Annotated in this window: 50 protein-coding genes, 1 pseudogene and 1 riboswitch (1 of these 52 only partly in view); of the genes and pseudogenes, 25 read left to right on the plus strand and 26 right to left on the minus strand. The window is 68.5% G+C overall.

The features are described from left to right. Positions 1 to 24 precede the first annotated feature (24 nt). A complete protein-coding gene (gene pknB / locus IBJ82_RS28620) occupies positions 25 to 1,944 on the minus strand; it encodes a Stk1 family PASTA domain-containing Ser/Thr kinase (RefSeq protein ID WP_194829173.1) in 1,920 nt (639 codons plus the stop codon). A 125-nt stretch (positions 1,945 to 2,069) separates the two neighbouring features. Here pknB and IBJ82_RS28625 point away from each other — a divergent pair, with 125 nt between their 5' ends. Further along, entirely contained in the window at positions 2,070 to 2,438 is a 369-nt protein-coding gene (locus IBJ82_RS28625) for an Rv2175c family DNA-binding protein (protein WP_370585529.1), read from the plus strand. Positions 2,439 to 2,614: 176 nt separating this feature from the next. Here IBJ82_RS28625 and IBJ82_RS28630 read toward each other — a convergent pair whose 3' ends face one another. The 4 genes from IBJ82_RS28630 to IBJ82_RS28645 all read right to left on the minus strand — a co-directional run bounded on the left by IBJ82_RS28630 (position 2,615) and on the right by IBJ82_RS28645 (position 8,174). Next, entirely contained in the window at positions 2,615 to 3,595 is a 981-nt protein-coding gene (locus tag IBJ82_RS28630) for a phytoene/squalene synthase family protein (protein ID WP_194829087.1), read from the minus strand. Between the two features lie 22 nt (positions 3,596 to 3,617). Further along, complete coding sequence (locus IBJ82_RS28635) at positions 3,618 to 5,279, minus strand: alpha-(1->6)-mannopyranosyltransferase A (RefSeq protein ID WP_194829088.1); 1,662 nt, start codon at positions 5,277 to 5,279, stop codon at positions 3,618 to 3,620. 101 nt (positions 5,280 to 5,380) lie between these two features. Beyond that, on the minus strand, positions 5,381 to 7,006 hold the full coding sequence (gene crtI, locus IBJ82_RS28640) for a phytoene desaturase family protein (protein ID WP_194829089.1): 1,626 nt from the start codon (positions 7,004 to 7,006) through the stop codon (positions 5,381 to 5,383). A 13-nt stretch (positions 7,007 to 7,019) separates the two neighbouring features. Then, a complete protein-coding gene (locus IBJ82_RS28645; protein WP_194829174.1) occupies positions 7,020 to 8,174 on the minus strand; it encodes a polyprenyl synthetase family protein in 1,155 nt (384 codons plus the stop codon). A gap of 217 nt (positions 8,175 to 8,391) precedes the next feature. On the opposite strand from IBJ82_RS28645, the gene IBJ82_RS28650 reads away from it, so the two are divergent. After that, positions 8,392 to 9,393: a methylenetetrahydrofolate reductase gene (locus IBJ82_RS28650; RefSeq protein WP_370585530.1), complete on the plus strand. Its 1,002-nt coding sequence runs from the start codon at positions 8,392 to 8,394 to the stop codon at positions 9,391 to 9,393. On the opposite strand, the gene IBJ82_RS28655 is transcribed toward IBJ82_RS28650, so the two are convergent. The 3 genes from IBJ82_RS28655 to IBJ82_RS28665 form a co-directional block, all read right to left on the minus strand. Next, positions 9,390 to 9,932 (minus strand): DinB family protein, encoded by a 543-nt coding sequence (locus tag IBJ82_RS28655; protein WP_194829090.1) that lies wholly within the window; start codon positions 9,930 to 9,932, stop codon positions 9,390 to 9,392. The two genes, IBJ82_RS28650 and IBJ82_RS28655, sit on opposite strands and share 4 nt — an antisense overlap. Before the next feature lie 92 nt (positions 9,933 to 10,024). After that, entirely contained in the window at positions 10,025 to 10,603 is a 579-nt protein-coding gene (locus IBJ82_RS28660) for a DUF2867 domain-containing protein (protein ID WP_194829091.1), read from the minus strand. Between the two features lie 146 nt (positions 10,604 to 10,749). Next, positions 10,750 to 12,342, minus strand: coding sequence for a DHA2 family efflux MFS transporter permease subunit (locus IBJ82_RS28665; RefSeq protein ID WP_194829092.1), 1,593 nt, complete (start codon positions 12,340 to 12,342; stop codon positions 10,750 to 10,752). Between the two features lie 70 nt (positions 12,343 to 12,412). Between IBJ82_RS28665 and IBJ82_RS28670 the strand changes: the two genes are divergently transcribed. Further along, a complete protein-coding gene (locus IBJ82_RS28670; protein ID WP_194829093.1) occupies positions 12,413 to 12,892 on the plus strand; it encodes a MarR family winged helix-turn-helix transcriptional regulator in 480 nt (159 codons plus the stop codon). Positions 12,893 to 12,940: 48 nt separating this feature from the next. On the opposite strand, the gene IBJ82_RS28675 is transcribed toward IBJ82_RS28670, so the two are convergent. From IBJ82_RS28675 to IBJ82_RS28730, 12 genes and pseudogenes are all read right to left on the minus strand, one after another. After that, positions 12,941 to 14,092, minus strand: coding sequence for an LLM class flavin-dependent oxidoreductase (locus tag IBJ82_RS28675; protein WP_194829094.1), 1,152 nt, complete (start codon positions 14,090 to 14,092; stop codon positions 12,941 to 12,943). Beyond that, on the minus strand, positions 14,089 to 14,898 hold the full coding sequence (locus IBJ82_RS28680; protein WP_194829095.1) for a DUF1684 domain-containing protein: 810 nt from the start codon (positions 14,896 to 14,898) through the stop codon (positions 14,089 to 14,091). The genes IBJ82_RS28675 and IBJ82_RS28680 overlap by 4 nt, the downstream gene beginning before the upstream one ends. Next, positions 14,895 to 16,262 carry an NtaA/DmoA family FMN-dependent monooxygenase gene (locus IBJ82_RS28685; protein ID WP_194829096.1) on the minus strand — a complete coding sequence of 456 codons (1,368 nt, stop codon included), beginning with the start codon at positions 16,260 to 16,262 and terminating at the stop codon, positions 14,895 to 14,897. Before IBJ82_RS28685 ends, IBJ82_RS28680 begins: the two co-directional genes overlap by 4 nt. Beyond that, positions 16,259 to 17,419 (minus strand): LLM class flavin-dependent oxidoreductase, encoded by a 1,161-nt coding sequence (locus IBJ82_RS28690; protein WP_194829097.1) that lies wholly within the window; start codon positions 17,417 to 17,419, stop codon positions 16,259 to 16,261. Before IBJ82_RS28690 ends, IBJ82_RS28685 begins: the two co-directional genes overlap by 4 nt. Beyond that, on the minus strand, positions 17,416 to 19,080 hold the full coding sequence (locus tag IBJ82_RS28695) for an ABC transporter ATP-binding protein (RefSeq protein ID WP_194829098.1): 1,665 nt from the start codon (positions 19,078 to 19,080) through the stop codon (positions 17,416 to 17,418). The genes IBJ82_RS28690 and IBJ82_RS28695 overlap by 4 nt, the downstream gene beginning before the upstream one ends. Then, positions 19,077 to 19,973, minus strand: a complete 897-nt coding sequence (locus IBJ82_RS28700; RefSeq protein WP_194829099.1) for an ABC transporter permease — start codon at positions 19,971 to 19,973, stop codon at positions 19,077 to 19,079. The genes IBJ82_RS28695 and IBJ82_RS28700 overlap by 4 nt, the downstream gene beginning before the upstream one ends. Further along, positions 19,966 to 21,057 (minus strand): ABC transporter permease, encoded by a 1,092-nt coding sequence (locus IBJ82_RS28705; RefSeq protein ID WP_194829100.1) that lies wholly within the window; start codon positions 21,055 to 21,057, stop codon positions 19,966 to 19,968. Before IBJ82_RS28705 ends, IBJ82_RS28700 begins: the two co-directional genes overlap by 8 nt. A 2-nt stretch (positions 21,058 to 21,059) precedes the next feature. Beyond that, on the minus strand, positions 21,060 to 22,679 hold the full coding sequence (locus IBJ82_RS28710) for an ABC transporter substrate-binding protein (protein WP_194829101.1): 1,620 nt from the start codon (positions 22,677 to 22,679) through the stop codon (positions 21,060 to 21,062). Next, positions 22,676 to 23,044, minus strand: a pseudogene (locus tag IBJ82_RS28715) (LLM class flavin-dependent oxidoreductase); the annotation flags it as partial. The pseudogene IBJ82_RS28715 and the gene IBJ82_RS28710, both read right to left, overlap by 4 nt. After that, on the minus strand, positions 23,020 to 23,982 hold the full coding sequence (locus IBJ82_RS28720; RefSeq protein WP_194829102.1) for an ABC transporter substrate-binding protein: 963 nt from the start codon (positions 23,980 to 23,982) through the stop codon (positions 23,020 to 23,022). The gene IBJ82_RS28720 and the pseudogene IBJ82_RS28715, both read right to left, overlap by 25 nt. A 32-nt stretch (positions 23,983 to 24,014) precedes the next feature. Next, the gene (locus IBJ82_RS28725; protein ID WP_194829103.1) at positions 24,015 to 24,776 is read right to left on the minus strand and encodes an amino acid ABC transporter ATP-binding protein; all 762 of its coding nucleotides are present in this window, start codon (positions 24,774 to 24,776) and stop codon (positions 24,015 to 24,017) included. Then, positions 24,773 to 25,780: an amino acid ABC transporter permease gene (locus IBJ82_RS28730; protein WP_194829104.1), complete on the minus strand. Its 1,008-nt coding sequence runs from the start codon at positions 25,778 to 25,780 to the stop codon at positions 24,773 to 24,775. The genes IBJ82_RS28725 and IBJ82_RS28730 overlap by 4 nt, the downstream gene beginning before the upstream one ends. Positions 25,781 to 25,938: 158 nt before the next feature. Beyond that, positions 25,939 to 26,032, minus strand: a riboswitch (SAM riboswitch). Between the two features lie 370 nt (positions 26,033 to 26,402). Between IBJ82_RS28730 and IBJ82_RS28735 the strand changes: the two genes are divergently transcribed. Further along, complete coding sequence (locus IBJ82_RS28735) at positions 26,403 to 27,116, plus strand: hypothetical protein (RefSeq protein WP_228537854.1); 714 nt, start codon at positions 26,403 to 26,405, stop codon at positions 27,114 to 27,116. Positions 27,117 to 27,148: 32 nt separating this feature from the next. Here IBJ82_RS28735 and IBJ82_RS28740 read toward each other — a convergent pair whose 3' ends face one another. The 5 genes from IBJ82_RS28740 to IBJ82_RS28760 form a co-directional block, all read right to left on the minus strand. After that, the gene (locus IBJ82_RS28740) at positions 27,149 to 28,321 is read right to left on the minus strand and encodes a glycosyltransferase family A protein (RefSeq protein ID WP_194829106.1); all 1,173 of its coding nucleotides are present in this window, start codon (positions 28,319 to 28,321) and stop codon (positions 27,149 to 27,151) included. Position 28,322: 1 nt separating this feature from the next. After that, a complete protein-coding gene (locus IBJ82_RS28745) occupies positions 28,323 to 29,078 on the minus strand; it encodes a DUF3153 domain-containing protein (protein ID WP_194829176.1) in 756 nt (251 codons plus the stop codon). 129 nt (positions 29,079 to 29,207) lie between these two features. Continuing rightward, a complete protein-coding gene (locus tag IBJ82_RS28750) occupies positions 29,208 to 30,077 on the minus strand; it encodes a carotenoid biosynthesis protein (protein ID WP_194829107.1) in 870 nt (289 codons plus the stop codon). Next, a complete protein-coding gene (locus tag IBJ82_RS28755) occupies positions 30,074 to 31,639 on the minus strand; it encodes an NAD(P)/FAD-dependent oxidoreductase (protein WP_194829108.1) in 1,566 nt (521 codons plus the stop codon). The genes IBJ82_RS28750 and IBJ82_RS28755 overlap by 4 nt, the downstream gene beginning before the upstream one ends. Continuing rightward, positions 31,636 to 32,262 carry an N-acetyltransferase gene (locus tag IBJ82_RS28760; protein ID WP_194829109.1) on the minus strand — a complete coding sequence of 209 codons (627 nt, stop codon included), beginning with the start codon at positions 32,260 to 32,262 and terminating at the stop codon, positions 31,636 to 31,638. The genes IBJ82_RS28755 and IBJ82_RS28760 overlap by 4 nt, the downstream gene beginning before the upstream one ends. Before the next feature lie 117 nt (positions 32,263 to 32,379). On the opposite strand from IBJ82_RS28760, the gene IBJ82_RS28765 reads away from it, so the two are divergent. From IBJ82_RS28765 to ftsZ, 15 genes are all read left to right on the plus strand, one after another. Next, positions 32,380 to 32,829, plus strand: coding sequence for an SAV_6107 family HEPN domain-containing protein (locus IBJ82_RS28765; protein WP_194829110.1), 450 nt, complete (start codon positions 32,380 to 32,382; stop codon positions 32,827 to 32,829). A 125-nt stretch (positions 32,830 to 32,954) separates the two neighbouring features. Continuing rightward, on the plus strand, positions 32,955 to 33,383 hold the full coding sequence (locus tag IBJ82_RS28770) for a DUF3040 domain-containing protein (protein WP_194829111.1): 429 nt from the start codon (positions 32,955 to 32,957) through the stop codon (positions 33,381 to 33,383). Positions 33,384 to 33,783: 400 nt separating this feature from the next. Beyond that, complete coding sequence (gene mraZ / locus IBJ82_RS28775) at positions 33,784 to 34,215, plus strand: division/cell wall cluster transcriptional repressor MraZ (RefSeq protein ID WP_056816815.1); 432 nt, start codon at positions 33,784 to 33,786, stop codon at positions 34,213 to 34,215. Between the two features lie 181 nt (positions 34,216 to 34,396). Continuing rightward, a complete protein-coding gene (gene rsmH, locus IBJ82_RS28780) occupies positions 34,397 to 35,395 on the plus strand; it encodes a 16S rRNA (cytosine(1402)-N(4))-methyltransferase RsmH (protein WP_131816764.1) in 999 nt (332 codons plus the stop codon). Next, positions 35,392 to 36,417, plus strand: coding sequence for a hypothetical protein (locus IBJ82_RS34920; RefSeq protein ID WP_228537825.1), 1,026 nt, complete (start codon positions 35,392 to 35,394; stop codon positions 36,415 to 36,417). Before rsmH ends, IBJ82_RS34920 begins: the two co-directional genes overlap by 4 nt. Next, complete coding sequence (locus IBJ82_RS28790) at positions 36,414 to 38,291, plus strand: penicillin-binding protein 2 (protein ID WP_194829112.1); 1,878 nt, start codon at positions 36,414 to 36,416, stop codon at positions 38,289 to 38,291. The genes IBJ82_RS34920 and IBJ82_RS28790 overlap by 4 nt, the downstream gene beginning before the upstream one ends. A gap of 205 nt (positions 38,292 to 38,496) precedes the next feature. Further along, positions 38,497 to 40,086, plus strand: a complete 1,590-nt coding sequence (locus IBJ82_RS28795) for a UDP-N-acetylmuramoyl-L-alanyl-D-glutamate--2,6-diaminopimelate ligase (protein WP_194829113.1) — start codon at positions 38,497 to 38,499, stop codon at positions 40,084 to 40,086. Then, complete coding sequence (gene murF, locus IBJ82_RS28800) at positions 40,083 to 41,576, plus strand: UDP-N-acetylmuramoyl-tripeptide--D-alanyl-D-alanine ligase (RefSeq protein WP_194829114.1); 1,494 nt, start codon at positions 40,083 to 40,085, stop codon at positions 41,574 to 41,576. The genes IBJ82_RS28795 and murF overlap by 4 nt, the downstream gene beginning before the upstream one ends. Continuing rightward, the gene (mraY, locus tag IBJ82_RS28805; RefSeq protein WP_194829115.1) at positions 41,573 to 42,649 is read left to right on the plus strand and encodes a phospho-N-acetylmuramoyl-pentapeptide-transferase; all 1,077 of its coding nucleotides are present in this window, start codon (positions 41,573 to 41,575) and stop codon (positions 42,647 to 42,649) included. The genes murF and mraY overlap by 4 nt, the downstream gene beginning before the upstream one ends. 50 nt (positions 42,650 to 42,699) lie before the next feature. Continuing rightward, positions 42,700 to 44,136 carry a UDP-N-acetylmuramoyl-L-alanine--D-glutamate ligase gene (gene murD, locus IBJ82_RS28810; protein ID WP_194829177.1) on the plus strand — a complete coding sequence of 479 codons (1,437 nt, stop codon included), beginning with the start codon at positions 42,700 to 42,702 and terminating at the stop codon, positions 44,134 to 44,136. Between the two features lie 156 nt (positions 44,137 to 44,292). After that, positions 44,293 to 45,666, plus strand: coding sequence for a putative lipid II flippase FtsW (ftsW, locus tag IBJ82_RS28815; protein WP_194829178.1), 1,374 nt, complete (start codon positions 44,293 to 44,295; stop codon positions 45,664 to 45,666). Between the two features lie 51 nt (positions 45,667 to 45,717). Next, positions 45,718 to 46,833: an undecaprenyldiphospho-muramoylpentapeptide beta-N-acetylglucosaminyltransferase gene (murG, locus tag IBJ82_RS28820; protein WP_194829116.1), complete on the plus strand. Its 1,116-nt coding sequence runs from the start codon at positions 45,718 to 45,720 to the stop codon at positions 46,831 to 46,833. Beyond that, complete coding sequence (gene murC, locus IBJ82_RS28825) at positions 46,830 to 48,344, plus strand: UDP-N-acetylmuramate--L-alanine ligase (protein WP_194829117.1); 1,515 nt, start codon at positions 46,830 to 46,832, stop codon at positions 48,342 to 48,344. The genes murG and murC overlap by 4 nt, the downstream gene beginning before the upstream one ends. 8 nt (positions 48,345 to 48,352) lie before the next feature. Beyond that, a complete protein-coding gene (locus IBJ82_RS28830) occupies positions 48,353 to 49,030 on the plus strand; it encodes a cell division protein FtsQ/DivIB (RefSeq protein ID WP_194829179.1) in 678 nt (225 codons plus the stop codon). A gap of 160 nt (positions 49,031 to 49,190) precedes the next feature. Next, entirely contained in the window at positions 49,191 to 50,450 is a 1,260-nt protein-coding gene (ftsZ, locus tag IBJ82_RS28835; RefSeq protein ID WP_194829118.1) for a cell division protein FtsZ, read from the plus strand. 66 nt (positions 50,451 to 50,516) lie between these two features. Here the strand turns inward: ftsZ and IBJ82_RS28840 are convergent, their stop codons facing one another. Continuing rightward, entirely contained in the window at positions 50,517 to 51,062 is a 546-nt protein-coding gene (locus IBJ82_RS28840) for a hypothetical protein (protein ID WP_228537826.1), read from the minus strand. A 178-nt stretch (positions 51,063 to 51,240) separates the two neighbouring features. On the opposite strand from IBJ82_RS28840, the gene IBJ82_RS28845 reads away from it, so the two are divergent. The 6 genes from IBJ82_RS28845 to IBJ82_RS28870 form a co-directional block, all read left to right on the plus strand. Then, on the plus strand, positions 51,241 to 54,153 hold the full coding sequence (locus IBJ82_RS28845) for a LuxR family transcriptional regulator (protein WP_194829120.1): 2,913 nt from the start codon (positions 51,241 to 51,243) through the stop codon (positions 54,151 to 54,153). Positions 54,154 to 54,236: 83 nt separating this feature from the next. Next, a complete protein-coding gene (gene pgeF, locus IBJ82_RS28850) occupies positions 54,237 to 54,968 on the plus strand; it encodes a peptidoglycan editing factor PgeF (protein ID WP_194829121.1) in 732 nt (243 codons plus the stop codon). Beyond that, positions 54,965 to 55,687: a YggS family pyridoxal phosphate-dependent enzyme gene (locus tag IBJ82_RS28855; RefSeq protein WP_194829122.1), complete on the plus strand. Its 723-nt coding sequence runs from the start codon at positions 54,965 to 54,967 to the stop codon at positions 55,685 to 55,687. The genes pgeF and IBJ82_RS28855 overlap by 4 nt, the downstream gene beginning before the upstream one ends. A 107-nt stretch (positions 55,688 to 55,794) precedes the next feature. Then, positions 55,795 to 56,550: a cell division protein SepF gene (locus tag IBJ82_RS28860; protein ID WP_056816438.1), complete on the plus strand. Its 756-nt coding sequence runs from the start codon at positions 55,795 to 55,797 to the stop codon at positions 56,548 to 56,550. Between the two features lie 89 nt (positions 56,551 to 56,639). Next, a complete protein-coding gene (locus IBJ82_RS28865) occupies positions 56,640 to 56,942 on the plus strand; it encodes a YggT family protein (RefSeq protein ID WP_056816435.1) in 303 nt (100 codons plus the stop codon). Positions 56,943 to 57,002: 60 nt separating this feature from the next. Further along, positions 57,003 to 57,671, plus strand: partial view of a DivIVA domain-containing protein gene (locus IBJ82_RS28870; protein WP_194829123.1) — the 5' portion only. 189 nt of this gene lie beyond the right edge of the window; only the first 669 of its 858 coding nucleotides appear in the window; the start codon lies at positions 57,003 to 57,005; its stop codon lies off the right edge, out of view.

Raw genomic sequence — 57,671 nt, forward strand, 5'->3', positions numbered from 1 at the left:
GTCCTTCTCGGGATCCTTACCCCTTCAAGGCAGGGCGGTGAGCGTCACGACGCTGCCCGCCTCCACGTTCGAGTTGAAACCGGGAACCTGGCCGATCACCAGCGAACTGTCGGAGTCGGTGAGGGATTTGACCTCTACCCGCAGACCGAGCTGTTGCAGCTTGGAACGGGCACTGCCGACGCTTTGACCCATCACATTGGGCACCTTCACCGCGTTCGACACGATCAGCGTCACGGTGTCGCCCGACTGCAGGGTGGTGCCGACGGCGGGCTCGGTGGCGATGGCCTTGTCGCCCTCGATGCTCTTGTCGAACTGCACGCGCGTCTCGCGAACGACCAGGCCCGCGGTGGTCAGCGCACTGGCTGCCTCCTCGGTGGTCTTGCCACGCACATCGGGCACGTTCACCGGCTGAGATCCCTTGCTGCGGTACACCTTCACCTGGCCGCCCATCGGCAGGATCGTGCCCGGCGCTGGCTCCACCTTCGCCAGTGAGCCCTTCGGTGCGGTACTGGCCGCTTCACCGGCGTCGATCGGTTGCAGACCGCCGTCGCGGATCGCCTGATTGACGGCGCTGATCTGATCGCCCGGCTTGATATCGGGCACCCGCGGTTTGCCGTTCGAGATCAGCACCGCGATCGTGGAACTCTTGGTCACCCGCGACCCGGCCGACGGATCGGTGCCGACAACCCCGCCCACCGGAATGGTGTCGGAAGCCTTCTGCCGCAGCTCTGTTTCGAAACCGGCCTCTTGCAGCACGGCGACGGCCCGCGCGGAGTCCATGCCCGCGATCGGGGGCACCGAGCTGTAGCGACCGACCCCGAGCCACCAGCCGCCGATGCCGACCAACAGGGTCAGCGCGGTGACGATGCCCACCCACACCAGTCCTGTTCGGCGAGCATGGCTGTCGCCAGTGCCGAACGCAGTCGCCGCCGGTGCGGGGGCGTACACCTCCGGTCGCGGGCGCGGCGCGGTCACCACCCTGGTGTGGTGCGGTTCCGGAGCGGGGGAATGGTGCGCGGCGATCGGAGGCGGGGTGAGCGGGCGCTCGCCGGGATGATGCGCGGCGCCGGTCTGATAGCTCTCGCTGAGATGTTCGGCCGAATCCCGTGGTGCGGGCACCCGGTACGGCGGCAGGTTCAGCTCCATCGCGATCGACTGCAGTTTCGCCGCCATCTCGTTGGCGTCGGCGAAGCGCTGCGCGGGGTCGCGGGAGGTGGCCTTGGCGACGAGCGCGTCGAATTCGGGGGGCACGCCGCCGATGAAGTTGCTCGGCGCGGGCACGTCGTTCTCGACCCGCTGGTACGCCACCGACAGCGAGTTGTCGCCGGTGAACGGCACCCGCCCGGTGAGCAGTTCGAAGATCAGGACGCCGAAGGAGTACACATCACTACGGGCGTCCGCGGTGCCGGTGGTGACCTGCTCGGGGGAGAGGTAGGCGGCCGTGCCGAGGATCACGCTCGCGGAGGTGGTGTTGGCCGCGGCCACGGCGCGGACCAGGCCGAAGTCGGCGATCTTCACCTCGCCCGCGTCGGAGATCAGCACGTTCTCCGGCTTCACGTCGCGGTGCACCAGGCCGGCGTCGTGGGCGGTGCCGATCGCGCGCAGCACCGGCTCGGCCACGGCCCGCACGGCGTGTGGCGGCATCGGCCCGCGTTCGCGCAGCAGCTCACGCAGCGTGCCGCCCTCGACTAACTCCATGATCAGGAACGGGTATTCGCCGTCGACACCCTGGTCGTAGACCGCGACCAGTGATGCGTGCTTGAGCTTGGCCACCGCGCGCGCCTCGAACTCGAAGCGGCTCAGGAACTGCGGGTCGCCGGCGAATTTCGGGTCCATGACCTTGATCGCGACGGGGCGATCGAGCCGGGTGTCGGTCCCGCGGAAGACCATCGACATCCCGCCACGAGCGATCGGCGCATCGATGCGATAGCGCCCTTCCAGCATCTGGCCGATCAAGTGATGTCCTCCGGCATTCAACCGGCCGCCGTGTGCGGCCACCACGATGGTAACCGGGTGGTGTTGGCATGCCAGACGATGCGTGCGCGCCGACACGTACTACCGTTGTGCGGGTGAGTGCCTTCCCCTGCGGCAACGACGTGCTGCCCGACACCGAAGCCATCGTCTCGCTCCCCGAGGCGGCCGACATACTCGGTGTCCCGGTCACCTCGGTGCACCAACTGCTGCGTGACCACCAGATCCTCGCGATCCGCCGCAACGGCGTCCCCGGCATTCCCGCCCGCTTCTTCGACTCCGAAGACGAGATCGTCCGCATGCTCCCCGGCGTGATCACCGTGATGCGTGACGGCAAGTACAGCAACGAGGACATCCTCGAGTGGCTCTTTACCGATGACCCCTCCCTCCCCGGCCGCCCCGTCGACGCCCTCCACGGCCAACTGGCCCGCGAGGTAGTCCGCCGCGCCCACGCCGAACCCTTCTGATCGTCAGACCGGATCGAACGGGTTCACCAGGGCCGCACCGGAGCCCTTGAAGTGCTTGGTATTTCGGGTCGCCACGGTGTGCCCGTGTGTCGATGCCGTTGCGCGATCAGACCGTCGCTGACGTCGATGTGGGCGGGGATCAGCTGGTTTGCGGTGCTGGTTCGGTCGACCGGCGACTAGCGGTGGCCGGTGGCCAAGCCTTTGGCGGCGACCAGGATTCGGCGACGGCGGGGGACCGTGGCGCGGCTGTTGAAGACCTGGTAGTCGGCTGCTTCGATGCGGTCGAGGATCTCGGCGTAGAGGGTGGCCGCGGTGGCGATCGCCGGGCGGACCCGGGGGGCGAGCAGGGCGATGCCGGGCACGGCTTGCCGATAGATGTCACGGTTGACGGCGATCAGGTGGGCCAGCGCGCGTCGCAGGGGTGCGTCGGTGTGGCCGCGATGGTGGCAGGCGCGCAGGTGGGCTTCGTCCACGCCGAATGCCCGTAGTTCGTCGGTGGGCAGGTAGACGCGGTCGCGGTCGAGGTCCTCGGCGACGTCGCGCAGGAAATTGGTGAGCTGGAAGGCCTCGCCGAGGGCGGCGGCCGCGGGTTCGGCCTCGGTGACGGGGACGACGGTGCCGAGGACCGGCAGCAGTTGCAGGCCGATAGCGGCAGCTGATCCGCGCATGTACTCGCGGAGCTCGCTCATCGTGGCGTAGCGGGTGCGGTGGGCGGCCGTACCGGGGACGTCCATGCGCATGGCGTCGAGGAACGTCCAGATATGGCTGTGTGCGATGTCGTAGCGGGCGATGGTGTCGGCGGCCGCGGTGACAATCTGGCGTCGGCGCGCGTCGGCGGTGACGATGGCACGGTGCTCGAGGGCCGTGCGCAGTTGTTTCTCGACGAGGTCGAGGTGGTCAGCGGGGGCGACGTCGACGACCTGCCGTGCGCCATCGCGCGGGTCGAGGACACGCGCGGGGTCGTCGACGATGTCATCGACCATTCGCGCGAACGCGTACAGAGCGTGCACGGCCCGTCGACGCTCCGGCGAGAGCAGCGTGGTCGCCAGGTAGTACGTGCGCCCGTGCTCAGCGGCGATCCGCCGACAACTCGCATAGGCCGCGTCGAGATCGCCGCTCGGCGGCAGGGCCTCGGGAAGTACCGAGTGCGCGATCATGCCTGGCGCTCCCGCGCACCACTCATGCCCGGACGGGCGGCGAGGGTTTGCCGGCCACAGCCTTCGACGTGGCCGAGCGCAGACGCAGCGGATCAACGGTCCGCAGCGACACCGCCGCGACCACGGCGGCGAACGTCGCCAGCGCGACGTGCCAGAAGTTGTAGAGCCCGATCGACCCGTCCGGCTGGAACACCAGCATCAACCACGTGCAGATCCCCACCAGCCACATCAACGTGGTGGTCGACAGGGCGAACGCGGCGGCCAGCGCCAACGGCCACGAGTAGTACCAGGGCAGCGCGGCGGGGGAGAGCAGCACGATCGCGACGAAGGCGATGATGATGCCCATCACGGCCTCACGTTCGCTGTGGCGGAACCGCCACCACGTCGCGACGAGCAACACCACCATGGCGACCTGGCACAGGGGGCGGGTCACCTGCAGCACCGAGTCGTGATTCAGCGGGGTCACCCAGGTGACCATGTGCGCGAGAATCGTCGGTAGCGAAAGCCAGTTGATGATCTTGTTCGAACCCTGCAGCGCGGTAACCCAGCCGAAGCCGACCCCCGCGATCGCCGACGCCGCGCCGAATACCAGCGCGAACACGGCCACGCCGATTCCGGCGATCTTGGCGAAGACGAACAGTGGGTGCGGCATATCCGCGGACGGTCTGGCGGCGTCGGGGTGATTCTGCTCTTCGATGAGCGCGGCATCGGAATCCACCACGGCTCGACGCTCGGCGGCTCGTCGTTCCTTCTCGTGCAGAATCCAGATCCACACCAGGAACGGCAACGCCACCCCCGCGGTCGCCTTGATCGCGACACCGATGGCGACCACCACGATGCCCGCCACATGGTGGCGTTCGAGGACGAGCGCGACGCCCGCGCACATCAGCCCGACCATCAGCATCTCGTTGTGCACGCCGCCGATCAGGTGCACCAGCACCAGTGGGTTGAGCACCGCCAACCACAGCGCCACCGTCGGCTTACCGCCGAGATGCTTGGTCAGATACGGCACGGCCCACATCATCAGCGCCAGCCCGGGCAGCATCGCGAAGCGCAGGGCGATGGTCCCGGCGATCACATTGTCGCCGGTGATCGAGGTGATCGCGCGGCCGATCAGCAAGAACACCGGACCGTAGGGCGCGGTGGTGGTGGTCCAGACCGTGCTCACGTTGTCCAGCAGCACACCCGGATTGGCGACGGGTCCTACCTGATAGGGGTCGAAACCGTCGCGTAGCAGCGCGCCCTGGGCAAGGTAGGAGTACACGTCGCGGCTGAACATCGGCGCCGCGAACAGCAGTGGCGTGATCCAGATTCCGACGATCGCCCGCAACTCGTTGAGGGTGACCGTCGACTCGCCTTTGCTGGTGGTGATCCGGCCGAGACGAACCCACGCCGTGATCATCATCAACACGCCGATCCAGATCAGGATCGACGACAACGCGTACCCGTGGCCGAACCGCAGCCAGGACAGGTGCAGCGCCTCGAGCAGCGGGTCGCGTTTGCGGACAGCGCCCGCGCCGAAGCCACCGAAGGTGATCATGGCCGCGCCGAAGAATCCCATGAGGGCCGCGTGGCCTTCGGGGCTCCTGGCGAACTCACCTGCGGTGCGCAGCCATGTCCGAACGCCGGGGTCGGTTCGAGCGGGTAGGTGGCGCTGGCGCTCGAGTGTGCGCGTGTTGTCCATTGTGCCTACGGTCGTCTCGGAGGGCGGCATGTTCGGTCGGTCCCCCCGGATGGTCGGCGGTCGCAACCGCGAGCTGATAAGTCGGCCGTCAGTTTACGGCTTCAAGTGGGAACACTAACCCGGTGGTCGGTACCGGCGTGTGCCCGGCTGCCGGTGATTCGTGCCGCTGCCAGCTTGCCCGACAGCAGCGCGGTGGGCACACCCACCCCCGGAGTGGTGCCGCAACCTGCGAGAACGACGTTGTCCACACCCCTTGGCAGATTGCGTGGCCGGAACGGGCCGGTTTGCCGGAACAGGTGCGCGATCGAGAACGGCGTGCCGGCGATCATGCCCTGGGCGGCCCAGGTGGCGGGTGTGTCGAGGTGGTCGACGCGGAAATATTCGGTGATTCCGGTGTAGCCGCGCTGCTCCAGTACTGCGAGCAGTTCGCGCAGGTAGGCCGGGCCGAGGCGGTCCCAGTCGAGCGGGGCGGCGGTCAGGTTGGGGCAGGGTGCGAGCACCGACAGCGGTTCGAAGCGGCCGGTCGCCCGGTCGACGAACTGGTCGGCGTCGGTCAGCGCGGGCCGCGTGAGCAGCAGCGAAGGATCGCTCATGAGTCGGCCGCGACCCTCGCGCGCGGCGATCTCGGCGAACGTCTGCGCCCAGGCGGCGCCGAACTCGATGGTGTGATGCGCCTGCACGGGCCAGTTCGCGGCGATCTCGGCGGGAATGGTGCCGTGGGCGACCACCGCCGACGGCGAGGCGCGCAGGCCGCGGCGGTGGCGCAGGCCGAATCGAGGCAGTGAGCCGATATCGGCGGTGAGGACCACCGCGTCGCAAGGATAGGTGCCGCCGTCTGTCGTGCGAACGGCTTCGGCGCGTCGGCCACCGGTGTTCGCGCGGATGCTGCGGGTCCACGCGGAATCCTTCCGGCCGAGGGTGTTCGGCATCCGGTCGGTGCGCAACCCGTAGTCGATGCCGTCGACCTCGGCGTTCAGAACGAGCTGACCACCCGCGGCGGTAAATGCCTCGGCGAGCGCGGCCGTGATCGCGCGCATCCCCCCTTCGGGGAAGTAGACCCCGAGGCAGGTATCCATGTTCGGGATCGCACCGTAGACCGCCAGCGCGTCATCCGGGGACATGCCCGCGTACAGAGCTTGGAAGGTGAACAGCCTGGTCAGCCGCTCGTCGCGCAGGTAAGACCGCACGCGAGGCCCCAGCTTGCCGAACCCGCCGAGCTTGGCGAGCGCGGCCAACGCGGCCCTGGCGCGCGGCGTGCGCACCATGTCGAGTGGCGAATCGAAATCGGCGTTCATGAACTCGTCGAACTCGGCGTCGTAGATGCGACCGAGCCAGTCGCGCAGTCGCCGGTAGTTGTGCGCTTCGGCGGGCCCGCAAGCACTTTCGACCTCGGCGGCCATCTGGTCGGCATCGTCGAACACGCGGATGTCGCTGCCGTCGGCGAAGCGTGCGTGATAGGCGGGGGTGAGACGGTGGATGCGCAGGTCGACGCTCTCCCTGGTGTGCCCGACGGCGGCCAGTGCGTCGTCGATCACCGAGGGCAGGGTGAGTACGGTTGCGCCACTGTCGATCTCGTAGTCGTCGAACCGGTAGCGACCCACCCGCCCGCCCGGATGATCGGCTCGCTCCAGCACCGTCACCTGATGGCCCGCGCCCCGCAGATGCAGCGCGGCCGCCAGACCTGCCAGCCCGGCTCCGACTACGACGACATGATTCGCTTGTCCCACAACACTTTTCCTATCAGGCTGCGCGGCGAGTGGCGGCCAACGCCATGGCGTGGAGCAACTGCTTGGCTTCCCGCGTCGCGGAACTGGTCGCGACCGCGGCGAGCCCGGTCTCGGTGAGCTCGGCAATCCGCCGCTCCACCTCGTCGACCGCGCCGAGGTCGGTGAGCACAGTGCGCAGCTGATCGACGGCAGCATCGTCGAGGTCGGTGCCGAGGCCCGTCCGGATCAGGTCCGCGGATGCCTGGTCGGCCCGGCGCAGCGCTTCGGCGATCAGTACGGTGCGCTTGCCTTCGCGCAGGTCGTCGCCCGACGGCTTCCCGGTCACCACCGGGTCGCCGAACACGCCGAGTAAGTCGTCACGCAGCTGGAACGCGATCCCCACGTCGGTCCCATAGGTTCGCAGCGCGTCCACCAGCGCGTCGTCGGCGCCCGCGAGCACCGCACCCAGGTGCAACGGCCGTTCGATCGTGTAAGCGGCGGTCTTGTACCGGTTGATCCGCAAGGCGGCCTCGACCGATTCGTCGCCACCGGCCTCGCCGTTGATGTCGAGGAGCTGCCCACCCAGCACCTCGGTCCGCATCCGCGCCCACACCGGTGCGAACCGGGCCAGCGCGAGTGGGTGCAACCCGGCTTCGTTGACCAGATCATCTGCCCAGGCCAGCGCGAGATCGCCGATCAGAATCGCGACGGCCGAGCCGTAGGCGGCGCCGTCGCCGGGCCAGCCCGCCGCCTCGTGCCGATCCTCGAAGTCGATGTGCACGGTCGGGAACCCGCGCCGCGTCCGCGAGGAGTCGATGATGTCGTCGTGCACGAGCGCGCACGCCTGTACCAATTCCAGCGCCGAACAGGCGGTGAGTACCGCGGCGGCGTCGGGCCCCGCGGGGTCGCCACCGGCGCCCAGCCACCCGGTCCACGCGAACCCCGGCCGCGTCCGCTTGCCGCCACGGACAACGAACTGTTGCAGCGCCTCGACGGCATCGATGAAGACGGGTCCCAGCGGCTCGACGATCTCACGCCGGGTGGCGAAGAAACTGGTCAGCACCTGTTCGACAGCGGCGACGAAGGCCGATGTGCCCGGTGTCAGCGCGACGAGATCGACCGAGGTCAGAGCGTCGGCGGCAGACCGGGAGAGCGGGGTACCGATTCCGGCGGACAGGGCGGCCTCCAGGGGCGAAGTGGGCGAACAGCGGGACCGGTTGGGCACTCGGTGGTGCGGTCACCAGCGTTGTGTCGAACGATACGCGGGCGGGCTCGGCGGGCTCCCGGCGCACAGCGCCGCTGCGACGCAGCCCACACCCGGCGTTTCGGTGGGTTCTGCCCCGGTGTTCGGTGGCCGGATTCCCAGTCGGTGCTGCTGCGTCATCGCTTCCCACTAGACTGAGCCGGTGGATTTCGACAATGGACGGGGAAGTTCGACCCCAGATCGACCCGCCCAGCGGCCGTCGATCGTCTCGAACACCCCTTCGGTGGTGCAGAGTCTGCGCACTCACTCGGGCAGTGGCGTGCCCTTCTCCGTGGAGTTCAACCCCCCGCGCGACGCGGCGGGCGAGGCTCGGCTGTGGCGTGCGGTCCGCGAGTTCGAACGCATGCATCCCGCCTTCGTGTCGATGACCTACGGCGCGGGCGGCTCCACGCGCGACCGCACCGTGCGCATCACCGGTGCCCTCGCGCAGGAAACCACCCTGCTCCCGGTCGCTCACCTCACCGCGGTCGGCCACAGCATCGCCGAACTGCGCTCCCTGATCGGCTCCTACGCCGACTCCGGCATCTGCAACGTCCTGGTCCTGCGCGGCGACCCGCCCGGCGACCCACTGGGCGAATGGGCCAAGCACCCCGGTGGTGTCGAATACGCCGAGGAACTGGTTCGCATCGTGCGTGACCTCGGCGATTTCCACGTCGGCGTCGCCTCGTTCCCCCAGGGTCACCACCGCTCGCCCGACCTCGACCATGACACCCACCACCTGGCCGCGAAACTCCGTGCGGGAGCGGAGTATTCGATCACCCAGATGTTCTTCGACGTCGAGCACTACCTGCGTCTACGCGACCGCGTGATCGCCATGGACCCCATCGAGGGCGCCAAGCCGATCATCCCCGAGCTGATGCCCATCACCTCCCTGCGCACCGTCGCCCGCGCCGAAGAGCTCAGCGGCCGCCCCGTCCCCGCCGACGTCGTAGCCCGCCTCACCCGCGCGGCAGGCACCGGCCCAGAGGAAGACCGCGCCGCGGTCCGCGCCGAAGGCATCCAGATAGCCACCGAAATGGCCCAACGCCTCACCGACGAAGGCGCCCCCTGCCTCCACTTCATCACCCTGAACTTCGCCAAAGCCACCAGCGAAGTCCTCACCAACCTCGGCTATGGCGTCACCGCCGCCCCGCTCAGCGCCTAGAAGCCGGATTCGCGAGCGGCGCGTAGTAGCCGTAACTGTCCGATCTCGGTGACGTTCTTCATCAGCTCGGCGTTCACCCATGCGAAGGTGTGGGCAACGGACTTGTCCGAGTCGCCCTGCCATGGAAATGGCGCTGGGGCAGCAAGGTCGGCCTCGGTGGCCTGGTCCAGAATCGGTAGCCATTCCTCGCGCAAGTCGCGCAGCCAGTCCGCGACCGCGGGCCCGGGTCCCGGCCACACGATTTCGGTACGGTCGCGTGGAGTGCGGGCTGCCAGGTGATCGATGGCGACGCTCCACCACCACCCGATATGCCAGCTGATCCAACCGATGGTCGGGACCGGAATCGGATCGGGTTCGGAGTCCGCCCAGTCCGGCTTCCAGGTGCCACGTTCATCGAGGTGCAGTGTCCAGCACAAATCCGCGGGCTCCCACAGGAAGTCGTCGTCCTCCAGCCGATCGAGATGGAACTCGAACAGGGACCAGATAAGATCGAACTGCCAACGCAGCACGGTAGAACACGATGCATCCACGCAGCACATAGTGCTCGAACTCCCCGACCTCTACCATTGGTTTTGCCGACCAGAAGCCATTGATTCCAGCGCGTTCCGGCACCCGGCTGAAATCGTGTCGGCTACCGCGTGACGGCGAGGTCGTTCCAGGTTCGTTCCCAGCTGCGGGTCATCGCGGGGTAGACGATGCCGTAGCGGAAGGGCTTGATCAGGGCCATGTAGAAGCGGCCGAACCAGCCGTTGGGCTTCACCAGGACGGCCATCTGTAGGTGGTAGCCGGTGGTGTCGGGGACCCAGCCGAGGTGCATGATGCCGTGCATCGTGCCGTTGGCGATTTCGGCGGCGTACTCGTTGTCGAGGACGTAGAGGGCGGTGAGGGGGCTGTCTTCGGCGGGGACGTCGGTGTCGCGGAGGTCGGCGGGCAGGCGGTCGCGGAGGGAGGCGACTCGGGTGCCGGTGCCTGTGTCTTCGCGATCCCAGCCGAACAGTTCGCCCAGCTTCCAGCGGATCTTGAACAGTAGGCCGCTGATGCCGGTGGATTCGGAGGCGCGTTCGGCCTGGAGGGCGGCCAGTAGGGCAGGGAAGTCGTCGGGGCCGCCGCCTGGGGTGCGGAACTGCCAGATGTCCTCGACGTCGAAATCGGGGGCGATCTCGTGGATGCGCCAGGGTTGGTCGGTGTGGGCCGATTCGGGTAGTCGCATAGCTGGAACCTCCATGTGTACGGCTGCGTATAACTTGAGAATACCGCTGATATACGCCTACGTATAGAAGGTGGAGGTGTGACGGATGCGGGCTCGACGAGCGCAGGGGCCACGGCGCGAGTCCGCGGCCCCCGCACTCGGTGGTATCACTCCTGTCGTGCGGGTTTGACGAATGCAGTGGTGGCCAACGCGAGGACGAGCAGGCCCGCGCACAGGTAGCTCGCCACCTCGATGCCTGCGGCCATGGCCGCGCGGCCCGCTTCCGCGACGGGCAGTGTGTGCGGATTCTCGGCGAGAGCTCCGATCGCCGCACCCGCGCTGTCGGTGACGGTCGACTCCAGTTGCGCCACCTCGGATTCGGGCAAGCCTGCATCGGTCAGTCGCTCGCGTAGGCCGGTGCCGACCGTGCTGAAGTAGACGGTGGTGAGGACCGCGATGCCCAGCGCTGAGCCGAGTTCCCTTGCCGCGCTTTGAATTCCCGAGCCCTGACCCGCGCTCTCGCCCGGCACGTCGGCGAGCACGATATTGGTGACCTGGGCGGTAGCGAAGCCGACGCCGATGCCGTAGACGAACAGCGCGAGCGCGATCGACCACCAACTGCTGTCCGCCGCGGCGAACAAGCCGAGCAAGGCCAGCCCGGCTGCCTCCAGCGCCAGGCCGATCCTGACCTGACCCAAGGCCGAGACCGAGGCTGTCAGCGAGAAGCTCGCGCCACTGGCGACGAAACTGCCGATCGCGAGCGGCATCAGGGCCAGCCCCGCTTGCAGTGCGGTGTAGTCGAGGGCGAATTGCATCCACAGTGGCAGCACCGCGATGATGCCGAACTCGCCGACGCCGACGATCAGCGTCACCACATTGCCCCGGCGGAACGAATCGATCGAGAACAGCCGCACATCGACCAGCGGCTGCCCATCGGCGCGACCGAGCATCGCCTGCCTGCGCCAGAAGAGCCCGAGGACGAACGCGGCGCCGACGAACGCGACGAGAACCGGTGAAAGCCCACTGCGCCACACGAATTCACCGATACTCAACGGCTCGGCGACGATCAGCCAGCCATGATGCCGCCCCTCGATCATGGCGAAGGCGAGCAGACCGAGACCGAGCGCGGATTGGGCCGCCCCGAGCCAATCGACGCGACCGGTGTTCCTCGGTGCGGCGGGAAGGTAGATCAGCACGGCCACCATGATCAGCGCGACCGCCGGGATATTGATGCCGAAGGCCCACCGCCAGGAGAAGTCGGCGAGCCAGCCGCCGAGCAGCGGACCGACCGCCGCGGCCGCGCCGATCGTGGATCCCCAGATCGCGAAGGCCTGCCCGCGAGCCTTTCCGGTGAATGCCGCGTTCACCAGGGCCAGCGAGGTCGGCAGGATCATCGCCCCGCCGACACCCTGCAGGAAACGGGCCGCGATGAGCAGGCCGCCGCTCGGTGCGAGCGCCGCGAGCAGGCTGGTGGCGCCGAAGACCACCAGTCCGATCAGGAACAGCCTGCGCGCGCCGTAGAGGTCACTGAGTCGGCCGGCGACCAGCAGTAGCGCCGCGAAAACGATCGCGTACGACTCCTGGATCCATTGCGCCTGAATCGAGGTGATCCCCAGATCCTCGACGATCGGCGCGAGGATCACGTTCACGATCGTCAGGTCGACCACGATCAACGCGACGCCGAGCGAGACGGCGATCAGCCCCAACCACAAGCGCAGCGGTGGAGTCTCGGTTTCTGTCCGCACGATAACCTCCGTCATAAAGTTACTTTACGATGAAGGTAAATGTCGGGCGGTAAGTTGTCAATCGGGCGGTCGACGAGAGGACGAGATGGTGGAGCAGACATCCGGCGATGTTGTGATGCGGCGGCAGCGACTCGCCGCGGGGCTCATCGACTACGGCAAGAGCTTCACCGAACTGGGCCGCCGATTCGCGGAAACGCTCGGCGTGCACTCCACCGACGCCTTCGCGCTGATGGAGATCGCCGCCGCCGAACACGCCGCGCAGCCGCTGTCTCCCGCGCTGCTGAGCAAGCGGATCACCCTGACGTCAGGGGCGATGACGACCCTGCTGAACCGGCTGGAGCAGGCCGGCTACATCACCCGCAGCCGCGAGCACACCGATCGGCGGGTCGTGACATTGCGGTGCAGCGAGAATGCTCGACAACTGGCCGACGAGTACTTCCACCCGGTCAATGCCGAGCATGATGCGATCCTGGCCGAATACGAGCCCGCCCAGCTCGCGGAATTCGAGCGTTTGCTCGGGCGTTTGCGAACGGCGATGGACAGACAGCACGAGGGCGCCCCGTAGTCGAGATCTCGGGGCGCCCTCGTCGGTCGAATGGGCGGGTCTACGTGGTCAGGCGGCGCGGGCGGCTCGCTGTCCCCACGCATCGGCCAGCAGACGGTGGGATTCGAGGCGGTCGGCGTGGTCGTGGGTGATGGTGGTGATCAGCAGTTCGTCTGCGCCGGTGACCTTTTGGAGGGCGTCGAGCCGCTCGACCACGGTGGTGGGCGAGCCGACGATCTGGGACGCCAGGCGGTCTGCGACGAGGCGCAGCTGGTCCGGGGTGAGTGGGGACGCCGTTGCGGGGTCGAGGTATTCGGCTGCGCCGCCTCCGCTGCGGATGCTGTGAACCCAGTGCCCGTAGCTGCTCGCGTGATGGCCTGCGGTGTCGTCATCGGCGGCGACGACCACATCCGCCGACACGATGACGCGCGGTTCGGCCAGTTGCTCCGATGGTTGGAACGCCGCCCGATACGCCGCGACCGCGTCCAGCGCGGTGCCCGGCGCGACGTGGTAGGCCGCCGCGAAGGGCAACCCCAATTTGCCTGCCAGCTCGGCACTTTCGCCCGCCGAACTGCCGAACAGCCACAGCTCGGCATCGATGCCCTCACCCGGAACCGCGTGCAGTTCCACGCCCTTGGGGGTGAAGTAGCGGCCCTCGATCAGCGCTTGCACCTCGGCCACCTGGTCGGCGAAGTCCAGTGACTCCGCACCGGGCTGCTGCAGCGCCTCGGCCGAGGCGAGGAATCTCGAGCGGTCGGTGACCCGGCGCGGATCGAAGGGCGGGGGTACCACCACGCCGTCGCGGATCTCGGTGCGTCCGGTCACCGCGTCGAGCACCGGATGTCCGCCCCTCGTGGTCGCGGTCTCGGCGCCGAACTGGCTGCGCCGATGTCCTGACCGGCCCAGACCCAGATCGAGTCGTCCCGGATACAGCGCGTCGACGGTGCCGAACGCCTCCACGATCGAGGCGGACGTGTGATGGCCCACCTGCACCGCGCCGGTCCCGACCCGGATGCGTGAGGTGGCCGCGGCGACCAAGCCGAGCAGGGTTAGCGACGACGAACTCGCCACCGACACGAAATGGTGTTCGGCCAACCAGTATCGGTGATATCCCCACTGCTCGGCGTGCCGGGCGAGGTCGACGGTATTGCGCAATGCCTGTGCGGCACTGGACCCTTCGCTGATCGGCGACAGATCGAGGATCGACAGCGGAACGCTCATAGCTTCGGATCCTGTTCTCCCGCTTCGATCGCCACGCGCAGCCGGTTCTCGCGTGGCGCCACCGGGCAGGTGGCGAAATCGGTGAAGGCGCACGGTAGGTTCACCGCCCGGTTGAAGTCGAGGGTGACGGTGCCGTCTGCCTCGACGGCGCCGACGGCGAGCGAACGGGCGGCCGGGTAGGTGGTGACGCCGCTGGTGGCGTCGGTGAACAGCACTTTCAGATCGGCGGGGGTGCCGAAGGCGAGCAGCGCTTCGTGGCTGTCACCGATCCGGAATTCGATGATCCCCGCAGCGCTGTGCTGGTGTTCGAGCCCGTCCACCACAGCGCCCGTGGTGATGGTGCGTGCCTGCTCGAACGCGGTGAAACGCCCGGTCACGACCCAGCGCGGGTCGGCCGGATAGGCCGAGACCCCGGTGAACGCGGTCAGCGTCGGAGCGGCCGGATCGTGCACGCGCACCGCGTACCGCCCGGAGCGACGGATCACCTCGAGGACCCGTGCTTCGTTGAGCACGATCACCCCCGGCGCGCCCTCCACGGGGACCACGATCTGCACGCCGCCGATCCGCTCGCCGTCCACATCGAGCCGGTCCGCGGGCTGCGCGGTGATGAACACCTTCTCGTCGGTGACCCACCAGGTGCCGGGGACACCGTCGAGGCGCTCGGGGCTATCGGTGAGCCAGTGCAGCCCGGCCAGGCTGAGCCAACCGAGCGGATCGCGCAGGCCGTCTTCGCGGGCATGGTGCCAGCGCGCCCAGTCGTCGGCGAATGTGGTGGTGGCGGTCGGGTTCTCGACGGTGATTGTCATGATGCGCGTGCTCCTTCGGCGACGGTGTGGTGGTGGGGGTGACGCAGACCGAGATGGTCGCGCAGAGTGGTGCCGGTGTATTCGGTGCGGAAACTGCCGCGTTCCTGCAGTTCGGGAACCACCGTGTCGACGAACTCGTCGAGTCCGGCGGGCGTCAGGTGGGGGACGAGGATGAAACCGTCGGCGGCATCGGACTGCACGTACTGGTCGATCTGCTCGGCGACCTGGGCCGGCGTGCCGATGAACTGCTGACGGGCGGTGACCTCGATGATCAGTTCGCGGATGCTGAGGTTGCTCGCCTCGGCCTGCTCACGCCACGCTTTCGCCACGGCCAGCGGATCTTTCGTGTGTCTGACCCGGCCGCGGGTGATCTCGGCGGCGGCGTCGGGCTCGACATCGGGCAGCGGGCCGTCGGGGTCGTAGCCGGAAAGGTCACGGCCCCAGACCTGTTCGAGGAAGGCGATGGCGGTCTGTGGGCTCACCTGCTGGTAGCGGATGCCGCGGGCCCGTTCGTGGGCCTCCTCGGTGGTGTCGCCCAGGACGAACGTGGCCGCGGGCAGAACCAGGAGATCACTGTGTGCGCGACCGTATTTGGCCAGCCGGCCTTTGACATCGGCGTAGAACTTCTGCCCCGCCTCGAGGGTGCCGTGCCCGGTGAAGATCGCGTCGGCGGTCTTCGCACCGAACTCGCGGCCTTCGTCGGAATCGCCCGCCTGCAGCAACACCGGGTGTCCCTGCGGACTCGGCGGGACGACGAACGGCGCCGCGAAGTCGAATTGTGTACTGCGGAAGGTGGTCTCGGGAACCTCGCGGGCGAAGATGCCGCGTTCCCGATCGATCACCAGCGAGTCGGTGGGCCAGCTGTCCCACAGCGCCCTGGTCGCGGCGACCACCTGTTCGGCCCGCCGATACCGCTCACCGTGTTCGAGGTAGCCCCCGCGCCGGAAGTTCTCGCCGGTGAACGCGTCCGAGGAGGTGACCACGTTCCACGCGGCCCGACCGCCGGAGAGGTGATCGAGCGAGGCGAACTGCTTGGCCACCTCGAACGGTTCGTTGTAGGTGCTGTTGATGGTGCCCGCCAACCCCAGCCGCTCGGTCACCGCCGCCACCGCGTTGAGCACGGTGAACGTGTCGGGCCTGCCGACCACGTCCAGGTCGTGGATCTGCCCGCGATGCTCGCGCAGCCGCAGCCCCTCGGCCAGGAAGAAGAAGTCGAACAGGCCGCGTTCGGCGGTCCGCGCCAGATGCTCGAAGGACGCGAAATCGACCTGCGACTTCGACGCCGGGTCGGCCCAGACGGTGGTGTTGTTGACGCCGGGGAAATGCGCGGCAAGGCGGACTTGCTTGCGCGGTTTCGAGGTCACAGCGCTGCTCCTGTCGTGGCGTATCGGCTGAGTGGGCGGGGGAGACCGAGACGGTCACGCAGGGTGCGCGGCGCGCCGGTGTCGTGCGGTGCGGCGGCAGGGCGGTGGGCAGTGAGCGTGGTCAGCGTGGCGCGCAGGGCCAGTGGTCGCAGGACTACGCCGTCGACGACGCCGGACCGCGTGATCTCGCCGAGCAGATCGTCGAGCGCGGCGGCTGTGCCCACATGGTGGAGCAGACCGGTATCGAGATGCGGCTGCTCGGTGGCGGCGTCGGACCGTGCCGTCCACCGGTCGAGCTCGCGCACCGCTGTCCACGCGTCGTCGGCCGAATCAGCCAGGTGAACAGGCAGATCCAACAGAATTCGCACCGTTTCCGGGTCGCGGCCCGCCGTGGCGACGGCGGCGCGCAGGGTCAGGCGTCGTTCGGTCGCGGTGGCGAGATCGGGCGCGGTGATCCGGACGATGTCGGCGCGGCGGATGGCCACCTCGGTCGACGCGGGGTCGTCGGCGCGGACCGTGACGATCGGCTGCCCCTGCGGGGATCGCGGGGTGATCGACGGGCCCTTCACCGAGAAGTTGTCACCGGCGAAGTCGATGTAGTGCAGACGGTCGCGGTCGATGAACCGGCCGGTGGACACCTCGCGGATCTCGGCGTCGTCCTCCCAGCTGTCCCACAGCCTGGTCACCACCTCGATCGCTTCGTCAGCCTCGTGCCATAGCGACTCGGGCTGCTGAACCTCCTTGCGGCCGAACGCGTTCGCCTCGACCTGGTCGGTGGACACCGTCACCTCCCATCCGGCGCGCCCTCGGCTCGCGAAGTCCAGCGCGCTCACCGCCTTCGACACGTGGAACGGTTCGGTGTGGGTGACCGAGGCCTGGGGGATGAGGCCGATCCGGCCGGTCGGTGGCGCGGTGCGGGCGGCGATCGCGACGGCGTCGAGTCGGCCGCGGGTCACGGCCGCGCCGCCCTCCTGGATGGCGAACGAGTCGGGCAGGAAGACCGCGTCGAACCCGAGCTGCTCGGCCGACGACACCATCGCGGTCCAATATTCGGCCGTGAAGAGGTCCTCGGCCCCGGAGTCGGCGCGCCGCCATGAGGCGGGATGGGTTCCGGTCCCCGCGGTTTCGATGCCGAGGAACAGTGCTGGCTCACTCATCGGGTGATGTCCTTTCCGTCGAGGGGATCGATGCGCACACCGGGTCTCGGGATCGCCGCGAGCAGCTCCCTGGTGTAGGCGTGTTGTGGATCGGTGAACAAGGTTGCGGTCGGCCCGGTTTCGACGATGCGGCCGTGGCGCATCACCGCGACCCGGTCGCTGATGCGGCGCACCACGGCCAGGTCGTGGGAGATGAACAGGTAGCCGAGGGCGAGCTCGGTCTGGAGGCCGTCGAGCAGGTCGAGGATCTGCGCCTGTACCGAGGCGTCGAGCGCGGAGACCGGTTCGTCGAGCACGAGTAGGTCGGGGCGCAGGGCCAGCGCGCGGGCGATCGCCACCCGTTGTCGTTGCCCGCCGGACAGTTCGGCGGGCTTGCGTGTGGTGAACTCCGCGGGGAGCGCCACCTGTTCGAGGAGCTCGGCCACGCGGGCGGTGCGAGCGGCGCGGTCACCGACGCCGTAGGCGCGCAAGGGTTCGGCGATGATGTCGGCGACCTCCCAGCGCGGGTCCAGCGAGGAGTACGGATTCTGATACACCACCTGGAACCGTTTACGCAGCGCGCGCAGGCGATTTCGGCGGGCACTGCTGAGGTTGTGGCCGTCGAAGGTGACCGTCCCGCTGTCGGCCTCGGTGAGCCGCAGGGCGATCCGTGCGGTCGTCGATTTGCCCGAACCTGATTCACCCACCAGAGCGAGCGTTTCCCCGCGATCGAGGCTGAACTCCACCTCGTCCACGGCGGTGATGGACCCCGCACCCGCATGGAATCGCTTGTGCAGGGCATGAACCGACAGCAAAGGTGTTTCCGCTCTGGAACGTAGGGGCCGGAATTCGGTGGGTGACAGCGCCGAGGACGCTGCGAGCAGACGCTGCGTGTACCGCTGTGCCGGGTGGGTCAGAACCTGTGCGGTAGTCCCGGATTCGACGACCTTGCCCTGCTCGAGAACCACCAGCCGATCGGCCCGTTCGGCGGCAACGGCCAGGTCGTGGGTGATCAGCAGCACGGCCGTGCCGCGTGCCGCGATCCGTTCGGCCAGTCGATCCAGCACCTGCCGCGCCACCGTCGCGTCGAGGGCGCTCGTCGGCTCGTCCGCGATGATCAACTCCGGTCCGCACGCCAGCGCGATCGCGATCAACACCCGCTGCCGCTGTCCACCGGACAGCTCGTGCGGATACTGCCGTGCCCGCAACTCCGGCCGATCCAGCCCGGCTTCCTCCAGCAGATCGAGCGCCCGCAGGGCCGCCCCCCGCCGGTCGGCCAGCCGATGCACCAGCAGCGCCTCGGCCACCTGATCACCGACCCGCAGCACCGGATTGAGCGACAGACCCGGATCCTGCGGCACGAACCCCACCCGCGCCCCGCGCAGCCGCCGCAACGCCTTCTCGTCATCCGGATCGACCCGCTCACCAGCGAATTCGACCTTGCCCGAAATGACCTCCGCCGAATCCCCGAGCAGCCCGATCACCGCGTGTGCCAACGTCGACTTCCCCGACCCCGACTCACCGACGAGAGCGACGACCTCTCCTCGCGCCACCTCGATCGACACCCCGCGCAGCGCGGCAACGGCCCCCGCGCCGGTGCGGTACGCGATATGCAGATCCTCCACCTGTAGCAAGGGGCCGTCCGCTGCGGAGCGCCGCGTTCCGTTCTTCTTGTCGTTCATCGTTTTTCGGTCCTTCCCGCGAAGCGGCCGAGACGCTGGGCCGACAACACCACGGCGACGATGACGAGGCCGGGCAGTGTGGTGAGCCACCAGGCGGACGCGAGGAAGTTGCGGCCCTCCGAGATCAGCGAACCCCATTCGGGGGTAGGCGGTTTGGTGCCGTAGCCCAGGAAGCTGAGGGAAGACACGGCCAGCACCGCCATACCGAACTCGACGGCGGCCAACGCGAGGACGGGCTGAAAGGAGTTGGGCAGGACGTGGCGGATGAGGACCGCGTACCACCGCACCCCGGATGCGTGCGCGGCCTCGACATAGGGCGCGTGGCGCACCCGCAGCACCTCCGACCGCATCACCCTGGCGAAGTTCGCGATCAGCGAGATGCCAACGGCGACAGCCACATTGCGGGTGCCGAAACCGAGGGCGGTGACCAGGGCGAGCGCCAGCAACAGGGACGGAATGGACAGCAGCACGTCGACGACCCGCATGATCGCGGTGTCGACGATGCCGCCCGCAGCGCCGGACAGCAGCCCGAGCGCCGACCCGACCACCAACGCGATCGCGACCGCGGTCAGGGTGGCGGTGAGCGAGAGCCCCGCACCGTGCACCATCCGTGTGTACAGGTCGCGGCCGAGATTGTCGGTGCCGAACCAGTGCGCAGCGCTGGGTGCCTGGAACTTCTCCGCGGGTACCCCGACGAGCGGATCACCGGAGGCGAACACCGACGGCGCAACGGCCCACCCGGCGGCGATCACGAGAACGACACCGGAGAGCGCGAGTCCGAGGTGTCCGCGCGTCCAGCGGACAACCTGTGCACCACGATTGCGGGGCGCGACGCCGGAAGCTGCAACGGGCCGATCAGCCACCACCTCACGTCGCACTAGAACGTCAACCATGCTCGGTCCCTTCGGTGTCGGTGGTGCGAGTCCGGGCAGGCCACCGCGATGCAGTGGCACCTGTGCCCACCCCGCTACTGCGCGGCGTTGTCGTGAGATCTGAGGCGGCCACAGACGCGCCTGCTTGCGCCTCCACTGGACGACTACGCCGCGATCCGGTGATGCGTGGATCGAGCAGGGGATAGAGCAGGTCCACCGCCAGATTCACGCCGACGAAGATCAGCGCCGAGAGCAAAACCACGCCCTGCACCACGGGAATGTCCTGGTTGAGCACTGAGGTCTGGGTGAGTCGGCCGACGCCCGCGCGGGCGAACACCGACTCCACCACCACCGACCCCGCGAGCATCGTGCCGACCAGCACGCCGGCGATCGTGAAGGCGGGCACGCTCGCCAGGCGGGCGATGTGGCGGCGCTGTACCCACCACCGCGAGGCACCCTTGGCCACCGCCACGTCAGTGAAAGGCTGACGCCAGGTCTGTTCCAAACCGGCCGCGAGAACCTGCGCGAGCACCGCTCCGACCGGCAAGGCCAGGGTCAGCGCGGGTAGCAGGGTCCCGCGCAAACCGGTCCCGCCGAACGCTGGGAACCAGTGCAGCCGAAAAGAGAACAGCTGCAGCAGGAGTAGACCGGTCCAGAAGGTCGGCACCGAAACACCTAGTGGCGGTATCGCACTCAGGGTGTTGCGCAGCCACGGCCTTCGCGTGTAGGTACTCGCGAAGGCCAGCGCCGTCCCACCGATCACCGCGAAAAGCAGTGCGAGAGAAGCCAGCCCGAGCGTGGGCGGTAGCGAGTCACCGAGGGCCTCGGTGACGGGTTGACCAGTATTGATGGAGCGGCCCAGATCGCCGGTGACGGCGTTTCCGAGTGCGGTCACATACTGCTCCCACAGTGGCTTGTCCAGCCCGTAGCGGGCCTGCATCTCCGCCACCGCGGCCTTGTCGACCGGGGTGCCGAGACCGGCGCCGTCGGCCGCCATCGAGACCGGGTCCGAGGGCAGCGCGTACAGCACGAGGAAGGAGATCGTGAACGACGCCCACAGCACCCAGACCGCCTGCAGTACGCGCGAACCCACGTATCGGCCCATGATCAGTGCCCGCTCAGCCAGGTGTCGAAGAACTGCAGCCGCGCCGAGGCTTCGAACTTCAGGTCCTGGGTGTGCCCGGCCGCGCCGATCGCCTGCGACAGTTCGATCGTGGGGAGGTACAGGCCGTTGTCGAGCACCAGCTTCTGCACGGTCGCGAGCAGTTCCTTGCGAGCCGCGGGGTCGTTGGTGGCCAGCTGCTTGTCCAGGGCCTCGTCCAGAGCCGGAATCGGGCCGCGCACACTGAGATTGCGACCGGTCAGCGAGAACGAGGTACGCAGAATGTCACCATCGGCGCGAGTGGAGTTGCCGTAGAAGGAGTCGTAGTCCTTGGAGTTCATCTTCGCGGTGCTCTCCGGTCCGGAGACCAGGTCGAGCTTCAGATCTACCCCGACTTGGCGCAGCTGCTGCTGAGCCAGTTCCAGAATCGCCTGGTTGCCCGCGAACACCTGGCTGAAGGTCACCGAGAAGCTCAGGCGCTCACCGTTCTTGGCGCGGATACCGTCGCCGCCGGGCAACCAGCCCGCCTGGTCGAGGGCAGCCTTGGCCTTGGTCGGGTCGTAGGCGAGCCGGGCCGACTGATCCAGGTAGGCAGGGGTGGCCGAGGCCAGGCTGCCGGTCGCGTACTTGAACTGCGGGCCCAATACGGTGTCGACGAGCTGCTTGCGATCCAGGGTGGTCAGCAGAGCCTGACGTACGGCCTGGTCACGCAGCGGACCGCGAGTCACATTGAGCTGGAAGCCGAACGGGGTTCCCGGGTTGGAGGTGGACAGCACCCGCCCACCTGCGGCCTCGATCTGCGGCGCGTCCTGCGGCAGCGCGTCACTGATGGCATCGAGCTGACCCGAAGACAGGCTGCCGGTTCGCACACCTGATTCCGGGACCACGGTGAACTCGATCTTGTCCAGGTACGCCTCGCCCTGGTGCCCGAAAACGGCCGAGCCCCAGTTGTAGCCGGCACGCTTGGCCAGCGTGGCCGAGGAATCCTGCTTCCAACTGGTGTAGGTGAACGGTCCGCTGCCGATGTTGTCGCCCGCGCACCGCGCCTCGGCGGGCTTGGCGTTGGTGGACTGGGCGAGGATGCCCAGCTGGGGGGTCGAGGTGGCCTGCAGGAACTGTGCGTTCGGCTGGCTGAATTCGACACGGGCGGTGAGCTTGTCGACGGCAGTGGTGCCGACATAGTTGGTGAGATAGCTGACGCCGAGCGCGGCTTTCGCCCCGCCGAGCTTGATTGTCGAGTCGAAGGTATCGCGCACCGAGTCCGCGGTCAGCGGAGTGCCGTCGCTGAAGGTCACGCCGTCGGCGAGCTTGAAGGTGAACACTTTCGCGTCCGGGCTGACCTCCCAGCTCTTGGCCAACCAGGGGGTGATCGCGCCGGTCTTCGGGTCCTGATCGGTGAGCGAGTCAACGATCTGGCGGGCGACATAGATGGTCTGATTACTCGCCGACTGAGCCGGATCCGAGCAGGTCGGGGCCTGCGAGAGGCCGTAGCGCAGCGTGCCGCCGGGCTGCGGTGGTCCGGCCTGAACCCCCGAGCCGCCGGAGTCGCTGCCACACGCGACCACCGTGGTGACGGCGGCCAGTGCGCCGGCGAGGGCGACGATGCGATGACGGGGACGGATCACGAGGTAACTCCAGAGAATTCACGGCCGGTGGCCAGCGGACGGCTGGGGATGCGGCGGCGCAGTTCGGGCGCCACCTCGGCCTGGAACAGACTGTCCAGGTATTGGTTTTCGGTGCGGCCGTCACGTTCGGCGGACAGGTGGATAACCTCGTGCCCGAACTGCTCGTGAAAGCGGCCGACCTTGTCGATCACCTGCTCCGGGCTGCCGACCAGCGCGTCGGCCGGGTCGTGACCGTGATGCGCCCACCGCTCGCGGTAGTGGCGGATCAGCTCGGCGTACGGGTCGATCGGGTTGGTGACGTTCGCCGAGAACACCGGGTCTCCCCACTTCTCCGAGGACCTCATGCGGCGGGCTTCTTCGGCAGACCGGGCGGATTGATCCGCGACTCGGTGACCTTCTCCGAATCCAGGCCCCAGCGATCGAGGACCTTCTGGTAGCTGCCGTCGGCGATGGCGTGTGCCAGTGCCTCGTGCACCGCGGCGATGAGCCCGTTGTCCTTCTTGGTGAGCACCGCGATCTCGCCCTGCAGCGCCTCACCCGCGCCGGAGAAGGTGGCGATGAGCTTGGTCTCGCCGGCGGTCGTCGAGTGATAGACGCCGGAGGGGTTCGGGCCGATGTAGCCGTCGATCCGCTTGGAGGACAACGCCAGGTAGTAGTCGGTGTTCTGCTGGTAGTAGGCGATGTCGATCGGTGCCAGGCCGTCGGCGACGTTCTGCTCGTTCCACTTCACCAGCAGCTGTTCCTGATTGGTGCCCGCGCCGACGCCGATCCGCTTGCCCGCCAAGCTCTTGCGGTCGGTGTAGACCAGCGAGCTGTCCTTGTGCACCTCTAGGGCGACGTTGTCCTTGCGGTAGGTCGCGAAGTCGTACTTCTCCTTGCGCTCCTCGGTGACGGTCACGTTCGAGATGAACGCGTCCACCTCGCCGGAATCGACGCGCACGAAGTTCTGCGACCAATCCGCCACCTGCGTGACCAGTTTCAGACCGAGGATGTCGGCGACCAGGGTGGCGAAGTCGACTTCGGATCCGACCACGGTCTTGTCGTCGGTGGCATAGAACCGCAGCGGCGGCGCGGCACCGGAGGCGCCGGTCACCACCAGGGTGCCCCGGTCGCGAATCGCCTGCGGCACCTTGGCCGCGATCGTGTCGACCTCGGCCACGTGCAGGCGACCTTCCTGACCTGGGGACAGATCGAAGGTGACATTGCCTGCCTCGACCGTGTTCGCGGTTTCGGGATCGGCGGTGCAGCCGGTCGTCAGCAGGGTGGCTGCCGCGACGATGCCGATCAGTGTGGAGAGCTTCATCAGTGTCGAAACCTGTTCGTGGGAGGGGATGATCAGCGCACGCGCGACAGGAATGCCTGCGTGCGTGGATGTGTCGGTTGGTCGAGAACGGTGGCCGCCGGGCCCTGTTCGACGATCTGTCCTTCGTCGAGGAACACCACGGTGTCGGCGACCTCACGGGCGAAACCGATTTCATGGGTGACGATCACCAGGGCGGTGCCGCTGTGCGCGAGATCGCGGATCACCGCGAGGACCTCGCCCACCAGCTCCGGGTCGAGTGCGGAGGTGGGCTCGTCGAACAGGATCAGTCGTGGTTTCAAGGCGAGCGCCCGCGCGATGGCCACGCGCTGCTGCTGGCCGCCGGAGAGCCGCCGGGGGTAGGCGTCGACGAAATCGGCCAGGCCCACCCGATCCAAGAGCTGTTTCGCCTCGGCGACCACCTCGCCGCGCGGGCGGCGCTGCGCCGAGATCGGGGCGAGCACAACATTGTCGAGCACGGTGAGATGCGGGAACAGGTTGAACTGCTGGAACACGAAGCCGATATGGCTGCGCTGGGCGCGCACCGCGTGGTCGGGTAGCGAACGCAGGATGTTGCCACGTTGCCGGTAACCGATCAGCTCACCGTCGACGTGCACCGTGCCCGCGTCCTGCGCTTCCAGATGATTGAGCACCCGCAGCAGCGTGGACTTGCCGGAGCCGGACGGCCCGATCACCGCGACCACCTCGCCGGTACGCACCGCCAGATCCACGCCACGCAGGACCTCGGTGCCGTTGTAGGACTTGCGGATTCCGCGCGCCAGCACCGCTGCGGTCATCGGGTTGCTCCTCGGGGTGCGGCCGCACCGGCGGCGATCTCGGTGACCTTGGCGCGGACCCGCTGCCACGGTGTCGGCGGCACCTCACGGTGTGCGCCCTTGGCGTAGTGGCGTTCGATGTAGTACTGGACGATCGACAGCGCCGTGGTGAGCACGATGTACCAGACGGTCGCCACCATGAGCAGCGGCACCACTCGGCCGTTGCGCCCGAAGATCACCTGCACCTGGTAGAACAGCTCCGCGATCGCCATCACCGACACGATCGAGGTGCCCTTGAACAGGCTGATCACCTCGTTGGCCGCGTTCGGCAGGATCGAGCGCATCGCCTGCGGCAACACGATCGTGCGGAACTGCCGCCAGCGCGGAATGCCCAGCGCGGCGGCAGCTTCGAGCTGACCGTCGTCCACGGCGAGCAGACCCGCCCGGATCAGTTCGGCCGAGTACGCCGCCTGATGCAGGGCGAGGCCGATCACCGCCGCGGTGAAACCGCTGATGACGCCGTTGACTTCGAAATCGAAGAAGGCCGGACCAAACGGAATGCCCACGGACAGGCGGGGATACAGGTAGGCGATGTTGAACCAGAACAGCAGCTGCACGATCAACGGGATCGAACGGAACGCCCAGATGTAAGTCCACGCGATCACCCGCAGTACGGGATTGTTCGACACCCGCCCGATCGCCAGCAGCGTGCCGAGCACGAAACCGAGAACGGTGCCCCACAGGGTCAGCTCGATGGTCACCCGGAGCGCGGCCATCACCGACTTCGCGGTGAAGTACTGGGCGAAAGTGCCCCAGTCCCAGCCCGGATTGGTGATCAGACCGTGCGCGAACTGGGCTACCACCAGCAGCGCGACCGCCCCGACGACCCAACGCCACGGGTGCCACGAGCTGACGATCCGGGGAAGGTCCTCGGGCGCCTTGTCGGCGGATTCCGGCTCAGTGGGGGGAGCGTCGCCGGGCGGTAAGGGCGCGGTCTCGGCGCCGGATACGGCAGACGCGGTCATGGGAGTCCTTCGGAAAACAGTGGAACGAGGCACGGTGACCTCCACCCGGCCAGCGACGGGTTCGCGATCTGGCGGCGCTCAGACCCGACACGCCGTCGCTGTCACCCGGCACTGGTCGATATGTCGGCGGCGGTAGCCCACGTTCAGCACGAAAATCTCCTCCATCGATCCCGGCAGAAGCACCCACACCCCGAAACGGGCGGGTTGCTGCGACGTCATCGAGCCAGGTCTCTCGGTCGCTCTGGATGGTTGCGCCCCGGGTTCGTGGCCCGAGTCGAATCAGCATGTGGCATAGGCACGACTGCGCACAACGGTAGAAATCATCGTGAGCGCAGAGCTTGGAGGCGGCCGTAGACGCAGTCATAATTGCCCAGGTTCGGTGTGGTCGGTGACCCGCGGCGGCCCTGATCGCGGGGTCGAGACGATCGGTCGTCCAGGCGGCTGGCGTGGGAGCGCTGCGCGGTGGCCGCCGGATCGGGTGGCGGGTTGCGGGCGGACACCGGGCTGCGGTCGCTGCGAGATTGCGACGCGCCGAACGGCGGGTTACTTCACCTGCCCTGATTCACTCATCGCACGCGGTAGCGTCGGGCTCCTCTGCGTCGATGAGGAGTACGTCGTGATCATGCCGCGTCGTTCCACCACACTGACCTCGCTGGTGGCCTGCGCCGCCGCGTTGCTGCTGGCCGGGCCGTCGGCCGCGGGCGAACCGGCCGCGCCGGTGACGCCTGTTGTCACCAGGGACGCACCGAACACCACGCCCGCGGCGGGGCCGGGTGATCTGCTCGGCGCCTACCAAACCGTCGTCGAGACGCTGAAAGCCATGGGCATCCAGCCGTTTCTCTACCCCACGGTCGCCGCGAACTGCACCGGTGACGGCGCGGGCCTTGTCCCGGCAGTCGCTGGCGCGGTCCCCGGCCCGTGGCCGACGAACACCCTCCCGATACCCGGGCTCGATCTCTCGGCCGTGAAATCCGGCCAGACGCTGTTCACCTTCCTGCCCTACGGGCTCGCTCCCGACACCGCCGCCACGAAGACCTCCGGTATGCAGGTGGCCTGGCTCAATATCAGCACCGGTCGGGGCGGGATGGCCTCGATGGGTCCGATCGCCGACATCGTGCGCGCGATGGTGCCGCCCGAGGTTCCCGTCGAGTTGCGTCCTCTCGCCGAGACCGCCATTCGTGACTTCCTCTTCGCCGCTGTCCCGGTCGGCGGTGTTCGTGCTGTGCCCGTCGATACCGGGCGGGGCACTGTGCTGGCCGCTGTCTTCGGGACCACCGATAATGCGGGCCGGTCCTGTTTCTTCTTTCCGACCGTCGGGATCACCGAAGTGGAGTGAGCGCACTGGCCGACGGTGGGGTTCGAAGGGCCTCAGGCGTGTTGGGCGATCGGGTTGTCGGGAGTGACCAGAGGGCGCTGTTTCCAGCGCAGGCGGCCGGTGCGGTGGCGATGGTGGGAGCGGGTCCACAGGGTGAGGTAGTGGGCCACCGAGAGTGGGTGGGCAACGGCCGAGGCTACGTCGGAACCTGTAGGCACTCGCCGGGTTTCGATGGTGCGGGCGGTGAGTCGGCTCGTGACGGCGGCCAGGTAGCCGAACAGACCTGCTCGACGGGTTCGGCCGCGGCCGAAGATCGCTGCCAGTGGGGGGATCCAATAGGCGAGGGCGGCAAGGACGGCGATGGCTGCGCCGGTGTCGAGACGGCCGCCGTAGGCCGACCACAGCCACCGGGTGTAGCCGTCGGTGAGCTCGGTCGGGCCGGTATACATTCGGGTCCTGGCGGCCGGGCCCGCGGTCACCAGCGCGGTGCGGTGGCCTGCGCGACGCACGGCACGGGCGAGGTCGAGATCCTCGGTGGCGCTGGCTGCTACGGCCGCGTGACCGCCGCCCGCGCGGTAGGCCTCGGCGTCGACGGCGAGGAACTGCCCGCACGCGACGGCGGTGGACGGCCGCAGACTGTGATTGGCCGGGCCGACCGGCAGGGTCGACGCCCACGACCACGCGAGCAACGGCTGGACCAAGCGCTCGGTGGTCGAACCTGCTTCCTGTATCGGCCAGGCCGACACCAAACCCGCACAGCGCCTGCGTAATTCGGTCACCGCCGCCGCGACGGCGTGGGGAGCGAGGCGAACGTCGGCGTCGACGAAGACCAGGGCTGCGGCGTCGGTGCGGGCGGCAAGGCGCGCGCAGGCGGCGGCTTTGCCGGTCCAGCCAGGGGCGGGGTGGGCGGCGGAGCGCAGGACGGTGAAGCGTTCGTCTCCGGCGATCGCGGCCAGTGCGGCTTCGTAGGTGTCGTCGGTGGACGCGTCGTCGAGGATCAGCACGTTCATGCGAGGGACGCCGGTTTGGGCGCGAAGGTCGGCGATCAGCGCGGGCAGGCGGGCGGCTTCGTCACGGGCGGGGACGCACACCGTGACCGGTTCGATCACGCCCGCGACCCCACGTGGCAGGGTGCGCAGAGTGACCAGGTTGTAGGCGGCGGTGGTCGCGCCGAGCGCGGCCAGGCCCGTGCCCGCCCAGGTCAGGTAGCGGGCCGCCGCGCCCACGTCAACGGCCCAGTCTGCGACTGGAGATCTCGCGCCACATCTCGGAGGGGGAGAAGCCGCCGCGCGGCGCGTTCGGCGGGCCGGGGTTGCGATCACGGAACGCCAGTCCCGCGATGAGCGCGGCCACCGCGAGGGTGATGCCGCCGACGATGCCCGCCCAGCCCGCGAACGAACGGGTGTTGGGATCGGCGTACTTCACCTCGGCGCGCATGGTCGACACCTCGCCCGCGGGCAGCTTCCACGACACGGTGTTCTCGCTGTCGGTGGTCTCGCGGGTGCCGTTGGTCTTGGCGACGCGGGCCGGGAACGCTACGGAGAACTGCACATCCGAGCCGTGCGGGGGGACCGATTCCAGATCGACCCGCCCGGTGAGACTCACCAGATCGCCACTGCGCTGGAAGTCGAGGGTGAACATGCCCTGTGTCTGATCCGAGAGTCCGCCGAGCTGGCCGACCTCGCCGAAGGACAGATCGTCGAAGAACACCTGGGTGCCGACGTACCCGTCCTGGTTGTAGTTCTCCACCCGCACCTTCGCCGCCAACGACTCCGGCGCCTTCAGTTGGGGTCCTTTGTCTTCGGGCCCTGTCGGCACCACCGCGGCGACGATCCGCCCCGACACGCGGTCGTTCGACGACACCCCCATCGACACCTGCACCCGCAGGCACCCGGCCAGCGCGGGCACGAGCAATGCCAGCAGGACGGCAACGGCCGCCACGCGCCGCGCGGGCACGGAACGACGCGGCGAAGGAGCGGGCATCTCGGCGACGGGACTCGGCTGCACGGTTGACATCGTGCCAGGCTCAGGCCCCAGAGCCCACACGACGGGCCCACCGCGCACCGCTCACCCGTGCCGATCAGGCATTTTCGCCCAGAATCGGGGTGTGTCTCAGCGGGGTCGGCCGGTCGAAACGCGCGTTGCTCGGTGCCGCGCACGCCGAAACAAAGGGAATCCGAGCAAGCCGAGACCGGCGAAACCCCAGATCGCCGACGCCGGGAGGCCGAGGAATACCGCGTGCGCGAGGGCCGAGCCGAGCCAGGTCCACCCGAACACCGCGACCGGGACCGCCACCGAGGAGTCGTGCGGGGGCGCGAGTCGCTGATCGAGCACGGTGAGCAGCACCGCCATGATCACGGCGACGAGCGCCCAGCCCAGATAGTTCGTCAACGGGATCTCGGGCAGACCGGGGAGGCCGGCGTCGGTGACCGCCCACGTCCACTGGCCGTCGGCGACCATCTGCGGATCGAGGAACAGATCCCAGCCGACCGCACCGAGGGCGAACAGTCCCACACGTCGGACGTTCGACCCGACCTGGGGCCCGTCGGACACCAGCATGCTCGCGACGATCCAGATCGGGTACAGCCCGCCGGTCCAAGCCAACGGCACCGCCAGCGGAACATCGGCGAACGCGGGCCCGAGCCGATCGACGGCATAGGCGTAGCTGCCGAAGGGGAACCCGGTCGCGGTGCCGACGATCTCCGCGATGAGCCCGAGCCCGGACACGATGGCGAAGAATCCGCAGGCCCACCGCAATCCGCGAGTCGTCGCCGCGTGCGACAAGGCCGTCGCGGCCGACAGGGCCACCACGACGACGGTGATCCGATCGCGTGCCACACCCGCACTCAAGGGATAGGTGATCTGCACGAGCACCAAAGCCAGCGCGATGACAGCGGGAATCGCACGGCGGGGATCGACCCAGCGAGTTCGCGGCGGTGTGCACCCGAACGGACTCAGGCGATACGAAGAGGACGCTTTCATCGCTTGTGCGGCAGGGTGAAGCGGCGCTTACGGCGATCACCCAGAACCAATCGGGCCGCGCTGCGCCCGCTGGCTCCGGACACTCCGCCGCCGGGGTGGGTGGAGGCGCCGGTCAGGTACAGGCCGGGAGCGCCGGGGACGCGCTGGCCCGACAACTCCGGCAGCGGGCGCCACATCATCATCTGATCGAGCGACATCTCCACGTGCATGACATTGCCACCGCGCAGACCCATCTCCCGCTCGAGGTCGACCGGCGTCTGCGTGAATCGTCGACGCACCGAGGAGGTGAAACCCGGGGCGTACCGTTCGACCTCGGCGACGATCCGATCGGCCTCGTGCTCGGCGTGTGCTGCCCAGTCGCCGCCATCGGCGAGCTCATAGGGATGCCATTGCGCCCACAGCGATAGCTGATGTTCGCCCGCGGGGGCGATGGACGGGTCGATCGCGCTGAAACTCATCCCCAGCACCACCGGCCGTGGCGGCAGTGAACCGGCCAGAGCGGCGCCGTGGGCCAGTCGAAGCTGTCGGCGGTCCGAGACGAGAAACTGCAGACCACGGGCGGATTCGGCAGGCGAGGCCCCAGGGTATTCGGGTAGCCGATCGGTGGCCAGCCGCACCACCATGCCGATGCCGGGGCCCACTCGGATGCGGCGCTGCCAATCATCGAGGACAGCGGCGTCGAAATCGCCCGCGCGCAACAGGTCGAGCGTCGCCAGGATGTGGGAGCCCGCGATCACCGTGTCGGCCCGCAGAGTCCGGCCCGACTCGGTCGCCACCAGCCAACCGCCGCCGGCTCGGCGCAGCGAGGTGACGGCGTCACCGGTGTGCAGCTCGCCACCGTCGGCACGAAGGCGCGCGATCAACGCCGCACTGAGCGCCCCACTGCCGCCCACCGCGCGTCCGGGCGGCAAGGTATGCATGAGCGCGGCGAACCCGGCCATCGACGCCGTCCCCGGTTCCGACATCGGCGGACCCGACTGGGCGCCGAACCACGCGAGTGAGGCCTTGAGGCGTTCGTCGTCGAACCAGAAGTCCAGCAGCGCGTCACCGGTCTGCAAGAACTCCCGCGACAACGCAGATCCACCGGCCCGCGCGTCCAGCCCCCAGAACGAGCGAAGAAGCCTGCCCGGCGTCGGCGGCCCACCGAACGAGCGCATCACCCGCGCGCTGCGCTCGCCCCACACTCCGACGAACCGACGATATGCGTCAGCGTCCTTGACACCGCAGGCCGCCGCGATCGACGCGCACGTCGCGTCGAGATCACGATGGAACACGATCGGTGCGCGCGCACCGTCGGACGGTGTGAACCCCCATGGATCACAGTCGAGATAGCGCAACCCGAACCGCTCGAGCTCGAGCTCCTCGATGATCCCGGTGTGCCGGATCATGATGTGCGCCGACGATCCGCGATCGACGAGATGCCCCGGGAACCGCTCCACCGTCGACACCGCGCCACCGGGCACCTCGTCGCGCTCGAGCACCTGTACCCGCTGCCCGGCTCGCGCCAGATAACAGGCCGCGACCAGTGCGTTGTGGCCCGAACCGACCACTACTGTCGTCACGGGCGCGCGGGAGGCATCGGCAGCCTGCGCCCGAGGATGGCGAACGGACGGGTATCGCCCGCGAACACGAAATTGCGGATCACATCGGTGAATCCGGCCCGCCGGTACAGCTTCCAGGCGCGGTTCGCCTCCTCCGGGACTTCCGGCGTCGACAGCAGCACGGCCGCCTCGGCGCGGTCGGCCAGCAATCGCTCGAGCAGCCGCGCACCGATGCCACGCCCCTGCGCGGCCGGGTGGACGTGCAGTTCGGTGAGTTCGAAATAGTCGGCGAGCAGGTCGCGGGCGGCGGCGTCGGGCCACCCGCAGCGCCGCATCCCGGTCTGCACCTGCTGATGCCACCACTGCCGCGGTGCGCCGCTGTAGCCGTAGGCGATGGCCAGAATCGGCGCCGTGCGCAGGTCGACGCCGCCCGAATCGTCGGGCAGCACCGCGGCCACCGCCCGCCAGCCCGCCCTTGTGGTGTGTTCGGTCCACATCGGGGCGCGATGGTGTTCGGTGCCGCGGGGGTAATCCATGGCGGCGACATAGACCGACAGGGCGTCGTGCAGGCGTGCGCGCAGGGCGGCGACGCTGAGGTCGACGACGACGGGTGCGGGGGTGTGATTCGGCTTGACGGCTGTCATGGCTCTCGTCGATGGCGCGCGGACGCGGAAAGTTGTCGGTGGGTGTCCCTATATTCAATCTCAATTCAAACGTTCGAATGTTAGTTCGATCAGTGCGAGGGGCGAAAGGGGCAGCAGATGGCTGGTCACAACGATGGTCGAGCACACGCGGGCCACGATGGGCGGGCCGGCGGACTACTACGCCAGGCCGATGCTCTGCTCACCGATTCCGCGTGGGAGCACGAACCGGGGGAGCGGTTCCGCACCGCGTACCTGGCCGCGCTGCGTGGTGCGGGCTCGATGATCGCGCTCACCGGCGCCGACCGGGCGCCGCGAGCGCGTTCACGCAGCGCCTGGGTGTTACTGAGACGCACAAGCCCAGAATTCGTGATGTGGGCCGACTACTTCGAGGCGCACTCGCAATTACGGGCCGCGTTGGAGGCCGGATTGGACCGCGCGATCACCGACACACAAGCCGACGAGTTCTGCTCACGGGTGGGCGCATTCCTCTACGACGTCGACGATGCGCTGGTAGCCGCGGCTAAGAGCCTCCCGCAGCCGAGTCGTGGCCGCGACATGACCGCTTAGTTATGACCGAGTAGGTGGTACGCCGCCGATCGAACTCGTATCATGGGGAGCAGATAGCCGCCAAGGTCGGCTACCCGTCGCCTACCCGGAGGCGACCAGCCACGCCTAGTGCCGGGGGAGGTACCGTGCCACTCTCCGAGCACGAGCAGCGCATGCTCGAACAGATCGAGAGCGCTCTCTATGCTGAGGATCCGAAGTTCGCTTCGTCCGTTCGTGGCGGACGTCTTCGCTCCACGTCGAGTCGACGCAGACTCCAAGCTGCGGCGTTGTTCGCCGTCGGCCTTTTTCTGCTCGTCGCCGGCATCGCCGCCCCGTTCAAACCGGGCGGTTTCCCGATCATCAGTCTCGTCGGATTCATCGCCATGTTCGGCGCTGGTGTCCTGCTGATGGTCGGCAATTCGCGTCGCGCCGCCCGACCGGACGCGACCGAGTCCCCCGCGGCGGGCAGCGGCCCGACGACGGGACCCGCTGCCCGAGGTGGTCGCCAGCGCAAGTCCGGCGGCTTCTCCGAGCGAATGGAAGACCGATTCCGGCGACGGTTCGAGCAGGAATAGCTCAGACCTAGCCGACTACGAAGGCGGCGCCACACCCACCACCGGGTGTGGCGCCGCCTTCGTGCGTCCGTGGGCCCCGCGCTGACAGCGCACGGTCAGGGCGGTCCCCCCACCTTCCCCACCGTTCCCCACACTTCCCCCACCCGGGCATCCGGCCCACGTCGCACCTGCGATGTTTGCTGAACGTTGTCGGAACCGCAGGTGGCCGACCCGCGCGGGTTGCCCGAACACCGGATAACCGCGAATCTCAGTGATAGCTGGGATGACCTGCGGAATTGTGTTGGCGGGGAGCAGGATCACTCAGGGTTTCGATTGAAAGTGGGGGAAAGTGGGGTAATGTGGGTCGCGCACTACAGGAGAGGCCGTACGGCGAGGTGAATCCAGTAGGGAGGTGGCCGAGATGTTCCTCGGTACCTACACCCCCCGATTGGACGACAAAGGGCGGCTGACGTTGCCTGCGAAGTTTCGAGACGATCTGGCGGGAGGGTTGATGGTCACGAAAGGCCAAGACCACAGCCTGGCCGTGTATCCCAAAGACGAGTTCACCGCGCTCGCGCGGCGAGCCGCGTCGGCGTCCCGAAGCAACCCGCAGGCAAGGGCTTTCGTTCGAGCGTTGGCGGCAGGCACCGATGAGCAACGTCCTGACGCACAGGGCCGGATCACGCTGTCGCCGGACCATCGGCGCTACGCGAACCTCTCGCGGGATTGCGTGGTGATCGGTTCGGTCGACTTCCTCGAGATATGGGATAAGCAGGCGTGGGAGACCTACCTCGAAGAACACGAGGAGGACTACGCGCAAGCCGGAGACGAGTCGCTGGGCGGAATCTTCTGACCCGGAGCACGCGAGTGCTGCGAGGCCTCTGCCCGGGCGTGGACCCTGACGTACTTCCCCGACGCCAGGTGCCTTGCCCCGGTCAGAGACCTCGAAGCATTCGCATCACCAACTCATTCGAAAAGCACTGTGTGGCAAGGCGACCTGTCTGCGACGCGAGGCAGTATCCCGGGAGGTCGAGGTGAACCATGACGCCGAGAACCCCCGTCATGTGCCAGTTCTGCTCGAGCGCGCCGACGATCTGCTCGGCCCCGCGCTGAGCGAGCCGGGCGCGGTCTACATCGACGCGACCCTCGGATTGGGCGGGCACGCCGAGCATTTCCTGCGCACCTACCCGCAGGCGCGTCTGGTCGGTCTCGACCGCGACACCACCGCGTTGCGTATGGCGGGCGAGCGCTTGGCGCCCTATGCCGACCGGATCACCCTGGTGCACACCCGTTACGACGGCATCCCGGCGGCGCTGGCCGAAGCGGGACTGGACGAAACTGGTTCCGTCTCAGCCATTCTCATGGACCTGGGAGTGTCGTCGATGCAGCTCGACGAGGCCGAGCGCGGCTTCGCCTACTCCGTCGACGCCCCGCTGGACATGCGGATGGACCCGACCACCGGAATAACCGCGGCCGACGTGCTCAACACCTACAGCCACGGCGATCTGGCCCGGGTGCTGAAAACCTATGGCGACGAACGGTTCGCGGGCAAGATCGCCTCGGAGGTGCTGCGCAGGCGGACGGTCAAGCCGTTCACCACCAGCGCCGAACTCGTCGAGGTGCTCTACGCGACCATTCCGGCCGCGGCGCGCCGCACCGGCGGACATCCGGCCAAGCGCTCGTTCCAGGCGCTGCGGGTGGAGGTCAACGGTGAGCTCGACTCGCTGCGGGCGGCATTGCCCGCGGCACTGGATTCACTGCGTGTGGGCGGACGGATCTGCGTCATGTCGTACCAGTCGCTCGAAGACCGGCTGGTCAAACACGAACTCGCGCCACGGATCATCTCCCGGTCACCGATGGACCTGCCGGTCGAACTGCCCGGCATGGGCCCGGAATTCCGGATGCTGACCCGTGGAGCGGAAAAAGCGACCGAGTCCGAGATCGAGGTCAATCCGCGATCCGCGCCGGTGCGGATGCGCGCGGCTGAACGAATCGCGGAGAGGTCAGGGAGGACACAGGAGGGGACACGATGAGCGTGCGGACGAGCACAGTCGCGGTGCCGAGCAAGACTGCCCGGCGCGTGGAGGCGGCCGAACGAGTGAAGTCCGGTGCGGCACAGCGGGCCTATGCCCGCAAGCGCACCAGGGAACAGTTGCTCGACGGCATCGAACTGCCCGAACCGTCCTCGACGATGGCGGGGCGGATCCCGTTCGTCACCGCGATCATCGGACTGCTCGGCTGCGGCCTCGCCCTGACCCTGTTGCTCACCACCCGTGCCGCCGAGGACAGCTACCAGCTCGGTGACGCCAGGGCGGTCAACCGCAAGCTCGACGACGAGCGGGCCGCGCTGCAGCGCGAGGTCGCCGCCGCCGACTCCGCTCCCGAATTGGCTGCCCGTGCACGTGAACTCGGCATGATCCCCGCGAAGGATCCGGCCAGGCTGGTGCTCGGCCCAGACGGCGAGGTCACCGTGATCGGTAACCCGACGCCCGCACAGGGTGCGCCGGTGCCGCCGCTGAACGGTCCGCCGACCACCACGCCGAATCCGGCGCCGGGCCACGCCCAGGCGCAGGGTGAGCGTGTGGTGCCGGTGCAGCCCGGTGCGGCTGCGGCGAGTCCGAGCGCACCCAGCCGTGCTGTGCCCAACAGTGTTCCGACGAACGTGCTCGCGTCACCGGCGGTGCCGACGCCCACCGCCGTGAACCCACCGCAGCCGGCGGCCGCTCCGGCCCCGATCGCTCCGGCTCCGGTCGACGCGGCCGTCCCCGCTCCGGCGAACGGCGAGGTTCCCGCGCCGGTCGACGGCGGTGCCCCGGCTCCGCTCGCGCCGACGACCGTGCCCGATCGGGTCGACGTCGCAGGTCAGGGTGAACCGCTCGTCGCGGCCGACACGCCATCACCCGCACCGGGTGTCGTGGCCGACCCGTCGGCTCCGGTCGATGCGCCGTTACCGGCGCCGGGCGTCGCCGCGTCGGCCCCCGGACAACGAGCCCCCGCGGCCGGACCGCCGAGCGAACAGCCGCAGGTCGTCGAATCGCAGGATGGTCCTCGATGAAGCAGAGCGGGCCCGCGTCGCAGCAGCGACGCGGGCCGGTCTCGTCGAGGGCCCGTCGCTCGGGCTCGCTCTCGCCGGACCGGCCGATCCGCCTTCGCCTCGGCGTCGGCCGGGTCACCCTGCTGGCCACCCTCGCGGTGGTCGCGTTGCAGTTGCTCTACATCCAGAGCTTCGCCGCCCCCGCGCTGTCGGCGCAGGCGGCCTCACAGCGCACCATCAAGGCCACCGAGGCGGCCGTACGCGGTCCCATCACCGACCGGCACGGTAATCAGCTCGCCTTCACGCTCACCGTGAAAGCCCTGACCTTCCAGCCGGTGACGGTGCGCGAGCAACTGGCCGAAGCCAAGAAGCTCAAGCCGAGCGCACCGGATCCGGAGCAGCGGCTCAAAGACATCGCGAAGTTCATCCACGACAAGCTCGGCGCACCCACCGAGCAGGAACTGCTCGACAAACTGCGCAGCGACAAGAAGTTCCACTACCTGGCCAAGAATGTCGACCCACGGGTCGCTTCCGAGATCACCGCCAAATTCCCGGAGGTCGGCGCCGAACGGCAGGACTTGCGCGAGTATCCCGGTGGTTCGCTGGCGTCGAATGTCGTCGGCGCGATCGGCGGCGACCGGCACGGTCAGATGGGCCTGGAATCCGCACTGGACTCGGTGCTGTCGGGTACCGACGGTTCGCGCACCTACGACCAGGGCTCCGACGGCGCGGTGATCCCCGGTAGCTACCGTGACCTGCAGCCCGCCGTGAACGGCTACGGCGTGGAGCTGACCCTCGACGCGGACCTGCAGTACTACGTGCAGCAGCAGGTGCAACAGGCCAAACAGGTGTCCGGCGCGTCCTCGGCCTCGGCGGTGGTGCTCGACGCCAAGACCGGCCAGGTGCTCGCGATGGCCAACGACGGCACCTTCAATCCCGCACTCGGCCCGAATCATTGGGCCTCGGGCAAGATGGGCAACCCCTCTGTCGCCGAACCCTTCGAACCCGGCTCGGTCAACAAGATCGTCACCGCGGCGGCCGCCATCGAATACGGCGTGACCGATCCCGACGAGGTGCTGCAGGTGCCGGGCTCGATCCGCATGTCGGGCGTCACCGTGAACGACGCGTGGCAACACGACGTCGCGGCCTATACGACGACCGGCATCTTCGGAAAGTCCTCCAACGTCGGCACTCTCATGCTCGCCCAGCGGGTGGGTGAGGACCGGTTCGCCGATATGGTCAACCGATTCGGGCTCGGACAGCGCACCGGCGTCGGCCTCCCCGGCGAGAGCGGCGGCCAGGTACCCGCCCGCGACCAGTGGTCCGGCGGCTCCTTCGCGAACCTGCCCATCGGCCAGGGTCTTTCGATGACGACCCTGCAGATGACCGCCATGTACCAGGCCATCGCCAACGACGGCCTGCGGATTCCGCCGCGCATCGTCAAGGCCAAGGTCGCCCCCGACGGCACCCGCACCGAGGAACTGCAGCCCGACGGCGTGCGCGTGGTGAGCCCGCAGACCGCGCACACCCTGCGCGAGCTGTTCCAGGCGACCGTGCAGAAGGACCCGATGGGCGTCCAGATGGGTACCGGCGCACCCGCCTCGATCGAGGGTTACCAGGTGGCAGGCAAGACCGGCACGGCACAGAAGGTCGACCCCGCGTGCCGGTGCTATTCGACCTCGTCGTTCTACAGCACGTTCGCCGGGATGGCGCCCGCCGACAATCCCCGCTACGTGATCGGCATGATGCTCGACGCGCCCGTGCGCAGCTCCGACGGCACCGGCGGCGGGTCCGCCGCCCCGCTGTTCCACAGCATCGCCTCCTGGGCGTTGCAGCGCGACCGGGTGCCACCGTCGCCGGAGCCCAAGCGGCTGGTGCTGGAGGCGGTGACATAACGGCTGGTGCCGCAGTTCTCGGCCCCTGGTTGCCCGCCTCTTCCCTCCCTCCGGGTACTCCTTCGTCGCACCCTCCACTCAGTCCAGAGGCGGGCGGGCCGAGAACAACAATTAACTCAACCCGCGTTGTCCGACCGACACCGCGCGTCGGTAACCTGACTGCTCGTCTCGCCTACGCGCTCGATCACTCTCAGAGAGGAGCCTTGTGCCCGCGCAGTCCAGCCCGCACGCGCTCCGGCCAACCACTCCATTGTCGACGTCGCTGCAGGCCGTGGCGGACCTCACCGGCGCCACGACGGCGACTCCGGCGTCCGCCGAGGTAAGCGTCACCGGCATCGAGCAACGATCCAACGCGGTGCGCGCCGGTGACCTGTTCGCCGCGTTACCCGGCGCGAACGCGCACGGCGCCCGATTCGCCGCCGACGCGATCGCCAACGGCGCGGTGGCGGTCTTCACCGATGCCGCGGGCGCCGAGCTGATCGGTGACGTCGCGGTACCCGTGCTGGTGCGCGAGCAGCCCCGCGCGGTACTCGGTGAACTCTCCGCCGAGATCTACGGCCATCCCAGCGATCGGCTGCGCATTGTCGGCATCACCGGCACCTCCGGCAAGACCACCACCTCGTATCTGGTGGAGGCCGGTCTGGCCGCGGCCGGACTGTCCACCGGGCTGATCGGCACCATCGAGACCCGCATCGGCGGGCAGCGGGTGCCGAGCGCGCTCACCACGCCCGAGGCGCCGCAGTTGCACGCGATGTTCGCCGCGATGGTCGAGCAGGGCGTCGACGCGGTCGTGATGGAGGTGTCGAGCCACGCGCTCGCGCTGGGCCGGGTCGACGGTGTGCGATTCGCGGTCGGCGCGTTCACCAATCTCTCCCAGGATCATCTGGACTTCCACAAGGACTTCGAGGACTACTTCGCGGCGAAACGTCGGCTGTTCGACGCGGATTCGCCGGTCGCCGCGCGCACCACGGTGGTCTGCGTCGACGACGAATGGGGCACCCGCCTGGCCGGTGACCTGGTCGAGCCGGTCACCGTGTCGACGACCGGTGCGGCCACCTGGCAGGTCAGCGGCGACATCAAGACCACCGGCGGCGAACAGGAATTCACCGCCGCCGGACCCGACGGCGAACTGACGGTGCGCCTGCGCCTGCCCGGCCGCTACAACGTCGCCAACGCGCTGCTGGCCGTCGCCACCTGCGCCGCGGCCGGCGTCGATCCCGCCGTGGCGGCCCCGGCGCTCGCCGTTGTCGATGTGCCGGGCCGGATGCAGCGCGTCGAGCACGGCCAGGATTTCCTCGCCGTCGTCGACTACGCGCACAAGCCCGCCGCCATCGAATCGGTCGTCACGACCCTGCGCGGCCATCTCACCGAAGCCGGAGTCGGCAGGCTGGCCGTCGTGCTCGGCGCCGGCGGCGACCGTGACGTGGCCAAACGCCCGCTCATGGGCGCCGCGGCGGCCCGCGCCGACCTGCTGATCGTCACCGACGACAACCCACGCACCGAGGACCCGGCGGCCATCAGGTCCGCCGTGGTGGCCGGTGCGCACGAACTCCCGGACACCGACCGCGGCGAGATCCGCGAGATCGGTGACCGCGCGGCGGCCATCGCCGCGGCACTCGACTGGGCGCGTTCGGGCGACGTGGTGCTCGTCGCGGGCAAAGGCCACGAGGTGGGGCAGGAGATCAAGGGCGTCAAGCATCCCTTCGACGACCGCGAGGTGGTCGCGGCGGCGCTGGATGCCTTACGGAGACGACACAGTCCGCACACGGACTCGGAGGACTTGACGGTTTCATGATCGAGATGACACTGCGGGAGATCGCGGACGTCGTCGGCGGCGAGCTGCACGACGTACCCGACCCCCAGGCACTGGTGACCGGTTCGGTCGAATTCGATTCGCGCCGAATCGGTTCCGGCGATCTGTTCCTCGCCCTACCCGGAGCCAACTCCGACGGACACGACTACGCCGCCACCGCTGTCGCCGCCGGGGCGGTCGCGGTACTCGCCGCCCGCCCGGTCGGCGTGCCCGCGATCGTCGTGGCCCCTGATCTCGGCTCGGTGCCCGCGACCTCGGTCGCGCTCAGCGCCGACGGTGACGGTTCCGGTGCCGCCGTGCTGGCGGCGCTGGCCGAACTGGCCCGCGTGAGCACCGAGCGGCTGGCCGAGCGCACCGGGCTCACCGTCGTCGGCGTCACCGGGTCCTCCGGCAAGACCTCGACCAAAGACCTGCTCGCGGCGGTGCTGGCACCGCTGGGCGCGGTGGTCGCGCCGCCCGGATCGTTCAACAACGAACTCGGCCACCCGTGGACCGCCCTGCGCGCGGGCGCCGACACGAAGTTCCTCGCTCTGGAACTGTCCGCGCGCGGTCGCGGACACATCGCGGAACTTGCCCGCATCGCACCGCCCCGGATCGGCGTGGTGCTCAATGTCGGCACCGCCCACCTCGGGGAATTCGGTAGCCGTGAGGCGATCGCACAAGCCAAGGGCGAGCTCGTCGAAGCTCTGCCCGCCGAAGGGCTGGCCGTGCTCAACGCCGACGACCCCAACGTCGCGGCCATGGCATCGCGGACGAAGGCGCGAGTGGTGAAGGTCGGCCTGTCCGGCGACGCCGACATCCGTGCCACCGATGTGGTCACCGACGACCAGGCCCGCGCCCGTTTCACCCTGCACGCGGTGGGCGAATCGATCTCGATCCAGCTCGCGGTGCACGGCGAACACCAGGTCGGCAATGCCCTGGCCGCCGCGGCGGTCGCCCTCGAATGTGGTGCCGATCTGGCGACCGTGGCCGAGGCGCTGTCCGGCGCCACCGCGGCTTCGGTCCGCCGGATGGATGTGACGACCACGCCCGCGGGCGTCACCGTCATCAACGACTCCTACAACGCCAATCCCGACTCGGTGCGCGCGGCGCTCAAAGCGCTGGTCACCCTCGCGAAGTCGAGCTCGGAACCCCGGCGCAGCTGGGCTGTGCTCGGCGAGATGGGCGAACTCGGTGACACCTCGGTGATCGAACACGACGCGATCGGACGCCTGGCCGTGCGCCTCGATGTCGACCGATTGATCGTGATCGGCACCGGACGACCCTCCCACGGCATGCATCAGGGAGCGGTAATGGAAGGCTCATGGGGCGAGGAATCGATCCTCGTTCCCGATATCGACGCGGCGATCGCGCTGCTCGACGACGAGATCGCCGCAGGCGATGTGGTACTGGTCAAGGCGTCGAAGGCGGTGGGCCTGTGGGCCGTCGCCGAGCACCTGACCGGGGCAGCGGAAGGTAATACAGCTCGATGAGGCAGATTCTGTTCGCGGCGGGGATCGCACTGGCGGTGTCGATCCTGTTGACGCCGTTGCTGGTTCGGGTGTTCGCCAAGCAGGGCTTCGGCCAGGAGATCCGGGTCGACGGTCCGGCCAGTCACCAGGCCAAGCGCGGTACCCCCACCATGGGTGGTGTCGCGATCCTGATCGGTATGTGGGCGGGCTATCTCGGCTCGCACCTGATCGGTATCGGCTACGACGCGGAAGGTCCGACGGCGTCGGGTCTGCTCGTGCTCGGGCTCACCACCGCGCTCGGCATCGTCGGATTCCTCGACGACTTCATCAAGCTGCGCAAGCAGCGCAACCTCGGACTCTCGGCCGCGGGCAAGTACATCGGGCAGACCGCCGCCGCGGTCATCTTCGCGGTGCTGGCCCTGCAGTTCCGTAGCGCCGACGGGCTGGCCCCCGCCAGCAAGCACCTGTCGTATGTGCGCGACTGGAGCACGGTGTCGATGGGCGCGCTCATCTTCGTCGTCTGGGTGCTGTTCTTGGTCGTGGCCTGGTCCAACGCGGTGAACCTCACCGACGGTCTCGACGGTCTCGCGGCCGGTTCGATGAGCCTGCTGCTCGGCGCGTACGTGATCATCACCTTCTGGCAGTACCGCAATTCCTGCTCCACCAATCCCGGCCCCGGCTGCTACGACGTGCGCGACCCGCTCGATCTGGCCCTGGTCTGTGCCGCCGCCGCCGCCGCGTGCATCGGCTTCCTGTGGTGGAACGCCGCGCCCGCGCGCATCTTCATGGGCGACACCGGTTCGCTGGCGCTCGGCGGTCTGATCGCCGGTCTGTCGATCACCACCCGCACCGAGCTGCTGATGGCCGTGATCGGCGCGCTGTTCGTCGCCGAGGCGGCGTCGGTGATGCTGCAGGTGGCGGTGTACCGCACCACGCGCAATCGGTTGTTCAAGATGGCGCCGTTCCACCATCACTTCGAGTTGAGTAAGTGGGCCGAAACCACGGTGATCATCCGGTTCTGGATTTTGGCGGGCATCTCCGCCGCAGTGGGCCTCGGCCTGTTCTACAGCGAATATCTGTCACAGGTCGGGTGAGTAGAGACATGGTCGAACACTCGCCCCGCGCCCTGCGTTCCCCGGGCCCGATGCTCGAATTCCTGCGTGGTCGTGACGTTCTCGTCGCCGGTTGGGGCGTCTCCGGACGCTCGCTGATCGAACCGCTGCGCGATATCGGCGCCCACCCGGTGGTGACCGACAACGGCGCCAAGGCACTGGCCGAAGCCGCCGAACTCGGCCTCGAGATCGCCACCAGCGTCGAACTCGAAGGCGCCGATTTGAGCCGGTTCGCGCTGGTGATCACCAGTCCCGGCTGGCGACCGGATTCGCCGGTGCTGGTCTCCGCGGTCACCGACGGCGTGCCCGTCTGGGGCGACGTCGAATTCGCCTGGTGGGTCGATCAGGCCCGCATCTACGGCCCGGTCCGCAAGTGGCTGGTGATCACCGGCACCAACGGCAAGACCACCACCACCCAGATGACGCACTCGATCCTGCGCGCCGCGGGCATCTCCAGCGTGGCCTGCGGCAATATCGGCCTGCCGATCCTGGACGCACTGCGCCGCAACCCCGGTCCGCAAGTCCTGGCCGTCGAGCTGTCCTCGTTCCAGCTGCACTGGGCTCCCTCGGTGCGCCCCGAGGCGGGCGTCGTGCTCAATGTCGCCGAGGATCACCTGGATTGGCACGGCGGTCTCGATGCCTACGCCGCCGCGAAAGCGCGCGCGCTGACCGGTCGGGTCGGCGTGGTCGGCCTCGACGATCCGGTCGCTGGCGCACTGGCCCGTAAAGCCAAGGCCCGCCGCACGGTCGGCTTCCGTATCGGCGTCCCCGCCGACGGCGAGCTGGGCGTGGTCGACGGCAAGCTCCTCGACCGCGCCTTCACCAAGGCCGCGATCCTCGCCGAGACCAGCGACATCAGCCCGCCGGGACCCGCAGGCATCGCCGACGCGCTGGCCGCGTCCGCGCTGACCAGGGCCATCGATGTGGCACCGCAGTTCGTCAAAGAAGGTCTCGCCGAGCACAAGGTGGGCCCGCACCGCACCGCGTTCGTCCGCGAACTGGGTGGTGTCGAGTTCATCGATGACTCCAAGGCCACCAACCCGCACGCCGCACGCGCCGCGATCATGGCGCACCCGCAGGTGGTGTGGGTGGCGGGTGGTCTGCTCAAGGGCGCCAGTGTCGACGACCTGATCGAAGAGGTCGGTGATCGACTGGTCGGCGCGGTGTTGTTCGGGGCCGACGCGCCGGTGATCGCTGCCGCGATGGCGCGACACGCACCCGAAGTCCCGGTCATCGAGCTGGATGCGGGAGACGATGCAGACATGGAGTCGTCGAGATCCCAGCGAGCCGAGGCGGTCATGGGCCGCGCGGTGCGCGCCGCGGCGGGCCTGGCCAGCGCCGGAGACACCGTCCTGCTCGCGCCCGCGGCCGCTTCCCTGGATATGTACGACGACTACACCCATCGCGGACGCTGTTTCGTGGATGCGGTGACGGCACTGGAAGATGGTGACATCGGGCGGGCGCTGTGACGAAGGCGCGCCCGGCCGACCCGTCACCGCCCGAAAGGGGGCAGCGTGGGTAAGAGCCGGGGCAGCGTCGACAGCAGTCGGGTCGGTCAGAGCGCGGGTGCTACCCGAAGCGGTTCGGGGCAGCCGAATTGGGCGGGGGAGCGCTTCGGCGCCTGGTTGGCCCGGCCGCTCGCGTCGTTCCATCTGATCGTCACCATCGCGACCCTGCTCACCGTGCTCGGTCTGGTGATGGTGCTGTCGGCGTCGAGCGTCGAGGCCTATGCCGGTGGCGGTTCGGCCTACGCGCTGTTCATCCAGCAGGCCATGTTCGCCGGGCTCGGTGCGATCGCCTTCTATGTGGCGCTGCGGTTGCCGCTGCGGTTCTTACGCCAATGGTCGTTCCCGATCTTCAGCATCTCGGTGCTCGCGTTGGTGCTGGTGCTCATTCCCGGCATCGGCTCGATCCACGGCGGCGCGCGACGCTGGTTCGACATCGGCCCGCTGTCGATCCAGCCTTCCGAAGTCGTCAAGGTGACCCTGATCGTGTGGGGTGCGCACCTGCTCGCCTCGCGCCGGGGCGCCCAACTCAAGGACATCCTGGTGCCGCTGGTGCCCGCCGGACTGCTGGTGTGCCTGCTGGTGGTGCTCGAACCGAACCTGTCGACCACCATCGCCCTCGGCATCGTGCTGATGGCGCTGCTGTGGTTCGGCGGGCTGCCGGTGCGACTGTTCGTCGGGATCCTGGTGACCGGTCTGGTCGCCGCGTCGGTGCTGGCATTGTCGGCCGGGTACCGCTCCGACCGCGTGCGCGCGTTCTTCAATCCCGGTGACGATCCGCAGGGTGTCAATTACCAGGCGCGTCAGGCGAAGTACTCCCTCGCCGACGGCGGCATCTGGGGCCGCGGCCTCGGACAGAGCCGCGCGAAGTGGAGCTATTTGCCCAACTCGCACAACGACTTCATCTTCGCCATCATCGGCGAGGAACTCGGCTTCCTGGGCTGCATGCTGGTGCTGGCGCTGCTGGCGCTGTTCGCCTACGCGGGCATCCGCATCGCGCTGCGCTCGGTCGACCCGTTCCTTCGCCTGCTCACCGCCACCGCCACCACCTGGATCACCGCGCAGGCGCTGATCAACATCGGCTACGTCGTGGGGCTGCTGCCGGTGACCGGTCTGCAGTTGCCGCTGGTCTCTGCCGGTGGTTCGTCGCTGGCGATCACGCTGTTCATGTTCGGCATCATCGCCAGCGCCGCCCGGCACGAACCGGAAGCGGTCTCGGCGTTGAAGGCAGGCCAGGACGGCAGACTCAGCAGGCTGCTGCGACTGCCGGTGCCCGAGGTGTACACCCCGCCCGTGCCGCGAAAAGTCGCGCCGCGCCCCAGAACCGAACGCCCACGTCAGGCCCCTCGCCGCCAGCCGCCCGCCGACCGCAGGCGACGCGCGCCGGAGAGCCGCGGCACGAGTTCGCTACGGTCGACACGAGCATGGGAGCCGACTTACCCGATGCCACACCGCCCGGTGAAACGGCGGACCGGCGGAGGTGGCGGCGCATGACGCACGCCTTCGCGAGATCGATTCGAGATAGAGAGAACGAGGTAGATCCAGGTGAGTAACCCGCGATCCGGGTTGTCGGTGATCGTTGCAGGCGGGGGAACCGCAGGCCACATCGAACCCGCGCTGGCTGTCGCCGACGCGTTGCGCAGGCTCGACGACTCGATCCGGGTGACCGCCTTGGGTACCGAGCGTGGACTCGAGACGAAACTGGTGCCCGAACGCGGGTATCCACTGGAACTGATCCCGCCGGTCCCGCTGCCGCGCAAGCCCTCCGCCGATCTGCTGCGACTGCCCGGCCGGGTGCTCGCCTCGGTGAAGGCGACCAGGGCGGTGATCGACGACGTGCAGGCCGACGTGATCATCGGATTCGGCGGTTACGTGGCACTGCCCGCCTACCTCGCCGCGCGCGGTGGGCTGTTCGGCCGCAAGCGCAAGGTGCCGGTGATCGTGCACGAGGCCAACGCGAAGGCCGGTATCGCCAACAAGGTCGGCGCGAAACTCGCCGCGAAAGTGCTCGCCGCCGTCCCGGATTCGGGGCTGGCAGGCGCGCAGGTCGTCGGTATTCCGGTGCGCGCCTCCATCACCGAACTCGATCGTCCCGCCTTGCGGGCGCAGGCTCGCGCGCACTTCGGACTGCCCGCCGAGGGGCCGGTGCTGCTGGTGTTCGGTGGCTCGCAGGGCGCGCGCAGCCTCAACGAGGCCGTCTCCGGCGCCGCACCGCAACTCGCGGCCGCCGGCGTCTCGGTGCTGCACGCGCACGGCCCCAAGAACAGTGTGGAGGTGAGCACCGCCGACGCGCCCGCACCGTATGTGGCGGTGCCCTACCTGTCGCGGATGGACCTGGCCTACGCCGCCGCCGACGCGGTGGTGTGCCGATCCGGCGCGATGACCGTGGCCGAGGTGTCGGCGGTCGGACTGCCCGCCTTCTATGTGCCGCTGCCGCACGGCAACGGCGAACAGGAATTCAACGCCCGACCAGTGGTCGCGCAGGGTGGTGGCACAATTGTGGCCGACGCCGAGCTGACCCCGAAATACGTGATCGATGAGGTGATTCCGCTGCTGCTCGACCCCGCTCGACTCGCGCAGATGAGCCGCGCCGCCGCAGGCGCAGGCCATCGCGATGCTGCCGACACGGTGGCCAGGATCGTCACCGAGGTCGCCCGATGAGCAAGCCGGAACAGGAGATCGGGGAGTCCACCGGCGCGGCCCTGCCACCCGAACTCCAACGCGTGCACATGGTGGGCATCGGCGGCGCCGGCATGTCCGGTATCGCGCGCATCCTGCTCTCACGCGGCGGGCAGGTCTCCGGTTCCGATGCCCGCGAGAGCCGCGGTGTGTTGTCGCTCCGGGCTCGCGGCGCCGAGGTACGTATCGGCCACGCCGCCGACGCGCTCGATCTGCTGCCCGGCGGCCCGACGGTCGTCGTCACCACCTATGCCGCCATCCCGAAGACCAACCCCGAACTGGTCGAGGCACATCGGCGCGACATCCCCGTGCTGATGCGCCCGACCGTGCTCGCCGCGCTGATGCGCGGGCACCGGACCCTGCTGGTCTCGGGCACCCACGGCAAGACCTCGACCACCTCGATGCTGATCGTCACGTTGCAGCACTGCGGCGCCGATCCGTCGTTCGCGGTCGGCGGCGAGCTCAACGAGGCGGGCACCAACGCCCATCACGGCAGCGGTGACATCTTCGTCGCCGAGGCCGACGAGTCCGACGGCTCACTGCTGCAATACGACCCGGACGTCGCCGTGGTCACCAATATCGAATCCGATCACCTCGACTACTTCGGCACCGACGAGGCCTACGTCCAGGTCTTCGACGACTTCGCCGACCGGCTCGCCCCCGGCGGTCTGCTGGTGGTGTGCCTCGACGATCCCGGCTCGCTCGCGTTGGCACAGCGGGTCGCACCGCGCATGGCCGAACGCGGAATCGAGGTTCTCGGTTACGGCTCCGGCGATCTGGCCGATGCCCCCGTGACCGTCGGCGCCCGGCTGCTCGACTGGCAACCGCGGGATGTGGGCGGCATCGTCGAGTTCCAGCTCGACGGCGAAACGGTGCCGCGGTCGTTGCGACTGTCGGTGCCCGGCAGGCACATGGCGCTCAACGCGCTGGCGGCGCTGCTGGCCGCCCGCGCCACCGGCGCCGATATCGACGAGATCGTGCAGGGTCTGGAGGGATTCGGCGGCGTGCATCGCCGATTCCAGTTCACCGGTCGGGAAAACGGGGTGCGCGTCTTCGACGATTACGCCCACCACCCGACCGAGGTCCGCGCGGTGCTCGAGGCCGCCGCGCAACTGGTCGCCCAGGAAGCGCGTGACGGCGCCCGCCTGCGGCGCGGCCGGGTCATCGTGGTGTTCCAGCCGCATCTCTACAGCCGCACCGCCACTTTCGCCACGGAGTTCGGCACGGCGTTGAGCCTGGCCGACGAGGTGGTCGTGCTCGACGTCTACGGCGCCCGTGAAGACCCGCTGCCCGGCGTCAACGGCGCGCTGGTCGCCCAGTCGGTGACCGAACCCGTGCACTACCAGCCGGATATGTCCAAGGTCGGCAAGCAGGTCGCCGGGCTCGCGGGCGACGGCGACGTCGTGATCACCATGGGCGCGGGCGATGTCACAATGCTCGGCAGCCAGATCCTCGACGGCCTGCGGGCCAGGCCGCAGCAGGGCGGCCGGTGAGATTGCCGATGCCCGCCGCGCGCGGGTGGCACGGCTACCGCCTCTGGACGGTGGTCGGGGTGGTCGTGGTGACCCTGCTGGTGGCACTGGCCTGGTTCACCCCGGCACTGTCGGTGCGCACCGTGCGCATCGACGGCCTGTCGGCGGTGCCGGACGCCGATGTGCGAGGTCGACTCGAAATTCCGGACGGCCGTTCGATGTTACGGATCGATACCACCGCGATCGCCCAGCGCGTGGCCGCGATCCCGAAGGTGCGCTCGGTCAGGGTGCAGCGTAAATTCCCCTCGACAGTGCTGGTCACCGTCGTGGAGCGAACACCGGTGGTGTATTTCGAAGGCCCGGACGGCGCCCACCTGATCGACGCCGAGAGCGTCGAATTCGCGATCGAGCCCGAATTGCCCATCGGGGTGCCGAAACTGCTCACCGAGGGCTCGTTCACCGGGCCCGCGGCGGCCAGGGCGGCGGTGGATGTGCTGGTCACCCTGCCACCCGCCTTGTCTGTGCAGGTGGGCGAGGTTGTCGCACGGTCGATTTCGGATGTCTCGCTGAGCCTTCGCGATGGCAGGAGGGTAGTGTGGGGCGGCACGGGCGACGGCGAGCGCAAAGCTGCCGTCGTGTTGCCGCTACTGACCCGTGAGGGGACCGTGTTCGACGTTTCGAGTCCGAATCTGGTCACGGTAAAGTGAGCGACATTCTTTGTGGCACAAGATTCTGGCTCTCATCTCGGCGCGCCTGCGCCGCGATCGCAGTGGCTGCGAATAGCGTTCCGCAGCAGTCGGATACTTGACATAACGCCAACCCTATGGTTGAGGTTGAGGGTTTAAGATCGAAGGAAGGCGAGAGCCCATGACGCCCCCGCACAACTACCTTGCAGTGATCAAGGTCGTCGGTATCGGCGGCGGCGGCGTGAACGCCGTCAACCGAATGATCGAACAAGGACTCAAGGGAGTCGAGTTCATCGCGGTCAATACCGACGCGCAAGCCCTGCTGATGAGCGATGCCGACGTCAAACTCGATGTCGGCCGCGAACTCACCCGAGGTCTCGGTGCCGGAGCCGATCCGGAAGTCGGCCGCAAGGCCGCAGAAGACCACAAGGACGAGATCGAAGAGGTGCTCAAGGGCGCCGACATGGTCTTCGTCACGGCCGGCGAAGGTGGTGGCACCGGTACCGGTGGCGCTCCCGTCGTCGCCAGCATCGCCCGCAAGCTGGGCGCGTTGACTATAGGAGTCGTCACCCGGCCGTTCTCTTTCGAGGGCAAGCGGCGCGGGAACCAGGCCGAAGTAGGGATCAACCTGCTTCGCGAGTCGTGCGACACCCTCATCGTCATTCCGAACGACCGGCTGCTGCAGCTGGGCGACGCGGCGGTGAGTCTGATGGACGCCTTCCGCTCCGCGGATGAGGTGCTGCTCAACGGTGTTCAGGGTATAACCGACCTGATCACCACCCCCGGCTTGATCAACGTCGACTTCGCCGACGTCAAGAGCGTGATGTCGGGTGCCGGATCGGCACTCATGGGCATCGGCTCGGCGCGTGGTGAGGGTCGGTCGGTGAAGGCGGCCGAGACGGCGATCAATTCGCCGCTGCTCGAGGCCTCCATGGATGGTGCGCACGGCGTGCTGCTCTCGATCGCGGGCGGTTCCGATCTCGGCCTGTTCGAGATCAACGAGGCGGCCTCGCTGGTGCAGGAGGCGGCCCACATCGAGGCCAACATCATCTTCGGTACGGTCATCGACGATTCGCTCGGCGACGAGGTGCGGGTCACCGTCATCGCCGCGGGCTTCGACGGTGGCGGCCCGTCTCGACGCAATACCGAGACCAGCGCGGTCACCACGAGCCGGACCGGGGCTAACCCGATCGGTTCCGGCCGCGCGGGCGAGATCGGCCAAGGACGTCCGTCCGAGGCGCCGTCGCGTCCCACCGAGCCCGCCACGGCCGGGGTGTCCAGTGGTCGGGCCGCGGCGCCGAATTACCGCGATACCGAGCGGTACCGGGAGTCGGAGCGTCAGCGGGTGACAGAGGCGGCCATGAACCGCGTCAACAACCCGGAAGTTCACGAAGGCGACGACGACGACGAGATCAACGTCCCGGACTTCATGCGTCGATAAACATTCGCAGACACGAAAGCGCCCGAACTCCTGTCGAGTCCGGGCGCTTTCGCGTTGTGCGGGGGATCAGCCCTTGGCGCTGCCGAGGCAGTAGGTGATCTTCGGATCATTGACCACGAGCACCTGGTCGGCGTCCTCGCCGCACAGCTGCTCGTCGACCTGACCGTCGACGCGGCTGACGACCTTGAAGCTGGCGTCGGAGGCGGTGCACGGCACGAACTTGTAGCCGGTCATCATGCCCTCGTTGTAGCAGCTGCCCTCCTTGAAGTTCGGGGCCAGACAGAGGAACGCGACAGTGCCGCCGCTGCCGAAGGTCTCCTCGTAGGAGGTGTAATCCTCGTGGCACTCGACCTTCTGGTCGTGGACCTGCACGACCTGGTAGACGGCATTCTCGGCCGAGCAGGCGACCGGCTCGGTCTTGGAGTCGATCATCGACGCCGAGATCACGTTGATGCACTCACCGACCTTCGAGCGGGCGGTGTCGGACTTGCTCGCGTCCTTGGCCACGTCGGAGACCTTGTCGATGGCCGAGCAACCCGCGGCACCGAGTGCCGTGACCGCCAGCAGCGCGAGCGAGAACCGCGAAACCATGCCCTTGCCGGTGAACGTCATGCGAACCTTCTTTCTGCAGAACCTCACCGCGGACCCTTCGGCGGTGTAGGCCCCGATCACCCAACCTCACCCCGGGCCGCCGAGCATCCGGGAAACCACGGTAATTCCGGGTCGGCGGCACCGTTATGCTCTGATCCGGCCGTTCACGGTCGATTTCGCCAGTGAGGTACGGAGTGTCATGTTCGAACGCGCATTCGTCGGCCGCGCCGCCGAACTCGCCGCACTGACCACGACTTTCACCGACCCCGACGCGCCCTGGTTGCTGCTGGTCGACGGTCCGGCCGGAATCGGCAAGTCCCGCTTGATCGCCGAGTTCGTCGGCGCCGCCCACTGTCGGGTGCTGATGGTCACCGGCACCGAAGACGCCAAGGCCCAGCCGCGCTACCTCGCCGACGACATCGTCGAGCAGTTGGACGACAGCCCGGTCGACGCCGACGAGGCACCGGCCGCGCCAGAGGCCGGCACGCCGGACAGCAGTGAGTCGTCACCGGACGGTGCCGACTTGGCTCGCCGGGTGCGACGTGAGCTCGGCGCCAAGGCGACCCTGCTCGTCGTCGACGACCTCCAATGGTCGGACCTCGAATCGTTGCGGTTGCTGAACTTTCTGATTCGCAACCGCCCCGTCCGCGGATTCCGGCTGCTGCTCGCCTTCCGCGAAGGCGGCTGCCCGCCGTCGATCGCCCGGCTGGTGCGGGCGCCCCGGGTGCGGACCGTACAGGTGCGGGTTCCGCCGTTCACCGAGGCCGATGTCGACGGTCTGCTGCCGGGGGAGGACCCGCGTCGGCGGGCCAGACTGTTGAGTGCCTCCCATGGCAATCCGCTGTATCTGACGCTGCTCGCCGATCTACCCGACCGCGAATTGGACCGGGCACTGCGCGGGGAGGAACCGGACCCCGCGTCGAACGACTTCGCGGCGCTGGACCGGACGATCCGCGCCGAACTGGCCCAGCTCCCGGAAACCGAGCGGCTGGTCGCGCAGGCCATCGCGGTGTGCGGGGTTCCGCCCGATTTCGAACTACTGTGCGCGACAGCTGCGCTCGCGGAGTCCGTGGTAGTCGCGGCGGTGGACGGCCTGGTCGGGCGCGGCGTGGTCGGTGTGGGCGAGGGCGCGGTGACGTTCGCCCATCCGCTGATTCGCACCGCCGCCTACCGTGTATCCGGCCACGCATGGCGAGCGATGGCCCACCGCCGGGCTGCCCTCGCGCTGCGTGCTCGCGACGCGTCGATGCCCTCGCGCGCACGCCATCTCGAGCACGCCCTTCTCGGCGGGGACGAGATCGCGGGCGCGGAACTGCGACTGGCCGCCGAGCAGGTGCTCGCCGACGCACCGGCGGCGAGCGCGCGTTGGCTCTCGGCCGCCGCGCGCATCGCCCCCGCGACCGACGACCCGCTCGCCGAAGCTCTGGCACTCGGCCGCGCGCAGTTGCTGTCCGGTGCGGCCGCGCAGGCGGGGGAGACGCTCGAACCAGCGGCGGCCACCGCGGGCAGGCACCAACTGGAGGCGCTGCTGCTGTCGGCCCGGTGCGCGCGCATGCTCGGCCGCATCGATCAGGCACGAACACTGCTCGCCCACGGTGCGACTCTGCCCCGCCGCCCCGGTGACGGACCGGTGCAACTGGAACTCGCGATCCTGGAAATGCAGGACCACCAGGACTCCGAGGGCCGGGCCCGCCTCACCGCCCTGTTCGACTCCGATGCCATCGACGACCCGGCCGTACGCGCCGCCGCAACCGCCCTGCGCTGCCTCGGGCTGCTCGCCGACGCGCGAATCGTCGAGGCAGCGCAGCTCTACGACCCCTGCGACCGTGCCTTCGGTCGGCTCACCGACGCCGCCTTGCGCGAAGTGGTCCACGCCGCTCCCGTGTTCGGCTGGTGCGCGTACTTCCTCGACCGCGACGCGAGCGGCCTACGCCAGCTGGATCGCGCGATCGCGGTGAGCAGGCGCTTCGGCCGCACCTACGCCCTCGCCGAACTCCACACCGTGCGTGCCTACTGCCTGGCCAAACTCGGCCGCCTCAACGACGCCATCGCCGCCGCCGACGAAGCCACCGACGCCGCGACCACCTTCCACTACCCCGACCTGCTCTCCTTCGCCGGCGCACTGAAACTGCGCACCCTGCAACTGACCGCTGCGCCCGAAGCGGTCGCCGCCCAGTGGCACACCATCGCCGCCCTCCCACGCCCCACCATGCGCTGGTGGCGACAAGTCGTGGAGACAACCCTCTCCGACACCGCCCGAGCCCTCCCCGGGCCGATGCCACCCGAGGACCGCCCGGGCCCTCTCCACCCGACCCACCTGGCCCGAGCGGCCCACGCCGCGATTGTCACCGGCGATCTCTCGACCGCCGACACCTTGATCACCCGAGCCGAAGCAGCCGCCGCGGCGACTGCTGGCGCCCGCCCTCCCCACCGCGACGACGTCCCCGGCGCATCTGGCCCGGTCGGTGACGCGACTGTGGACGCGGAGTCGCCCCGGGCAGCTGACAACGCTGGCATCGAGCCGAAGCTCATCTCCTGTATCACCGGCGACCCCGCCGCCCCCGATGGAGCGCCGCCGAGTCGGTCAGTCGACGGACTCGGCAGCCAGGTCGGCGCGGCAGCCTTGGCACGCGCCGACTACGCCGCGGCCATCGGCGATACCGCGGCAGCGGCGGCGGCGGCCGAGGTGGCGATCGCGGCGTTCGCGCGCGCCGGAATGGTGGTGAACCGGGCGCAAGCCGAGTTGTTCGCCGGTGCGATCGCGGGCAGACGGGGTGACTTCGGCCAGGCGACCAGCCGATTCGCCTCGGCCCGCGCGGCTTTCACCGAGACCGGCGCCATTCGCCTGCTCGACGAAGTGACGACCGCGCAGCGCCGGCTCGCAGGCGCCCAGCGAGTCGGCGCGCCCGCCGCCCTGACCAGGCGCGAGCGCGAGGTCGCCGAGTTGGCCGCCCACGGCCACACGAACAAGGCCATCGCCGAGCACCTCTACCTCAGTCCACGCACCGTCGAGGACCATCTCGGCCGGGTCCTGCGCAAACTGGGACTGACCGGCCGCGCGGGCATCGCCCGCAGGCTCGGCGATCTCGACGGCGCTGATTCGTCCGCCTGATCGGCCGACCTCGTACCCGAGGTTGACCGACGTCACCCCGGGCGTGGACCGCGCGACCTCACAACGGCACTACGCTCGAACACATGACTTCCGCACCTCCTACCGTGACCGTTCGCCGGGTGACCACCACCCGCACCGGTGGCTTCTCCGCCGCGCCCTACGATTCGTTCAACCTGGGTGACCACGTCGGTGACAATCCGGAAGCTGTGCGCCGCAACAGGATTCGGCTGGCCGAAGGCATCGGCCTCACCCCTGATCGGTTGGTGTGGATGGAGCAGGTGCACGGGCGCACCGTCGAGATCGTCGACGGCCCGCGCGCCGAACCGGTACCGGTGACCGACGCGCTGGTCACTACCGTGCCGGGACTGGCGCTGGTGGTGCTCACCGCCGACTGCGTGCCGATCCTGCTCTCCGATGACGAGGCGGGGGTCATCGCCGCCGTCCACGCGGGGCGCATCGGCGCCCGGATCGGCATCGTGCCGCGCGTGCTCGACGCGATGGTCTCGGTCGGCGCCCGCATCGACCGCATCGGCGCCTTCCTCGGTCCCGCCGCCTCGGGTCGCCAATACGAAGTCCCCGCCGCCATGCGCGCCGACGTCGAAGCCCACCTGCCCGGCAGCGCGACCACCACCGTTCGCAAAACCCCCGGTCTCGACCTGCGGGCGGGTATCCGCCGACAGCTCACCGAGGCGGGTGTCGGCGGAATCGCGGTTGACCCACGCTGCACCATCGAGGACAAAACCCTGTTCAGCCACCGCCGCGGCGCCCCCACCGGCCGCATCGCCGGTGTGATCTGGATGGGCTCCGCCGCATGACCGAAACGGGACGCGCCGCGGAGCTCTCAACTCGTCTCGACGGCTTGCTCGCCCGCATCGACGCCGCCGTCGCAGCGGCGGGTCGCCCGGCAGGTTCGGTCAGCCTCCTCCCGGTGACGAAGTTCTTCCCCGCCACCGACGTCGCGATCCTGCACGCCCTCGGCCGACGCGAATTCGGCGAGTCCCGCGAGCAGGAAGCCTCCGCGAAGGTCGATCAGCTCGGCTACGACGACGTCGAATGGCACATGATCGGCCGTTTACAACGCAACAAGGCACGCGCGGTGGCGCGGTGGGCGCACACCGTGGCTTCGGTCGACAGCGAACGGCTGGCAAACGCTCTCGACCGTGCCGCGCAGGACGCACTGGCAGCCGGCGAGCGTATCGCGCCGCTGCGAGTGCTGCTGCAGGTGAGCCTGGATGCCGACCCCGGACGCGGGGGTGTCGCACCGGCTGATCTACTCTCCCTGGCCGACCTGGTAGCGAAGGCGCCCGGCTTGCATCTGGCCGGTCTGATGGCGATTCCGCCCCTTGACGCCCCGAGTGATGTGTCGTTTGCGAATCTTGCGACATTGCACACTTCGCTGCTTGTGCAACACGCCGAAGCCACCGACCTTTCTGCAGGTATGTCGGGTGATTTGGAGATTGCGGTCGAACACGGTTCGACGTGTGTGCGTGTCGGAACCGCCTTGATGGGCGCGCGACCGATAACCTCGGCGTAGCAAAGAAACCTCACCAGTCACATTCGACTCATACGATGGGGCTGAAGAGGCGCTGAGCAAGAACTTCAACACCCGGCCGCCACCGGGGCCGAAGGAAGGTCGACCAGATGAGTACCCTGCATAAGTTCAAGGCGTACTTCGGCATGGTTCCGCTCGATGAGTACGAAGACGACTACGTCGACGATCATGCCCCTCGCGGCGCAGAGGAGCGCGCGGGTCGCGTCCGTCCGCGCAGCTACGACCGTTATGCCGAAGACCGGTACGGCTCCGACCGTTTCGAGGACGAGGCCGACGACTTCCCACAGCCGGCGTACAAGTCGGCCTACCAGGCGCGTCGTGACGACTATGTCGCCGACACCTACGCCGACGATCGCTATGAGACGCCGCGTCGCCCCACCAGGATCGAAACGGCGCCGTCGTCGGGCCGGTCCTTCCGGGCAGGCGGTGTCGCACCCGGTATGCGCGGCTCCACTCGTGGTGCGCTCGCGGTCGATCCCGACGCCGAGGAGCGCAGGCTGGAGGAGCGCATGCGCCCCGAGCCCGCGCCCGCGCGGCGTCCTGGGATCTTCGAGGACGGAGGTCCCTTGTCCAAGATCACCACGCTGCGTCCACGCGACTACGGCGAGGCCAGGATCATCGGTGAACGGTTCCGCGAAGGGAATCCGGTCATCATGGACCTGGTCGACCTGAGCAATGCCGATGCAAAAAGGCTGGTCGATTTCGCGGCCGGACTCGCTTTCGCGCTGCGTGGTTCGTTCGACAAGGTGGCGACGAAGGTGTTCCTGCTCTCACCGGCCGACGTCGACGTATCAGCGGAAGAACGCCGCCGCATCGCCGAAAACGGCTTCTACAACCAGAAATAGACACCGCACACCCGATACCGAGATGGCCGCCCGCGCACTGCGCGGCGCGGCCATTTTGCGCCCTGCCGATTTTGCGGCAGAGTGAAGCCGTGGCCCTGTTCGCGGTTCTGTACCTCGTGCTTTTCATCTTCTGGCTGTTGCTCATCAGTCGGGTGATCGTCGAGTTCATTCGCAGTTTCGCGCGCGACTGGCGCCCGACCGGTGTGGTGGTGATCGTCCTAGAGGTGATCTTCACCGTTACCGACCCTCCGGTGAAACTTCTGAGGCGGTTGATACCTCCTGTGAATCTTGGGGGGATTCGTCTCGATCTTTCGATAATGGTCCTGCTCTTCCTCGTCTTCATCCTGATGTCGATCGTGGGTAGGCTCGGTCAGCCCGTGACCTCCGTGTGACACAATGAATCGAGTAGACCGCTTGCTAGTTCTCCAAAAGACGCGTGAAGGGATCCTTCGATGCCGCTGACTCCTGCCGATGTGCACAACGTCGCGTTCAGCAAACCGCCGATCGGTAAGCGCGGCTACAACGAGGACGAGGTCGATGCCTTTCTGGATCTCGTCGAGCAGGAGCTTTCGCGCCTGATCGAGGAGAACGCCGACCTGCGTCAGCGGGTCGCCGAACTCGACACCGAGCTGGCCGACGCCAAGAAGAACCGCGGACCTGCCCCGGTCAGCGCCGCCAAGGCGCCCGTGCAGCAGGTACCTCCCCCCGCGCCGGAACCTGTTCCGCAGCCGATCCCGGTCGCGCCGCCCGCTCCGATGCCCGTCGCGGCGCCGGTGCAGAACAACGGCCCGGACGCGAACATGCAGGCCGCGAAGGTGCTCACCCTGGCGCAGGAGATGGCGGACCGCCTCACCACCGACGCCAAGACCGAGGCCGAGGGACTGCTCTCGAACGCGCGAGCAAACTCCGAGCGACTGGTCGGCGACGCCCGCACCCGCTCGGAAGCGATGATCGCCGACGCGCGTCAGAAGTCCGACGCGATGCTGTCCGACGCGCAGAACCGCTCCGACACCCAGATCCGGCAGGCCAAGGACAAGGCCGAGGCGCTCACCGCCGACGCCGAGCGTCAGCACGCCGAGATCATGGCCACCATCACCCAGCAGCGCACGGTGCTGGAAAGC

Source organism: Nocardia sp. XZ_19_231 (assembly GCF_015355705.1).
In the GTDB taxonomy this organism is placed as follows: Bacteria; Actinomycetota; Actinomycetes; order Mycobacteriales; family Mycobacteriaceae; genus Nocardia; species Nocardia salmonicida.

Bases quoted from the DNA above. Each gene is read 5' to 3' on its own strand.
- pknB (WP_194829173.1), bottom strand. From the start codon at position 1,944: ATGCTGGAAGGGCGCTATCGCATCGATGCGCCGATCGCTCGTGGCGGG.
- IBJ82_RS28630 (WP_194829087.1), bottom strand. From the start codon at position 3,595: ATGATCGCGCACTCGGTACTTCCCGAGGCCCTGCCGCCGAGCGGCGAT.
- IBJ82_RS28635 (WP_194829088.1), bottom strand. From the start codon at position 5,279: ATGGACAACACGCGCACACTCGAGCGCCAGCGCCACCTACCCGCTCGA.
- IBJ82_RS28655 (WP_194829090.1), bottom strand. From the start codon at position 9,932: ATGTGCTGCGTGGATGCATCGTGTTCTACCGTGCTGCGTTGGCAGTTC.
- IBJ82_RS28660 (WP_194829091.1), bottom strand. From the start codon at position 10,603: ATGCGACTACCCGAATCGGCCCACACCGACCAACCCTGGCGCATCCAC.
- IBJ82_RS28665 (WP_194829092.1), bottom strand. From the start codon at position 12,342: ATGACGGAGGTTATCGTGCGGACAGAAACCGAGACTCCACCGCTGCGC.
- IBJ82_RS28670 (WP_194829093.1), top strand. From the start codon at position 12,413: ATGGTGGAGCAGACATCCGGCGATGTTGTGATGCGGCGGCAGCGACTC.
- IBJ82_RS28675 (WP_194829094.1), bottom strand. From the start codon at position 14,092: ATGAGCGTTCCGCTGTCGATCCTCGATCTGTCGCCGATCAGCGAAGGG.
- IBJ82_RS28680 (WP_194829095.1), bottom strand. From the start codon at position 14,898: ATGACAATCACCGTCGAGAACCCGACCGCCACCACCACATTCGCCGAC.
- IBJ82_RS28690 (WP_194829097.1), bottom strand. From the start codon at position 17,419: ATGAGTGAGCCAGCACTGTTCCTCGGCATCGAAACCGCGGGGACCGGA.
- IBJ82_RS28695 (WP_194829098.1), bottom strand. From the start codon at position 19,080: ATGAACGACAAGAAGAACGGAACGCGGCGCTCCGCAGCGGACGGCCCC.
- IBJ82_RS28700 (WP_194829099.1), bottom strand. From the start codon at position 19,973: ATGGTTGACGTTCTAGTGCGACGTGAGGTGGTGGCTGATCGGCCCGTT.
- IBJ82_RS28705 (WP_194829100.1), bottom strand. From the start codon at position 21,057: ATGGGCCGATACGTGGGTTCGCGCGTACTGCAGGCGGTCTGGGTGCTG.
- IBJ82_RS28720 (WP_194829102.1), bottom strand. From the start codon at position 23,982: ATGAAGCTCTCCACACTGATCGGCATCGTCGCGGCAGCCACCCTGCTG.
- IBJ82_RS28725 (WP_194829103.1), bottom strand. From the start codon at position 24,776: ATGACCGCAGCGGTGCTGGCGCGCGGAATCCGCAAGTCCTACAACGGC.
- IBJ82_RS28730 (WP_194829104.1), bottom strand. From the start codon at position 25,780: ATGACCGCGTCTGCCGTATCCGGCGCCGAGACCGCGCCCTTACCGCCC.
- IBJ82_RS28735 (WP_228537854.1), top strand. From the start codon at position 26,403: ATGCCGCGTCGTTCCACCACACTGACCTCGCTGGTGGCCTGCGCCGCC.
- IBJ82_RS28745 (WP_194829176.1), bottom strand. From the start codon at position 29,078: ATGCCCGCTCCTTCGCCGCGTCGTTCCGTGCCCGCGCGGCGCGTGGCG.
- IBJ82_RS28750 (WP_194829107.1), bottom strand. From the start codon at position 30,077: ATGAAAGCGTCCTCTTCGTATCGCCTGAGTCCGTTCGGGTGCACACCG.
- IBJ82_RS28760 (WP_194829109.1), bottom strand. From the start codon at position 32,262: ATGACAGCCGTCAAGCCGAATCACACCCCCGCACCCGTCGTCGTCGAC.
- IBJ82_RS28765 (WP_194829110.1), top strand. From the start codon at position 32,380: ATGGCTGGTCACAACGATGGTCGAGCACACGCGGGCCACGATGGGCGG.
- mraZ (WP_056816815.1), top strand. From the start codon at position 33,784: ATGTTCCTCGGTACCTACACCCCCCGATTGGACGACAAAGGGCGGCTG.
- IBJ82_RS34920 (WP_228537825.1), top strand. From the start codon at position 35,392: ATGAGCGTGCGGACGAGCACAGTCGCGGTGCCGAGCAAGACTGCCCGG.
- IBJ82_RS28790 (WP_194829112.1), top strand. From the start codon at position 36,414: ATGAAGCAGAGCGGGCCCGCGTCGCAGCAGCGACGCGGGCCGGTCTCG.
- murF (WP_194829114.1), top strand. From the start codon at position 40,083: ATGATCGAGATGACACTGCGGGAGATCGCGGACGTCGTCGGCGGCGAG.
- mraY (WP_194829115.1), top strand. From the start codon at position 41,573: ATGAGGCAGATTCTGTTCGCGGCGGGGATCGCACTGGCGGTGTCGATC.
- murD (WP_194829177.1), top strand. From the start codon at position 42,700: ATGCTCGAATTCCTGCGTGGTCGTGACGTTCTCGTCGCCGGTTGGGGC.
- murC (WP_194829117.1), top strand. From the start codon at position 46,830: ATGAGCAAGCCGGAACAGGAGATCGGGGAGTCCACCGGCGCGGCCCTG.
- IBJ82_RS28830 (WP_194829179.1), top strand. From the start codon at position 48,353: ATGCCCGCCGCGCGCGGGTGGCACGGCTACCGCCTCTGGACGGTGGTC.
- ftsZ (WP_194829118.1), top strand. From the start codon at position 49,191: ATGACGCCCCCGCACAACTACCTTGCAGTGATCAAGGTCGTCGGTATC.
- IBJ82_RS28840 (WP_228537826.1), bottom strand. From the start codon at position 51,062: ATGACGTTCACCGGCAAGGGCATGGTTTCGCGGTTCTCGCTCGCGCTG.
- IBJ82_RS28845 (WP_194829120.1), top strand. From the start codon at position 51,241: ATGTTCGAACGCGCATTCGTCGGCCGCGCCGCCGAACTCGCCGCACTG.
- pgeF (WP_194829121.1), top strand. From the start codon at position 54,237: ATGACTTCCGCACCTCCTACCGTGACCGTTCGCCGGGTGACCACCACC.
- IBJ82_RS28855 (WP_194829122.1), top strand. From the start codon at position 54,965: ATGACCGAAACGGGACGCGCCGCGGAGCTCTCAACTCGTCTCGACGGC.
- IBJ82_RS28860 (WP_056816438.1), top strand. From the start codon at position 55,795: ATGAGTACCCTGCATAAGTTCAAGGCGTACTTCGGCATGGTTCCGCTC.